Genomic DNA, 57,671 nt, shown 5'->3' with positions numbered 1-57,671 from the left:
AACGTTTCAAATAGACAATATTCCGGCCGGCAGTTATACACTCACCACCTATCGCGTGGGATACCAAACGGTCTCTCGCGAGGTCACTATTGCCAACAATGAAACAACACAGATTTCCATCTCCTTGAACCCCACGGTACTGAGTTCGGAAGCTGTAGAGGTCGTAGGCACCCGGGAACGCGGGACCGGTTCCAGTCTTGAACATGCATCCAAAACCATTTCCGGTACAGAGTTGCGCCAAGACCTGGGAACGACACTGGCCAGCACACTTGATGACATCCCCGGGTTCAGCTCCCGATCGATGGGATCGGCTCCCAGCCGCCCGGTGGTGCGGGGGTTGGGAGGAGAACGCCTGTTAATCCTGCAGGATGGCGAACGCACTGGCGATGTCTCATCACAATCTTCCGATCACGCAGTCACGGTTGATCCCATGGCCGCTGAACAGATCGAAGTTGCCCGCGGACCGGCCGCTCTGCAATACGGTGCCAATGCAATTGGAGGGGTTATCAACATTGTTCGCAATCAAATAGCTCCCACCCAACCCGATCATCTGCACGGCAGTGCCAGCCTGCAGGGAGAATCGGTCAACACCGGGGCAGTTGCCGGGCTGGAGGCCGGTGCCCCGCTGGGGAAGAACCTGGCACTTAAATTTGATGGCAATCTGCGAACGGCCAGAAATATTGACACCCCCAACGGCACACTCCAAAATTCAGGTATTTTATCAACAAACAACGCGGTAGGACTCAGTTATATCCAACCCTGGGGATATGCCGGCATCGCATCAAGTATGTACCTGAATCACTATGGAATTCCACCCGATCCCAACGGGGGACATCCCAACGGTGTAGACATTGAGATGCGAAAATACCAAGCAGAGACCGGCTCAGAGGTGTTTATCAACAATTCGGTATTTAAATCAGTAAATGCGGATCTGTCCTATAAAAATTATTACCACAGGGAGATTGAATCGAGTGGCGAAACAGGAACAGAATTTGGCGTTTTAACGGGGAATGCCTCCCTTTTTGCCAGACACGAAAAGTTGGCTTTTTTTGACAATGGTAAAATCGGGATTTGGGGTGAAACAAAAAATTACGCCATCCAAGGCGCTCGTACGCCGGACTCAGACACCTACAGTCTAGCGGGATATATCATTGAAGAAAAAGATATCGGGGCCCTTCACCTGGAGCTGGGCACCCGTTTTGATTACGTGAATACCGTCCCCGCTGAGGAGGATGCCGGCTCATCCATCGGCTTCATCCGGAAACGATCTTTTAATGCGCTGAGCAGTTCCGCGTCTGCCATCTACGATCTTGGCAAAGGATTTTATACAGGCACCACCTGGATGCATTCCTTTCGCGCTCCTTCAGCTGAAGAACTCTATTCTGAAGGTCCTCACCTGGCTTCCTACTCATACGAGGTCGGCAACCCCGATCTGGAGCCCGAACGAGGGCTGGGCAAGGAGGTATTTTTGCGGTACAAAACCAACATGGCCACGGCCGAATTTAGCCTCTATCACAACTCTTTCGACAGCTATATCTATCCCCGCAACACCGGCCGGCAAAGTCCCCGGTTCCCGTCACTCAACATTTACCAGTTTACAGGGGTAGACGCACTGTTCCAGGGATTTGAAGTCTCCTCCCAGGTTCAGCTATTGGATCATTGGGCTCTCTCGGGATCTCTCAGCTATACCCATGCCAAACGAAAAGTAAGCGAGCAGCAATCCGGTAGTAGGTGGCAGCCGCTGCCGATGATCCCCCCTCTTAAAGGCTCTATTGGGCTAAAATATGCAAAAAGTGCGTTCCAGGCCGGAACCAATATCCGATTTGCAGACAACCAAACCAGAACCGGTGATTTTGAGACGCCCACGAATGGGTATGCCGTTTGGGATCTTTATGGGCAGTATCGTTTCCAGACCGGAACGACCCTCCATACGTTATCCCTGAATGTTGATAATCTGCTCAATGAGGTATACCGAAGTCATCTCTCCAGGATAAAAGATTTGGTGCCCGAACCGGGTAGAAACATTTCATTGCTCTATCGTATTTACTTTTGACAGAGTGGGTATTTATACTCTGCCAATCACCCGGTTGTCAAACAACGGCCGGGTGGAATAGTTTTGGAATGATATGTGTCCATTCTTGATTATGGGTGCTTCAAAACATCAGATAATATCTAACTACTACTATTGGTTCAATCAAAAACGGTAGACGAACATAGACCTCTCCTCAAAGACAAAAACCTGTATGTTATATTCTGTGTAACCCTCTCGGCTGTGATGGGGGTAGCCAGCATTGCCCCTGCCCTGCCCAAAATGGCGCGCGTGCTGAACGTTTCGAATGAGCAGATCGGGTTGTTGATCACCTTTTTTACAGTGCCCGGTATTTTTTTGACGCCGGTCCTGGGCGTACTGGCCGACCGCATCGGGCGCAAAGCCATTTTAATTCCTTCTCTTTTTATTTTTGGAATCGCCGGTACCGCTTGTGCATACGCCCCCAATTTTACCTGGCTGCTGGTTCTTCGTTTCCTGCAAGGTATTGGCGGAGCGTCCCTTGGGGCTTTGAATGTCACCTTAATTGGAGATCTGTATTCCGGTAATCGCCGGGCTACGGCCATGGGATATAACGCAAGCGTATTAAGTGTGGGGACAGCTTCGTATCCCGCCGTGGGTGGAGCACTTGCTACACTGGGCTGGTTTTTCCCTTTCTACCTCTCACTGCTGGCCATCCCGGCGGGGCTGTATGTACTCTTTTCTCTACGTAATCCTGAGCCTGAGAATGGTACGGAACTAAAGGAATATTTTGCCAATATTTTCGGTTCAATCAAATCGAAAAAAGTAATCGGGCTTTTTGCCGCAAATTTCCTGACATTCGTGATGCTCTATGGCGCATATCTCACATTTTTTCCCATTCTCATGGATCAACGTTTTGGCAAATCATCCTTTGTAATCGGCATTATTCTGTCAGGGTCGTCATTTGTTACTGCACTAACTTCCTCTCAACTTGGGAAGCTGGCCGCACGTTTTTCAGAAGCGAACCTAATTGTAGCGGCGGCTGTCATCTACATCAGTGTTTTCCTGATGATCCCGTTTGTCGGTAACATCTGGCTTCTGATGGCTCCCATAGCCCTGTTTGGATTTGCCCAGGGTATTAATATACCAAGCGTACTCAACCTGCTCACACATCAGGCACCCAGTGAACACCGCGCTGCATTTCTATCTGTAAACTGGACTGTTATTCGAGGTGGACAGGCTTTGGGCCCCGTTCTTCTGGGCTTGGTTTATGGAGTTTCAGGTATCACCGGTACATTCCTGTTTACGGCCGGGTTGGCGGGAATTTTTGTATTGATAGGTCTGAGTTTGATTAAAGGAAGGAGAATATTCACAAAAAATTAAATCCCGGAATTATCCATTCCGGGATTTATGCTTTAGGTTTCAGCATTTAGGAGTGACTAGTTGACTAACTAGTAAAAAGATCTAGTTGAGACTAGATTTAGGGTCTTAGAGAGACAAACTTGAACGCTTGTTCTATTTATTAAGAGTAACGCCCACCCAGAGTGTTACAAATTAATTTCATTTTTTTCGTAAACTTTTTTTGAGGATTATACCAGCAATCTAGAACGGTCAAAAACGGTATTTAAACCTTTTAAAGATGAAAATTGATGAATTGGAGACCCCTGTAGGTACTCTTCAAATAACGGTAAATGAAAATTATATCAGGAAAATAATATTTACCGACCGACCTGATGGAGCGCGCACATCACACCCGGTACTCTTAAAAGTACGTGCCCAGCTCCGGGAATACTTCGAAGGTAAACGCAAAACATTTGACTTACCCCTGCAACCGGAAGGAACGGAGTTCCAGCAGCGTGTTTGGAAAGTATTGTCAAATATTCCATATGGAACGACGATAACCTACCAAGAGCTGGCTGAGAAGCTTGGAAATCCAGATAGTATACGCGCTGCGGGTCGGGCCAATGGACAAAACCCACTACCGATCGTCATCCCCTGCCACCGCGTCATCGGGGCGAATGGAAAGCTGGTGGGATATTCGGGAGGCATTGACCGAAAGAAATGGCTGCTAAAATACGAGGGAGCTTTACTCATCTGAAGTCATGGGTGAACGTACTAAATCAGCGTAGTGCTCTGAAGTTTCAAAAATCCCACCGCTTTTCTCATAAAAGTCATCGCCCAAGTGAAATACTCCATTTTGAGTCTGGCTCCATTGAGCATCAGGATAGGGATGATAGCTCTGCATCTTTTCCCAGTTATCATAATTTTGATGCCCGTTGGTCTCTAGTAATCCCATTCCCAACCCCGGAAACGGAGCGACGTTTGCCGCCACGATTTTATTCCACTCAATTAAAATCGGGTTCACTGTAAGATCGGCACAAAAACAGGGGACATCGTGTTCGTATGCTACCTGGGCAATTTTCATGGTCATGCTCATCGTTTTGGCTACCGACTTCAGGGCGATCGCTTCGTACCCCATTTCTATTCGTTCCAACGCATCTTCATCGGTATGAGCACTTTCATCGGCAGCCAGCCGCACCGGGATGTCGTGCACATCAATTGTCAACTCCTCCGGGAAAGGCTCTTCCATTATCTCAATCTGTTCCAACGCACCAATTTTTTGGGCGTGATCGAGCAGTTGCAGCAGGGTGTCTTTACTTTCGTAGCGGCCGTTAGCATCAAAATAGTATGGGATTTTGCCGTTTTGAGTATGCGAAATGTGCGTATCTCCGATAGCCTTGTGTATCTCTGTCAGACGCTGTTTATCCTTTTCCAGCATCTCCGCCTGCGTTCCCGGCTGCCCCAACTTAATTTTCAGGAAAAAATAGCCGTCTTTCACAGCTTGTTTGATTTCACTAATTGGCGTACCGTAGGAAATAACCGGAACACTGGCTACCTGCTTTTGGCGGTGATTTAACGAAGATTTGTAGGCTTCAGGAAGCATCTGTTGGAAACTCGTGATCCCATTTTCTCTGGCGTAGAGCACCCAAAGTGCATTGTCTACTCCCACAAGCGCATTAAGCACAAATGTTGTGCGCAGATCGGGATTTGAGGTAACTTCGCGAGCGTAGGCATAGAGTTCGTCCAGTATCTCTTCCTGCAGTTTAACGGGCGATTGAAACTGTTCACCTCGAATCATCTGGAGTGCCCGTTCAGTCACAGCAAACATTAAAGCATTTCCTCCACTCTCGGAATGGGCTGCAAACACAGAAGAGTCTGACCAAAGTACACTCTGGCTGCATAATCCCACACCCTCATTCCCGTTCGATGAGCGAACAAAGGCTGCAGTTTGCCAAATTTCGCGCAGATATCCTCCCTTAAAGCCAAAAGGTCTGATGAGTGGTTCACGTTCGAAATTAGCATTGACCTGGTCAATTTCTATCATCTTCTGTTTAATTTTACTATTGGTTGTTTTGGAGTTAACCAATGTACTTGTTCCTGCTCCTGCAAATAATCCTCCTGTCAAAAGGGAGGACTGCTTCAAAAATTTTCTTCTTGTATAGCTCATAAAAAAATAAAAAACAGTATGTTAGCTATTGAGTAATAGGAATAAGAATACAATATTATACTGGAAATCCGATAACACATTTAAAAGCACAATATTCAAACTTGATGAGATAAAAATAAAATCAAACTAATCAGGTAAGACAATGAAAAAAATAATATCCATAACTATTCTATGCTTTTCCTTATCCATTATTTCAGAAACCGCTTATGCACAAAATGACGGTCTTGGTCTTGGGGCTATGATCAATGGTCCCACCGGCATTAGCTACAAAGCCTGGTTTAATGATGACATGGCTATTGCGGGAGGATTGACCTTTAATATCGGGGATATATCATCATTTTATATGCACAGTGACTTCATTGTTCACGGTGACAGGGACGGTAGTTTCGACCTTGAGTCGGGGATCATGCGGCTATATTACGGTTTTGGTGCGAGACTCGATTACAATGACATAACCAATGACACAGAAGTTGGCATACGATTTCCACTGGGTACAAACTATGACTTTGAGGATGTCCCCGCTGATTTATTTTTCGAGCTGGCGCCGACCATATTAATCGTAGATTTCAACTTTGGTTTAAATGGTGCGCTTGGTTTCCGGTATTATCTCAATTAACCTGATTACCCATTACATAACGTTGTCGTCTATCAAAATCTAATTACAGGCATTTTTGCTCTCAGCAATGTGCGGCATACTTTCTCGCGCCTTGGACGTGCAGCAAAATGTCCGGCTATACCCCTGCCCTCCTGCTATTTTGTAGATCACCGAAAATTACCTTTACTTCCTTTGGGAATAACCGGAAACCATTTTTATAAATAAAATCATGAGTAAGCAGGCCCGAAAAGAAGCTAAAAAATTGCATGTCGACTCCGTAAAGCGACACATCTTCTTGTGTGCCGATCAAACCAAGCCCAAATGCTGTAAAAAAGAGATCGGTTTGGAATCATGGGCCTACCTTAAAAGTCGACTCAAAGAGCTAAATCTTGATGGGAAAGGTGGAGTGTATCGTACTAAAGCCAACTGCCTGCGCATCTGCAAACGCGGCCCCATTGCCTTGGTTTATCCCGACGGCATCTGGTATCATTCCTGCACTCCCGAGGTGCTGGAACAGATCATCCAGCAACATCTGATTGGCGGAGAACCGGTAGAAAAATATATGTTTTTTGAACACCCACTGAACCATTGAGCACTGCTTCCCGGCGCTTACTTTGCTGAAATCGACTATTACTGGAATTAGTTCTTCCTGCGGTACGGAACTGATTGAACAAACCCGAACATTTACTGAATTTTAAGGTATAACTTCAGGGGATCCAAGCAGGAACATCATTTAGATAGGGAGTAAAATATTAATCCATAATTGCAGTGTTATATGGTGGAGAGTAACCAACAAGACAGAGGCTTTACAGGGAAACAGTGGCTTTTCGGATCAGCAGTTGTTATTGCCCTTTTGCTGCTGCTAATCTATGGCGTGGAACGTTACCTGGAACAAAATCTACAGGGTAAGCTCCAGGATGCAGGACATGACTTTAGGGACAGCAACTATGAACTTGAACTCGGGGACCTGCAATTGAGCCTGTGGGGGCAGGATTTGACTGTTTCGGACTTGGAAATATTTCCCACTTCAACCGGAATGGATTCCGCCCACATTGCCCCATCCAGAATCAAAACAATTGCAGTTAAAGATATCGGACTCATTTCTTATTTCTGGGGGGATACACTCTCTATTGGAGAAATTGTAATTCATCAGCCCGATTTAATTCTGAAAGGTCGTGTTCGACGCACAACGGAGGATGACACGCTATCCCCTGGATCAAAAACCGGAAAGAAAATTCCCGCTGTGAAAATAGGCAGTATCCAGGTAGTAAATGGAAGCGCACGCATATTACACCCCTCAGATAGTACAGAAGAGGCAGCAATAGATCATTTGGACGTTCAGGTTCAGGGGGTAACAATCGACCCGTCTACTGTTGCTCAACTGCCCTTTCTGCGGTTCGATTCCATCGATGGCGAAGTAACAGGATTTCATACCCAAACCCCGGGCAACTTTTATGACATCTCCCTGCGAAAGTTTTCTATTTCCAGCAGTGATTCAACGGCTGCACTTGATTCCCTGGTCGTTACCCCCCGGCATCCCAAATACAAATTTGCGCAGCAGTACGGGTTTGAAATTGATCGTATCGACCTTGCCATACCGCAAATTCGCCTCCATGGCCTGCAAAGCAATCAACTGTTACATAACCGATTTGAGGCAACATATTTGGAGTTGAAGAACGCCGAGATGGAGGTTTTTCATGATAAACATATGCCCGCTTCACCCAAGAAAAGGCGCCCACTTCTTCACGAAGCGCTTGCACGACTTCCTTTTACCGTTGAACTGGATTCCGTTTCTGTTGAAGGGAGCCAAATTACTTATACCGAGCACCGTCCCCGGGTGCCGGAACCGGGCAGTGTGATCTTTGGAGATCTTAATGCCAAAATTTACAACCTGTCTAACGATTCCCTGATCTCTGCCAACGAAAAATCAATTATTTTAGAGGCACACAGCGCTATCATGAACAGCGCCCCGCTTTCCGTCAGGGCGACCTTCCCGATGCACAACACCGACATGCACAGTCTTGAGGGCAGCCTGGGTGAAATGTCAATGCAGCAATTGAATCCCGTGCTGGAGCCGCTTGGTTTTGTGAGTATTACTTCCGGCCAAATTCATTCCATGGAATTTAAAATGGACTTGACAACCGAGGCTGCCAATGGCCGATTATTGCTGAACTATAGTGGACTAAAAATCGAGGTCCTAAAACCAGAACAGGTCGATAAGGGTGGCGATAAAGAGTTGCTGTCGATGCTTGTCAATATCAAAGTAAAATCTGAGAATCGCTCTCAGCCACTGCGGGAGGGAGAAATCTCATTCAAACGGGATCCCCAAAAATCGATATTCAACTACTGGTGGAAATCGCTGTTGAGTGGTCTCAAATCAACGATTGGTCTCTAATTTCTAGTTTTTGGTAGAAGCTAGCTCAAAACGATAACAATGTGTTATTCTTAATTCTCAATTTTTAATCACTGTTCTCCGTTAAAAAACTTTGGGAGTTGCCCTACTTCTCATTCCTGCTGTTCATTGTTTCAGCGATGAAATCCGCCGGTAGTCGGACTAAAGAACTAACGAAAAAAATCGCCGGCTCGGGTAAACTTGACCTGAAGGACTCGTCGTTCCGCTAAAAAAATCGCAGATTTTTCTTCACGCTCCCCTCCGCTCCCCTCCGGGCGGTCAACTTTACCAAGGCCGGATGCCGGAGGCTGGGCTTATTATATAAAACTGTTATTACAAGGGTTCATATTGAATTTCCCTTCTAAAAACTGCAGTAATAAACGTAAATGCCATTTTTGCCTAAAAGATTAATTTCGCCGGACACTAATGAATAGTAATTCTTAACTCTTCTCTCTGAATATTTCTCAGCGAATCATTAGTTTCCCACAGGTTAACCTGCAATCAATTTGACACCTTTGCATATTCCCACACTTGAAGATATTCATCACGCCCACAAAATTGTTCAGAAATACGCCCATCAAACTCCTGTTTTAAGAAACAAGTCCCTTGACAAGGAAGTCGCTGGCCAGGTGCATTTAAAGTGTGAAAACTTCCAAAAAGTAGGCGCTTTTAAGTTTCGGGGAGCCTCCAACGCTATATTCTCTCTTTCTGATGAGGAAGCCCAGAAAGGCGTAGCCACCCATTCCTCTGGGAATCATGCACAAGCTGTGGCACTAGCGGGCCAAATGCGTGGTATACCGGCATACATTGTGATGCCAGAAAATGCTCCCAATGTAAAAGTAGAGGCAGTAAAAGGATATGGTGCCCGAATCACTTTCTGTGAAGCGACCCTGAAGGCACGGGAGGACACGCTGGAAAATGTGGTGAAGGAAACAGGGGCCAGCTTTATCCATCCCTATAATGATCCGCGGATTATTGCGGGACAGGGAACGGCGGCACTGGAACTATTGGATCAGCAGCCGGATCTGGATATTATTCTGGCCCCTGTGGGCGGCGGAGGTCTCCTCAGTGGAACGGCTATTGCTGCATCTCCGACTGATATCAAAATTATCGGTGTTGAACCTGAAGAAGCTGACGATGCCTTTCGTTCATTCAAAACGGGCACGTTAATACCTCTTGATCACACCGAAACGATTGCCGACGGGCTCCGGACTTCACTGGGAGAGCTAACCTTTGCCTGCATCCGGGAGCATGTAGACGGGATTGTTACCGTTTCTGAACAAGAGATCAAAAAGGCGATGCGTTTTGTCTGGGAAAGAACAAAGATTATTATTGAGGCCTCCAGCGCAGTTCCCGTTGCCGCGTTGTTGAATCAAAAGATTGACGTCACTGAAAAAAAAGTGGGGGTAATCCTCTCAGGCGGGAATGTGGATCTCGATAACCTGCCGTGGAATTAAAATGTTGAAAAGTCACAGCTTAAGGATTTAGATTAACTCGAAATCTAACTTGTTGCCCGTAATTCATTAAAGTCTTTTGCCAACGAATTCGTGTAAAATCATAATCATTGGTGCCGGTGTCAGTGGCATTACCACCGGTATTGTGTTGCAACTTTTAGGGTATCAAACCCATATCATAACAAGAGATCGGCCGGATCAACCACGAAACCCATCGGATCCAGCGTTTGCCAGCCTCTATCCCTCCGCCTCCATCATTCCGCATTCGGTTTATGGTGATGATGTACTCCGGTACTTCCGGGATTCCCTGCAAGTTTTTGAGTGTCTTTATAACCAGCATTTCCAGGGGCTCTCGATCAACAAGCATTATGAGGTTTTTGAATATGAGAAGCCAACACCCGAATATGCTCCTTTGATGATTAACTTTCGTCGTATTGACAACTGCTGGAAATCTGAAAAGGATGTTCCCTCTCTGCCTTCAACGCAAGAGCTCTTCGGCTGGTCGTTTAACTGTTATTTTGCCGACTGGCCGATCTATATGCCTCAGCTTTTTACGTGGTATGAAGAGCTGGGTGGTAGCATCACCCTCCAGGAACTTTGTCCCAGGGATCTTGACCACCTGTCATCACCGTTCGTTAATTGTAGTGGCCTTTCAGGGCGTACACTTTTTGGTGATACCAATTCAAATGCTGTCCTCAAGGGACACTTAGTGCGGGTGGAAACTAACGATCTCCGCTTATGCACTAATTCCAAAATTTCATACAATTATAATCCAAAACCACCAATCTATGCGGACGCAGCCGGCAATGCCCAGGATCTGTACTGCTACCCCCGGGAAGATGGATTGATACTAGGTGGAAGTCGCCTTGAAGGCACTGTTAGCGGTGAGGGGAAATGGGACGGCGTGTCAATCGGTTCTGAAAGTGTAAATATTGACGGTCATGAAATTCCTGCTCCCATTATCGATATAAACCGGGAGATTTTGGCTCATTCATATGGTATCAATCTTAGTAAATTTCGAAAACGCACTGCCTACACCGGGTATCGTTACATCAGGAAAAAATCAAAAGGACTACGTCTTGAAAAAGGCTCGACGAGTGGCAGGTTACGCATTCATAACTATGGGCACGGCGGCGCTGGGGTAACCCTTTCCTGGGGCTGTGCTATGCAGGTTGCCCGCCTGTTAATCGAAGAAGTGCCCCCAAATAAAGAGTCTCTTGGGGGCCAATCTATCCTTGATCTGCTACGCACAAAAGTTAAGATGCAACGGTTAACAAAGGGAACATAAAAACGTCAATTTCATACACAAATAGTAATAAATCGCAGTCAAATCACTATTATAAATTTCTGACAAATCAACGCATTTTAAATCACTGATGGATAACTATTCCACCGCTGTACGCGCATTAATCAGATTATTGTTGGCTTTTGCCATTATAGCAGCGCTTATCATCACAAAAAACCTGTTGGTACCCTTCTTCCTGTCTGTTCTGTTTGCCTATATGCTGTACCCTGCAGCAGAGCGTCTGGAAGGCCACGGAATTCCACGCATTGCCACCAATTTCATCCTGATTATCGTATCCCTATCAGTAGTCATCGCCACCCTCTACTTGATCGCCGTCTTGATCACCACCTTCTCCCAGGACTTGCCCCAAATCAGGGAGCAGTTTCAAGAAAACATGAAGTATGTGCAATATGCTCTTGGCGATCTGATTGGCGTTTCAAAGGCCCAGCAGGACGCCATCATGAACAACCTGGGTAATACCGGACAATACCTGCGGCAATTTTTTACTGCCACGGCCAACTCCATCCTGGCTATCGGTCTGATACCGGTCTACACGTTTCTTTTACTTTTTTATCGCAACAAATTCCGGGAATTTATTTCACAGATCGTAACCTCCGAACAGGAAGACACAGTACAAAATATCATCGACCAGGCGGCCGAGGTCGTCCCAAAATACATGAAAGGCCTGTTTCTTGTTTGTCTTATTTTAGTGGGATTAAACTCGCTAGGATTTTACCTGATCGGGGTTAAATATGCGCTGCTTTTTGGGATCGTGGCCGCCCTTTTCAATCTGATCCCATACCTCGGCACGGTTATTGGCTATGGCCTTGTATTTATCTTTGTGCTGAGCACCCAATCCCCCGGCCTGGCATTGGGTGTTATCATTCAATTCTTTATCATTCAATTCCTTGAAAACAATATTCTTACGCCAAATATCACGGGCTCGTATGTCAAAATTAACCCGCTTGTAACTATCCTTTCTCTTATTGCGGGTGGTATGATCTGGGGATTACCGGGCATGTTTCTCATTATCCCCTACCTGGCGATGCTTAAAATAGTCTGCGAAAATATAGAACACCTTAAGCCGATAGGCTTCCTGCTTGGCACTCGCGGCACCGAGCGTTATGATATAACACTTGCATCAATCAAACGACGATTCGGCTGGAAAGAATAATCCGGGCAAACCTGACCCCCTTCCCATTTAGATTTTGGAGCCGGAAGCACTGTGTCCAGAATTATTTTTCGGATTTAGCCCTGAAATATTAGGTATCATAACCCCCTGTTTTTATTCAATATAAACACTAAATTTGAGTCTCTATATTTTTTGGCTTTCATCATTGATCGCCTCTGACGGTCGTTTAAATAACACTAAGAAAACAGGAGATATGAGATGAAAAAAATAATTGTTTTAACCATTCTACTCGTGATAGCAGCTGGAGAGATTTTAGCTCAATCCATGACAAATCAAGCTAAAATCAAAAGTGCCATGAGTGCAGCTCCAAGCTCCATTTCCATGGATGCAACTATTATGGACTGGCCGGCAACAGAGGGAGGCGAAATGACCATGCTTAAAGAAGGGACAAACGGTTTCACATGCCTTCCTGACATGCCGGATACCCCTGGCAACGACCCAATGTGCCTGGATGAGCCCTGGCTCAAATGGGCGGATGCATGGATGAATAAAGAAGATGTCAATATCACCCAGATGGGATTTGGCTATATGCTACAGGGCGGTACCCCCGAAAGTAATACGGACCCATACGCCACCGGACCGACCCAAGATAATGAGTGGATGACTGACGCAGTTCCGCATCTGATGATTCTGGTTCCCGACGAAACGATGCTGGACGGGCTGCCAACCAGCCCGGATCAAGGAGGCCCCTGGGTCATGTGGCGCAATACGCCTTACGTTCACATTATGGCTCCCATGCCAAGACATGATGCCGCTAACTAATATTCATTAAACAAATCGAGAACGAAACTATGAAAACACTAGCATGTCGTGATGCCGGTTTTGACTGCAACCATGTAATCAAGGCGAATACCGTTGAAGAGGTACTCAGTAAAGCAGCTGAACATGCGCAGCAGGTTCATGGTCTTAAAGAGATAAATGAAGCCACTGCAAAGAAAATAAGAGCTCAAATCAAAGACACCAAGTAAACCTGGAAGTGCGTTACGCACCAAACTGTTTTTCGGCACAATCAGGGCAGTCCAGCCAGGTCTCGGCGGGTATTTTGGGGAGTGCTTTGGGACTTTTTCCCCGTTCAAAAAACGGGCGATACAGCACTTCCCCTTTATGATGAGATTCGCCACAGGAGTGGCAGCTAACATCACTGTCGATCTCTTTGGGGGTGTAACCGGTTATCACCCACCCCTCATGACCAATGTGCGCAGCCAGGCTTTCAAGCGCCGCGCGGACCGTTTGAGATTTGTTGCCATCGTAATATTTGCCAGAAAGCTGTTCCAGCAGTTTGACAGTCTCCTCATTGAGCGTAAAGTTAAGACGTTTCATGATCCAGAGCTGGTTTACATTGACTTTTGTGATGCTTGTAGTTGAACCAATGACCGGTAACGAGTAGTCCACTCCCCACCATTGTGATGGCTGCCTCTCCAAAGTCTCCAACAAAATCGTGCAGTATCCACGCCAATCCCACTACCAGTAAGCCTGAGTAGAGAAATACAGGAATTCGATGATCATTTAAATCACCCCGCAGGGCGAACACAACAGTGGGTACAATCAGGATAAACAATATGGGATGTGTCCAATCATGAATTGCTTCTGCGACAGGCCAAAGAGGTAAAAGAGCAATCGCAACCGGGAAAAAGAGACAATGAATAGCACAAAGCCCCGAAAGACCTATGCCAAGTCGATCCCAAAAAGCTGGGGATTTTTCTTCTTTCAAAGTTTGGGTATTCAAAATAGAGTTAACACTTAAGTGTGTATTAATATACACACGAACAGGGATTTGTTTCAACCTTTTTTGTAAGTTCCTGCAACTTCACTGAAAGAGGATTGTACTTAGCGTAAAATTTATAAATAAACTCACAGCTAATATCGGGGGTATTATGAAGTCGCGTGCATTTCTAATAACGTTATTCACTATCACACTCAGTTATTATTCAAACTCTTTTGCCCAGGTTGACGCCCGCATGCTACGCCAGCCGGATGTATCGGAGTCTCATATCGTGTTTTCCTATGCTGATGATATCTGGATCGTCTCAAAAAGTGGTGGCACTGCCAATCGTTTAACTTCCGCTAAGGGCCAGGAATCTTTTCCCCGGTTCTCTCCCGATGGAACCACGGTGGCCTACACTGCCAACTATGATGGCAACAACGATATCTATGTCATCCCCGCTGAAGGAGGGGTACCTGTGCGCGTAACGCACCACCCCATGAATGAGCGGGTGCTGGGCTGGTTTCCCGATGGAGAAAACATCCTGTTCTCTTCGAGTATGAAAAGCGGTCGGCAACGGTATAATCAGTTTTACAAAGTTTCGGTTGACGGGGGACTTCCCCAGAAATTACCGGTTCCGTATGGAGAATTCGGTGACATCTCTCCCGATGGACAGACTTTGGCCTATACCCCAAAATCTCGCGTTTTTCGCACCTGGAAACGCTATCGCGGCGGCTGGGCACCGGATATTTTGCTATTTGACCTGGAAACATACGAATCCCAAAAAGTTACTGACAACGATGCCAACGATGACCAGCCGATGTGGCACGACTCCACGCTATACTTCATGTCGGATCGCGGCAAGGATCTGCGGTACAACATTTGGGCTTACGACCGAAATTCAGAGCAAACACTACAGGTCACAGACTTCAATGAGTACGATATCCACTTTCCTGCTATCGGTCCCTCCGACCTGGTATTTGAAGCCGGTGGCCGACTATACCTGATGGACCTGGAAACCGAGCAAACACGAGAGGTGGAAGTGGATGTCATTACAGATAAAACCACCCTTAAGCCTCATACTGAAAATGTTAGCAACCTGATCCAAAATGCCTACCTTTCGCCGGACGGAAACCGGGTGCTTTTCCAGGCGCGAGGCGACCTGTTTTCTGTGCCCAACGAGCATGGCCCCATCATGAACCTAACGCGGAGTTCTGGGGTGGCTGAACGTTACCCTGCTTGGTCTCCAGATGGAAATTACGTTGCCTACTGGAGCGATCGTTCGGGCGAATATGAACTTACTGTTCGGGATAATCGCGGATCCGGGAGTGAGCGGACCCTTACTTCTACCGAATCTAAATTTAAATACAACCTGTACTGGTCGCCCGACAGCAAAAAGCTCGTTTTTGTTGATAATGCCATGAATATCCGTCTCTATGACATGGAAGAGGAAGCACTTACCGATATCGGCAGGGGACTCTGGATGTATGAAGGCGGACTGCGCGATTTTTCGGCCAGCTGGTCACCCGACAGCCGATGGGTTGCTTTTTCGCGGGGATTGGACAATCGCCAGCATGCTATTTTTCTGCATAACACCGATACCGGGGAAACCACTCAAGTTACTTCCAGCTACTATCATGATCGGGACCCGGTTTTTGATCCCGATGGCAAATACCTATATCTCCTTTCCAGCCGTACACTTGACCCAGAGTACAGTGATATGGACAATACCTGGATTTATGCAAATAGCACCAACATTGCAGCCGTGCCGCTTACTGACAGTATCGCCTCTCCCCTTGCGCCGCGCAATGATGAAGTCGAAATCAAAAAAGAAGATCAGGAATCTAAAGAGGAAAATGAGAATGGGAATGGTAAAGAGCCGGAAGAGGTCGAAATTGACCTGGAGGGCTTTGAATCTCGTTTGGTTCAGCTGCCCCCGGATGCCGGAAATTATGGAAATATCAGTGCAGTTTCCGGCAAGGTGCTATACCAGCAGTATCCACGGACTGGAGCAGAAGGCAACGGCAGCACATTAAAATATTATGACCTGGAAGAACGTGAAGAGAAAACGATCATTGAAAATATCAATGGATACCAGCTTTCAGCTGATGGCAAAAAGGTGTTGGTTTACAGCGAAGGTAAATTCGATATCATTGATCCCTCTCCCGAACAAAAGGTAGAAAAGCCACTTCGAACTGATGAGCTGACGATGGAGGTTGTTCCCCGGGAGGAATGGCAGCAGATCTTCAACGACACCTGGCGTTTTATCCGGGATTTCTTCTATGATCCCAATCTCCACGGGGTTGACTGGGATGCAATGAAACAGCGCTACCAGCGTATGCTGGATGATGCCGTTACACGAACCGATGTAAATTACGTCATTGGTGAACTCATCGCTGAGCTGAATGCCTCGCATACCTATCGCGGTGGCGGCGACCAGGAAAATGCAGAGCAGCGCGGCGGGGGTTTGCTGGGTATCGACTGGGCGCTGAGCAATGGGGCGTATCAAATTGAAAACATTGTGGAGGGTGCTCCCTGGGATAATGAAGTCCGTTCTCCATTCCACCAACCGGGGATTGATGTCAGTGAAGGTGATTATATCCTGGCGGTCAACGGGATGCCAATGGATACCTCCAAAGATCCCTACGCAGCATTTGAAGGTCTTGCGGAAAAAACGGTAGAGCTGACGGTGAATAATCGTCCTGAAATGGAGGGAGCCCGACAGGTGTTGGTGGAAACACTTTCGAATGAAACCCGGTTGCGTCATCTTTCATGGATTGAATCCAACCGGAAACGAGTGGAAGAGGCCACGGATGGACGCGTAGGTTATATCTATGTCCGCAGTACAGGAATCGACGGACAAAATGAGCTGGTTCGCCAGTTTATGGCTCAATTTGACAAAGAGGCCTTGATCATTGATGAGCGGTTCAACAGTGGAGGCCAGATACCAGACCGTTTTATAGAACTGCTGAACAGGCCTGAACTGGTGCACTGGGCGGTTCGGGACGGACGCGACTGGCAATGGCCACCGGTAGCCAACTTTGGTCCCAAGGTAATGCTGATCAATGGCTGGAGCGGCTCCGGGGGCGATGCCTTTCCCTCCTATTTCCGGCAGAGTGGGCTTGGTCCCCTGATCGGCACACGGACCTGGGGCGGACTTATCGGAATTTCCGGTGCTCCCGGTCTCATTGACGGCGGAGGAGTAACGGTACCCACGTTCAGAATGTACTATCCGAATGGAGAGTGGTTTCCCGAAGGACATGGAGTAGAACCGGATATACATGTAGAAGATGACCCGACGCAGTTGGCCCGCGGTACCGATCCACAGTTGGAGCGTGCAATCCAGGAAATTGAGCAGATGCTCAAAGAAAATCCAAACGAGAAACCGGAGCGTCCTCCCTATGAGGATCGAACAGGCACTGGGAATTAATAGCAAGATATAACTCAAAAGAGATGTCATCTCTTCCCAAAGATGACATCTCTACTTGCTTCTTTTTGTGATCATTAATCCATTGAAAATACCTCTCACGGTTTGACCCAAGACCTATCAGAACCAAATCGGTATTCTGTACCAAAATAATCCACAACAAAAAATGGCACCTTCTCTCAAAGGTGCCATCAAAGTCAACTCAGCGACCAGATATCGTGTTTATGAAATGATATCTCCCAGCTTTTTATGCTGTTTGCTTCTTACGCTGTTTAAAGTGGTTGATAACGCCACCGGCAAGTAAGGCGTCTTTCTGACGTCCACTTGCAGTGAGCTTCATCTTGTATTTATTACCCTTGGTTTTGTTTTCGAGGTAGATCTCCTCATCCTTTTCAAGGGCTTCCCGGATACCTTCAATCGCAATGGTATCGCCTTGATCAATGTCATCGTAATCTTCTGGATTAGCGAACTCAAAAGGCGGAATACCAAAGTTGATTAGGTTTTGCCAGCCGATACGAGCATAGCTCTTGGCTATTACTGCACGCATTCCAAGGTAACGGGGTGCAATTGCGGCGTGCTCTCGACTTGAGCCCTGAGCATAGTTTTCACCGGCAACAACCACATGTCCACCATGCTGTTCCTTGGCTTCCATCGCCCGATCGTGGAAGTTTTTATCCACAACATCAAGGGTAAACTTACTGATCTCGGGAATGTTACTTCGGAAAGGAAGCACTTCAGCCCCGGCACGTAGAATCTCGTCTGTTGAAATATCGTCTCCCATCTTCAGCAGGACGGGAACGTCGAAATCTTTGAGTTCATCAAAATTGGGCATCGTTGAGATATTCGGCCCTTTCTTAATTTCCCCACGTTTCTCCTTCGGCTTTGGCGGAGTGAGCATCTCTGTATTAATAACCAGTTTCTTGGGATGCTCATACTTCGGATATTTCATATTGTAGAGATCCTCAAGATCTCGTGGATCGGTAATTTTGCCCGTCAGAGCAGAAGCGGCAGCCGTTTCCGGACTTACCAGGAATACGGAGTCTTCAGGGGTTCCTGACCGGTCCGGGAAGTTACGTGGAACCGTACGCAGGCTATTTTGTCCTGAAGCCGGTGCCTGTCCCATTCCAATACATCCATTACAACCGGCCTGGTGGATACGTGCCCCGGATTGTACCAGGTTAAACATCACATCATTCTTAACCATATTCTCAATGATCTGTCGTGATGTGGGGTTGATGTCAAAAGAGACATTATCGTTCACCGTTTTTCCTTCCACAATCTTGGAAGCAATCCAGAAATCGCGGTACCCCGGATTTGCAGAGGAACCCACATATGACTGGTAAATATCCTTGCCTTCGACTTCACGAACAGGTACAACATTGCCCGGGCTGCTTGGCAGTGCAATCAGCGGTTCAACATCATCGAGGACCAGCTCTTCATACTTGTCGTACTTAGCCCCTTCGTCGGCCTTAAGCTCAACAAATTCGTGGCCTCGCTCCTGAGATTCCATAAACCGGCGAATTTCACCATCAGCAGGGAATACGGTGCTTGTGGCCCCCATCTCAGTTCCCATGTTCGCAATAACGTGGCGATCCATGGTGTCCAGGTTTTTCAATCCTTCACCGAAATATTCAATAACATAACCGGTTGCCCCGTCAACGTCATAGCGGCGAAGCATTTCAAGAACTACGTCTTTAGCACTAACCCAGTCCGGCAGTTCGCCTTTCAGTTCCACCCCGAGTACTTTCGGCATCTTTATGTAGAGCGGCTCACCGGCAATGGCAAAAGCTACATCCAAACCGCCGGATCCAATAGCAAGCATTCCCATGCATCCGGAAGCAGGAGTATGGCTGTCAGATCCTGCTAATGTTTTTCCCGGAATGGCAAAGCGTTCTGTTTCAATAGGATGGCTCACTCCATTACCAGGACGACTAAACCACATTCCAAAACGTTCTGCGGCAGACTTCAAAAATACGTGATCATCGGGATTCTTATAGTCAGTCTGAATCAAATTGTGATCGACGTACTGGCAAGACAATTCTGTTTGTGCTTCGTCCAGTTCCATGGCTTCAAGCTCAAGCATTACCATAGTACCGGTAGCATCTTGAGTCAGGGTCTGGTCTATTCTAAGACCAATTTCTTCACCCGGAACCATTTCACCTTCTACAAGGTGACTTTTTATTAGCTTCTGGGTAACGTTAAGTGGTTTACTCATGAGTGTTTATAATGATTTTTGGTTTTCAGTCGCTAACGTGTTTATGTACATAAATTGAGGGTATGCAGCACTAGATTTGTGCACAAAGTGGGAGGAATCGTTATAATCATATGCACGTGCAATCACTAACAGCTACATAGCCGCATAAGTAATTAAAAAACTCATACAAGTCATAATATAACAATGCCTTAGCAGCCGTTAAGATTCCGGGTTTGCCAGTTTAAATTAAATCTAAACACAATGGCGAGTCTGCCCACTTCCCAGTTATTGCATTTCTGTCCGGTAAAACCTTCACCCATCTGCTGGTCCAGCAATTGTAAAAACTGAATTTGGCTTTCGCCCAGAGACTTCGTTAATTACTTTCAATCCTATTTTTAAAGGGATGTCAGCATAAGAATGAAAAATTAAGCAAGCAGGAGAACTGTATGATTCGTCATGTCGTCATGTGGAAACTAAAAGATGAAGCCGCCGGGGCTACCAAGCAAAAAAATGCCGAAAAAATGAAGCTTATCCTGGAAGGTTTAAAAACAAATATTGATGAGATTAAAAATGTAGAAGTCGGCATCAATATAAATTCCGATGAAAACGATATGGCGTATGATGTAGTACTGATTTCAGATTTTGAAACAGAGTTGGATTTCACCATGTATACCCGCAATGCCCATCACAAAAAAGCGGTTGATTTCATTGAATCTGTCATTAAAGAGCGCCGGTTCGTGGACTACAAGGTCGATACGTAGTCAGGAGATACGAGCCTTTAATCCATTAGATATCAGAAGTTTCTGGTATTCGGGATTCTGCCGCTTTCACCAGCGATTTAAAGACAGCCCGTTGCTCACGTATCTGTGGCATATATTCCGGATGCCACTGCACGCCAACCACAAATGGAAGCGTAGGTAGTTCAACAGCCTGGATAATACCGGTTTTTTCATGAGCCACCACCTTCAAGGGTGAAGCCAATTTATTGATCGCCTGGTTGTGCAGGGCATTTACGGTTATGTTCGGCGCCCCGAGCATTTGCCCCAGTTTGCTGTCAGGATCGACCTGTACTCTCTTCTTCGGAAAAATAGAATAAATTTTGGGAATCTCGCCATAAAAGCCCGTGATATCCTGGTGAAGTGTCCCGCCCAGCTTGACATTGATAAGCTGGGCACCACGACAGATACCCAACACCGGAATTCCGCGGTCGAACGCCTTTTGAAGATAGTTCAACTCAAGTGCATCACGCTGCTTGTCAATAATACTGGAGTTGGCAGCAAAAACTTTTCGAACAAAAAATATCAGGGGATACAGCACCAGGGAAAAAGCCTGGATAACACGGTGCCATGCTCCTTTTTTATGGCTTCCTCTATCCCTTTGGGAGTCAGCTCGTTCTTGTCCATATTCCTGGGGATTAAGATCCGCTCCACCCCCCAAAATCAATCCATCTAATTGATCTGCCGGGTACTTTTTCCGGGTTGTTATTCGTACTGCTTTCCCTCCCTGCAACCATATCCCCAGCTTGATGAAAAGCCAGGCAGCCGTCCCCCCTCTTGCAGGACCGGTAACACCGATTATAGGTTTTGTTTTTTGCATCAGAGATCCAGTAGTATTTTCGTAGTTTGAGCCCACTCTTTTTTAAACGCAAGAACGGCCTCTCCTTTACGCTGCAGATACAATTCGCTTAATTTTCGAAGCATTTCCCGGTTAGCAGCCAATTTCTCAACTTCTAACCAGCGGTTCCACTCATCCTGGAAAGTCCAGTCCGGGTCCTCAATCCTGCTATTCGGCAGCCGATAATGAAATGTGGGTCTCGGGCTGTTTTTTTCATCGCCCAACGCACCTGAAACACGATCCCCATCGATCATGGCAAAAATGGGCATCATATCCAACGGCCGGTTACGGGTAGGGCTAAACTGCAGGTAATCGGAAATTAAGTGCTCTACAGTAGGTTGATAACCTGGGCTTAGCACCATTTCTACATAACGGTCCGGGAAATGATCAATAAATGGGGAAATACGCCGGGAGAAATCGATATCAAGCTCTTCAATCAACCACGGATACAGTACAAAAAATGAACGCAGATAACGAAGCAGTGTATCCGTCTCCAGGTTGGGCACTTCGATATTGATGTGCAGCCCAAATGCATGCATCCAAGACGATTCCGTACCCTCTGCTTTCCGTTCCTGAAGCTTGCTTCGGAGCCGTTCCAGGACTTCAATTTCATTATAGGGCAATGGTGGCATCACGACCTCAAGGGGGATTACCGCCCGAGCCAGCTTATCCACAATATCCCCGATGGAATCCCTGATAATATTTTCGTCAATATCCAGGTCCCAGTCCCCGAAAAGATCACTGCCCGCCATCTTTTTGAGAATCCGGGCATCCAGTTCAACTTGGAAATCACCTATTTCAGTGCCAAAAACTGTATACTCATACCGGTGCTGCTTTTTAATTTCTCCTCCAAAAAGTTCCTGAATTTGCTCACCAGCTTCTTTGATTTTTAAGCCGGCGAATTCAAGTTCAAACCCAACCTTCCTGGGGAGTCCATCTTCATTTTTGGGCTCGGGCAAACAAGATGACATTATGTAATCCTTCCTACAATGTTCCGATTATCACTGGCTGCTATTATCTTGAACGTTTTGAGTTGTAAAATATGTAAATGGATTTGTCATGTTTTTAAGTTCTTGTGATAATCAGTACAAATAATACCAGTAAAACAAATGTCTATTCCTATGAAGCATGCTTATCTCTTCACCTTCCTGCTGCTTATTTTCAGCCAGGCGTTGGCACAGGAACAACCGCAGGTTTTTGAAGGAGCCAGGATCATTCCGATTGCAGGCAACGAAATTGAAAATGGAGCACTTATCGTTCAGAATGGAAAAATTTCTGCCGTGGGAAAATCCGGAGACGTGGATATCCCCAAAAACGCAAATGTTGTTGATGTTACCGGAAAAGTGATTATGCCCGGGCTGGTCGACTCCCACTCCCACATCGGGGAGGGCGACGGCGGCGACCGTTCCGCAGCACTCCACCCTGGCGTACGCATTCTCGATGCCATCGATCCGAACAGCGATACCTTCAAAAAGGCTTTGGCCGGTGGTATCACCTCTGTCAATGTAATGCCGGGCTCAGGTCACCTGATGAGCGGGCGAACGGTCTACCTGAAGCTTCGGAAATCAGACACTATTGAGGGGATGCTTTTTGTGGATGATCCCTCTCAGCAGGTGGCCGGGGGATTGAAAATGGCCAATGGTACCAACCCACTGGGTGACGGACCGTTTCCCGGGACACGTGCTAAATCTGCGGCGATGGTTCGTGAGTTATTCGTCAAGGCACAAGAGTATAAGCAAAAAGTAGAGCAGGCGGATGGCAATCCTGAAGAGATGCCGGAACGCGATCTCGGTATGGAAACGCTGATGGAAGTACTCAATGGAAAGCGAATTGTTCACAACCACACCCACCGCCACGATGATATCCTGACGGCCATTCGGCTGGCAAAGGAGTTTGGCTACCGCATGGTATTGCATCATGTCAGCGAAGCCTGGAAAGTGGCGGATGAAATCGCAGAGGCCGGGGTCCCCTGTTCCATCATAGTGCTGGATGCCCCGGGCGGCAAACCGGAGGCAGTTGACATCAAATACAAAAACGGGGCCGTTTTAGAAGAAGCGGGCGTTCCGGTCGGCTACCACACCGATGCCTCAATTACTGATACCAGATTGTTCCTGCGCTCTTCCGCTTTTGGAGTTCGAGCCGGGATGGACAGGGAAAACGCGCTCCGGGCCGTGACTATTGAAAATGCCAAAATGCTGGATATCGAGGACCGCACCGGCACCCTTGAGGAGGGAAAAGATGCCGATTTCATCATTCTCTCTGGCGACCCACTGAGTGTCTACACGCATGTGGAGGAGACCTGGGTTGAGGGTGTAAAACGATTTGACCGCGACGATCCCGAAGATCTCAAATATGCCACAGGTGGATACGAGGTATTCCGTGGTGAAGTTTATGATCATCATCTCAATGCAAGAGATTAACCAGAAGGAAATGATTATTATGATTAAGCGAATATTTTTAAGCATTGTCATTCTGCTGAGTTTTACCAGCACGCTGCTCAGGGCCCAAATAGCTGTCAGAGGTGAAACGATACACACGATGAATGGAGAACCCATTCAAAATGGAGTGATACTTGTAAGTGATGAAAAAATTGAAGCCGTTGGATCGGCCGATGAAATTCAAATTCCCAACAATTATGATGTACATGAAGCCAGTGTGGTTACGCCAGGACTGATAGACGCTCACACTGTGGTGGGATTGGCAGGAATTTACAACCTAGATTCTGACCAGGATCAGCTGGATGATTCCGATCCCATTCAGCCGCAACTGCGGGCGATTGACGCCTATAATGCCCGAGAAGAACTCGTTAAATTTGTACTCGACAAGGGCGTTACCACAGTTCACACGGGTCATGGTCCAGGCGCCATCGCCAGCGGACAGACCATGATCGCCAAAACGCCCTATCAAACTGTGGAAGAAGCTGTGATCGACTCTGCAACCACGGTAGCTTTTACCCTCGGGTCGATGGTAGACAGATATTTTGATTCGCCCGGCACCCGCGCCAAAGGGGTAGCCATGCTTCGTCAAACGTTTATCAAAGCGCGAGAATATGCCGAAAAGCGCAACTCTGATGATCCTCCATCCAAAGATCTAAAGATGGAAGCCCTGGCAGATATCCTCGATGGTAAACTGACCGCCATGATAACAGCGCATCAGTCCCAGGACATCATGACGGCCCTCCGACTGAAAGAGGAGTTTGGATTTGAAATGATACTAGACGGTGCCGCGGAAGCTTATCTCCTGATTGATGAAATTAGGGACGCAGGTGTTCCTGTCTTTATCCACCCCACCATGGTTCGCACGTCAGGTGACACCAAAAACGCCAGCTTTACTACTGCGGCTAAGCTGGCAGAGGCTGGCATCCCCTTCGCCTTTCAGAGTGGATTTGAGAGCTACGTTCCCAAAACAAGAATCATACTCTACGAAGCGGCTATTGCGGTCGCCAACGGACTTCCCAGGGAAGCCGCATTGCGAGCAATGACTATTCAACCGGCACAGTTGCTCAACATCGAAAAACGGGTGGGATCAATTGCGGTAGGCAAAGATGCTGACATTGTTCTTTTTGACGGTGATCCATTTGAATACACCACCCATATTTCAACAGTAATCGTGGATGGAAAGGTGGTTAATGAAAATGATTCTGATTAGGTGGGAATCTCCCTGCTCATAATTAGGATTTGACGAAATATATGGGCTAAATTGAGTAAACAACGACTCGGATCAAAGCAACCCAAATCCACTTTTGACCGTACTTCTATTATTTATTTAAAATAAGCCAATAAATTGCCTTTAGACACAATTAAGATGGATTTTTCGGTAATATTTCCTTTCCTTTGAGACCGATATGATAAGTAAAATCACAGACCTAAATATTGAATGATGAGCAATCTTTTTGATCTATCTGGCAAAGTCGCAATTGTAACAGGCGGAACAGGGGTTTTGGGCGGCGCAATGGCCAAAGGACTGGCTGAAGCCGGGGCCAAAATTGGCATCCTTGGAAGAAGTGAAGATTCTGCCGATGAGAATGTAAAAGAAATCAAAGATAACGGTGGAGAAGCGATTCCACTAATTGCCGATGTCCTGGTTAAATCTGACCTGCAGGAGGCTCGTAAGAAAGTGCTTGACCAGTGGGGCCGCATCGATATTCTTATCAACGCTGCGGGGGGTAACTTATCTGGTGCTACTATCAATCCTGAACAATCCTTCCTGGACCTGGAAGATGAAGCTCTTGAAAATGTGATGAATCTTAACTTTATGGGTACTTACCATCCCACCAAAGTCTTTGGCGAAGACATGATTGAAAACAAGCAGGGTTCAATTATTCACATCTCCTCTATGGCATCAGATCGGGCTATCACCCGCGTGCTCGGTTATTCTGCTGCCAAAGCGGCCGTTGACAACTTTACCAAATTTCTTGCCACTGAACTGGCCATCAAATATGGCGATGGATTACGCGTTAACGCCATTGCACCCGGATTCTTCATCGGAGAGCAAAACCGCGATCTGTTGCTCAACGAAGATGGATCTCTGACTGACCGCGGACAAACAATTGTAGACAATACGCCGATGAATCGTTTTGGTGAAAAAGAAGAGCTGATCGGGACAGCGGTCTGGCTGGCAAGCGAAGCTTCTAAATTTGTAACCGGAACCGTTATCCCCGTTGATGGTGGATTTAGCGCATTTAGCGGTGTGTAGCCGTCTACTTAATTTTATTTCATGCACATGAAATGAAAAAAACGAACGTGTTGTACTTATTCAGCAGCAGGAGCTTTTCCATTTTGCTCCTGCTGTTTTTTATTTGCCCTTTGCTGGTCACTGCACAGAAAACCGAGCGCTACGAGTTCAGCAGCCGCCATATGGGCACAACATTTCGAATTGTACTCTATACCCAATCACAAACGCTTGCCGACTCTGCTTCCCAGGCCGCCTTTGAAAAAGTGGAAGAGCTAAATTCCATTCTCAGTGATTACGATCCCAACAGCGAACTTAATCGGCTTTCGCGCACCTCCGGACGAGATACCGCGGTTGTAGTATCAGAACCACTGTTCAAGACATTAGCCTTTGCGCAAAAGGTTGCTCGTCAAACTGATGGTGCTTTTGATGTTACAGTTGGTCCATATGTACAGCTCTGGCGCCAGATGAACAGGCAGATGCAACCTGAGCTTCCATCCAAAGAATTACTCTCAAAAACAGGATCTGGTGTTGGGTATCAGAATCTAAAGCTAAACAGACAAACCCAATCCGTTCTACTTGCTCAAAAAAATATGCAGCTGGATCTTGGGGGCATTGCCAAAGGATATGCGGTCGATGAGGCGTTGAAGGTATTGCGTGAGCACGGTATTAATGCAGTCTTGGTGGATGGAGGTGGCGATATTGCACTGGGTGACCCTCCCCCCGGTCGCATGGGGTGGAATATCGAAGTGCTAACCCATGACAGTTCCGGAGTCAGAGATAAAATAATGCTCTCACTTTCGAATAAAGCCGTTGCTACCTCGGGTGACTTGTACCAACATGTTGAAATTGACGGAACGCGCTACTCCCACATAATCGACCCTCGAACCGGTCTTGGACTAACAGACCGCCGACAGGTAACCATCATAGCCCCGGATGGCATCACGGCCGACAGCTACGCATCCGCAGCAAGCGTTCTACAACCACAGTCTGCGTTGGACCTCATTGAAAACATGCAGGATATAGCACTATTTATGGAGCAAAATGAGCCGGATGGAATCAGGCAGTGGATGTCGAATGAGTTTAGAGTACTCTTTGAGACAAAAGCTAATTAACCTAAGCCATAGTAACAGGCTGCTCTGTCGCTGCAAGTAGACTACTCAGAGTCCTTTGGTAGGCTAACCGATCTTTTTGGGTATACTACCCAAACTCCTTGAGTGGACTACCCAAACCTCTTTGGTGGACTACCCAGTCCCCTTTGGTAGTCTACCCACGCCTCTTTGCTAGTCTACTCAGACCTCTTGGTAGCCTACTCCACCTCTCGTAGTAGGCCTCTCCGAAGCAAGGAGTAGTAAGGGCCACCAGTTTTACTACTGAGCTTACTATACCTCCTCATTGAAAACTACTTCTTGAGTGAACTGTCATCGCGAGGAGGCTTTGTAGACATGTATTGGCTTCACAATAAGGTCGACGTCGCGACCTCCCTATTCTTTTTCGTGTACGCCTAATCTCGAGATTTGCTCGTAATTGATCGTAATCCCACGAAATAAAAGTTTAGATCGAACAACTAAAACAAGCTATCCTTCACAGTATTCTTTTACCGCATCCATATCTTTTTCCAGGGCTTTTCTCATCGATCTCTTCATAACAAAAGTCATAATTTTGGCCATCAACTTGTGAGGCCTCATATCCATTACCAGTGTTAACTCCGTTGCATCTCCATTTTCTTTTACTGAGAAAAGCGAATCCCAAACCACACCGTGACTGTCGGCCATAATGCGGATCCGATCATTTTCAACCAATTCCGTGACCTCCAGTTCTTCCGTAGCCTCTTTGCCGTACATCACCCGCGTTTCTCTAAAACGAGTACCCACACCCGTTTTCTGATCCGTCAAAAATTCCACATCCACAATATCCGGCACAGCTTTAGAAAAGTTGCGGATGTCGGAAATCGTTTGAAAAACCAGTTCAACAGGGGCGTTAATTTCTTTGATGACAGTGACTTGGCTCATTTTGTTTCTCTATCTTTTGTTCGTCCTGAAATTACATAAACTAAAATAATCTGAAATTTAACAGAATACACCTAATCTAATCACTGAAGTATAAAATTCTTAACAGAGGAACTTTATTCTTTATCATTTTTTATAACCATCAAAGTAATATCATCACTTTGTGGAGTTTTATTTGTGAATTCCTGTACCTCTTTCAATATGGTATCTAAAATTTCAGACGCCGTAGATTGTCGATGCTCACTTGTCAACTGTATCAGTCTATCCAGCCCGAATTCGTTATCGTTTTTATTCTTGGCTTCCGTTATCCCATCTGTATATAGAAGCAGCAGATCTTTGGGTTGAAGAGAAATCGTAGCCATGTCATATTCTGCATCCTCGAAAGCGCCAAGAAGCAACCCCGTAGCCTTTAAAAACAATGGGGCACTTCCATCCCGAAAGAGAAGTGGAGCATCATGCCCGCCATTTGCATATTCCAGGATACCTGTTTCCGGATTCAATACCCCATAGAAAAAAGTGGCGAATTTAGTGGACTCCGAATTCCTGTAAAGAAGTTTATTCGTGCCTTCTAAGCATTCATCGGGTTCTTCTACATTCAAGACCTGGCTTCGAAATGTTGCCTGCAGGTTAGCCATTAACATCGCAGCAGGCATCCCCTTTCCAGTTATATCCCCTATACAGAAACCCAGCCTGTCATATGAAATCGATAAAAAATCGTAGTAATCCCCACCTATTGATTTTGCAGGCAGGTTGGTTGCGGCAATCTGGATGCCGGGGATCTCAGGAGTATTCTTTGGCAACAGGTTAAGCTGGATATCGCGCGCCAATCTCAATTCTTCCTGCAGGCTGATCAACGCTTTTTCCTCTTCATACAAGCGGGCATTTTCAATTACCTGTGCCGACTGTGACCCGATTATCGAAAGCAACCGGCGATCTTCTTCAGAAAATGGGTCACCATTTTTTTTGTTAAAAGTGGCGAGATATCCTTTAAGATCCCCCTTTATCATCAGGGGCACACAAAGAATTGATCTGAAGGAGTAGGCCTCCTCATCAAGGAATTTAAAACGCGGATCATCCCTGATATTATTACTGAGTAAAATTGATTTGTTATTCAGCATCCATCCCTTGAGTCGATCGTCCAATTTGATTGGAACTTTACCGATAGTGGAATCTTGGTGACGAATCATGGTATGAAACTGTTGGGCTTCTGACCCTTCTTCCAATAAACTTATGGTCCCTTCTTCAGCCTCCAAGTGCTTAATGCATTTAAATACTATTTGGTCAATCACTTTTTCCAACGGTTGTGTTGATGAAATAGCAGTTGCAATGTCATTAATGATTTTCAGTTCATTAATGGCCAATCGGAGTTGCTGGTTCTCCTTCGCAAGTTGATCTAAAGACATCCCTGATAAACATTTAATTCAAAATAAATTCCACACCTATGGAATTTATAAGTTTTACTTTTTTAATTACTTATCCCCAAGTTATTAATTATTATCAATTTATTACTTATCAATTTGGTAAATTGCCTTCTATTTAGGTGAATGGTACAATTCAAACACAGGGGTGAGCCTATTGAGCATACCATCTTCTTTTTTGCATTACCGTGTTATTGGAAAGTTAGGGGAAGGCGGCATGGGTGTTGTTTACCTGGCTGAAGATACCAAGCTAAAACGCAAGGTAGCGCTCAAGTTCTTGCCATATCACGTCTCTTCAAATCCAACTGAGCGAAAGCGTTTTGAACAAGAGGCACAGTCTGCTGCGGTCTTGAATCATCCCAATATTGCCCATATATACGCTATCGAGGAATGCGAGGAAGAACTCTTCATTGTAATGGAGTATGTTGATGGCTTGGAGCTAAAGGAGGTTATTGATCAAAAGGATCTGACTCTTCGAGAAAAGATTGAAATTACTGAACAGATTGCTAGTGGAATAAACGAGGCCCATGAAAAGGGAATCATCCACAGGGATATTAAGTCAAGAAATATCATGGTCGATGAACAACAGAGAGTTAAGATCATGGATTTCGGACTGGCTCGAATACAAGGGACCAAACATATAACAAATATCGGTACCACCCTGGGGACAACGGCTTATATGTCACCAGAACAGCTGTCAGGTATCGAAGTCGACATCCGGTCGGATATTTGGTCGTTTGGAGTAGTGTTATATGAACTTTTTACGGGGGAACTTCCTTTTCAGGGTATCTATGAACCGGCGGTGATGTATGCCATTGCTGAGGAGGCACCGATCCCAATCTCGCGGGTATCTACTGAGGTACCTGAACACATCGAAAAAATCATTTCCAGGTGCTTAAAAAAAGATCGCGAGCAACGTTATTCCAATCTAACGGAAGTCCTTACTGACCTACGTAATGAGGCTGATGCTAAAACTTATAGTTTAGGTTCCTCAAACCGATCCAAAATCTTTAGAAGAAAAGGACAAGTTTACACTGGAATAGCTGTAGCCTCTACCCTGGTTATTTTGCTCCTCTTTTTCCTGAATTCATCAAGTTTATTTCCTTCGACTGTGCCAGAGAAAAGATATCTGGCTGTACTCCCAATAGAAAATATTAGTCAGGATCCTAATATGCAGGCTATTTGTGATGGACTTGGTGAAATATTTTCATACAAACTTTCTGAATTAGAGAAATACCAAGACTCCTACTGGGTTGCTCCTGCCGGCGAAATGAGGAAAGAACAGGTACGCAGTGCAACGCAGGCAAACAGATTATTTGGAGTTAACCTGGCAATTTCTTCAAGTATTCAGACTTTCAGAGATTCTACACGACTTATTTTAGAACTGATTGATGCCGACAATATACGCAGGCTGGATACAGAGCAGGTTTCTGTGTCATCCCGAAACTTGGCTTTGCTTGAAAGAAACGGGATTAAAGCCATGCTGAAGATGTTGGAGGTGGAGGTCGAAACAAACGCTGAAATCAGTCAAAATTTAAATGAGAAAGTATCCTACAATCCGACCGCTTACGAATACTATCTAAAGGGAATAGCTAGTCTCCAAAATTATATTAGTCCCGCCAGCCTTAATGAAGCGATTCAACTCTTTAACAGGGCGTTGGAAATTGATGATAATTTTGCTCTTGCACATGCAGGTCTGGGTGAATCGAATTGGCGTAAGTATGAATCAACAGGTAACATATCATTTGTAAAACATGCTGAAAATTCATTACGCCGTGCCCTAGATCTAGATTCAGAATTAGCTCCTGTGCAGACACTTATGGGTATCCTGAAATTGGGTACAGGCGATCAAGAACTTGCGATAAGGCATTTTAGCAACGCTTTGGAAATTGATCCGAAATATAACCCAGCGTTTCGTGGGATGGCAAAAGCATTTGATGAACAGGGGTACACAGAAAAAGCTGTAAACACCTATAAGCGGGCTATCGCGCAAAAACCAGAATACTGGGAAGGATATAAAGATCTGGGGATTCATTACCTTGATAAGGGAAATATTGATGACGCAATAGGGCAATTTAAGCAAGTTGTTACGCTTACCCCCAAAAGCAGTTCTGCATACTCAAATCTGGGAGTTGCTTACTATTACGGCGGCCAAAATGACAGCGCTCGCATAATGTTTGAACGATCTCTTGCCCTGGATAAAAATCCATTAACAGCAAACAACCTGGCCGGCATCTATTATTGGGAGGGAAATTATGAAGAGGCTGCCAACATGTACAAGATAGCACTTCAGACTTATTCCGATCGCTATGAAATATGGGGTAACCTGGCAACAGCCTATGATTTGAGTGGACAACCAGATGACGCCCGCAGGTCGTACCTGACCGCTATTGAGAAAGCCCATTCACAACTTGAGATAAACCCGAATGATGCAGTAGTCCTGGCCGATTTGGGTGCTTATTATTCAGATATTAATGATTCAACAAATGCACTTGCATACCTAAACAAGGCGTTGAACATAAACGAGGAGAATATCATAATTCGACAGCGTGTGGTTTCAACTTATGAAAAGCTTGGCATGAGGTCAGAGGCACTAAGTTGGATTAACGCTGCTATGATAGCCGATATCGAATCACAACCTGAGTTGCAGGCGCTAATCGAAGATTCGCGATACCAAAAATTAAAAGAAATGTTAACAGCACAAAAATAAGTTGATCCCGGCTAACAAAAAGGGGCAACAAACACTGAAATCTATCTAGGAGAAACGATGATACATAAAACATTAATTGCTCTGCTGCTTACTGTTTTTTTTGCAGCTTCTGCCGGTGTCTCACTGCTGCCATCAGAGACTTCCAGTTCTTTACAAACTATAAATCTCAGGATTACCACGGATAATAATAACATCTGGAGGGTACAGGATAACGAAGGTAAAGGCAAAGGTACATTTAAAGCAAAGCGAGCAGATCGTATTAATTGGCTGGCTATGAAATCTGCTATGGAATTCAGGTTTAACAAGGACGTAAGCAACTATCTGAATTTTGCAGATGGGCTATTTACAGATGGTAAAACCCAGCTTGTAGACGCCAATAAAAGATTGAGAGTTTCCATTAAGGATACCGCCCCAATGGACACGCTTATCTATGAAGTATATGTTGTCGAAGCGGATACTTTTGTGGTGGGTAATTCGCCACCAAGATTGATTATTAGTAGATAATTAAAAAGGGATACCGCCTGCTTAGTGGTATCCCTTTGAATTCTTACGAGGCCTTATTCCTAAAACCTGGCTATATGATGCGTTTTTTCCAGTTCCTTGTAATATTCGAGTGAATGCTCGGGCTTTTCATACCCATTGGGAATCGGTTGATTCGAAAACGTCTGAAAGTACAGCACGCATGCATTTCGCCACCAGATAGCGTCTTCTTCCTGTATCTCAAGCAGTGCTTCCACGTGATTATATCGTTCCTCGTCGATAAGCCCTTCAACAGAAGCCCACTTTTTCTGCATCACGCGGACATCTTCTACACCTTGGTAATAACGGTGAACAAGCTCTTCCCACAGCGTTCGGCCGCTGTTCATTTCGAAGTCCCACGGCACGTGATGGAACCAGAGCAGGTACTCTTCGGGCGTATCTTCCATTTCGTCAAATCGCTCCCTGACCTCAGGCTGATACTGCTCAATCGCATTAGAGCCTGTTTCCGTTCGATCAAACCCGATACCCTCGGAGTCTGCCTTGTGGTAATATACTGCCGTCCAGTCGGGTCGCGGCAGGTCAGAGGTCCATGGTGCCGGACCGTAGTGATGCCCCTGCGCATACAGGTGGGTGAGTCCCAGTGGGTTTCGATACCGGACGCCCGCCTCGCGAGACATCATCATGATCTCCTTGGCCGGTTCTACAAAATCCGGGTTGTGATTGAACGTCATCCGAATCCATTCATCAGCAACCCCTTCGGCTGTAAGCGTATGATCCCACGCCAGTCGGCCAAACAGGTACCAGTTCGACTGACCGAACGGGTGGCCCGTCCAGTTACGGTCGCGACCGGTGTTGGCAACTCCCGCGATTCCGGTGTGTTCATATTCAAACAAGCTTCCGTCAATCACTTTTGCCACCGTTGAGCCCTCCCCTTTGGCATAGGTATCAGCTTCCAGAGCTTCCTTGTAAAGTGGTCCCATATACGCCAGGTGAGTGCTGAACCCAAAATATTCCTGTGTGACCTGCAGTTCCAGCATGGTGTTTGTTTCGGGAAGTGCCCCAAAAAGAGGATGGAACGGCTCACGAGGCTGGAAATCAATCGGCCCGTTTTTGACCTGCAGAATTACATTATCATGGAACTTCCCATCCAGTGGAACAAACTCGTCATATCCTTCGCGGAAGCGGTCCTCCTGCTCTGGACTGTATACAAATGCGCGCCACATCACGATCCCTCCGTGGGGAGCTACTGCCTCAGCCAATATATTTGCACCTTCAGCATGGGTGCGCCCATAATTCTGTGGGCCCGGTTGACCTTCGGAGTTTGCTTTCACAAGGAATCCCCCGAAATCAGGAATATGCTTATAAATTTGATCTGCCTTGTCTTTCCACCACTGCTGTACTTCGGGATCCAGAGGATCCGAGGTCTCAAGCCCGCCAACTCGCTCCGGGGCAAAGAAATTTGCCGAAAAATATACCTTTATGCCGTACGGACGGAATATATCCGCAAGCTTGGTGGCCTTTTTGATGTACTGTTCGGTCAGCATTCTCGGATCCGCATTCACATTATTGAGCACCGTCCCATTGATGCCAAGAGAGGCATTCGCACGAGCATAATCGGTGTAACGCGGATCTTCGTATTCAGGTAGCGTTTTCCATTCCCATAGTGAGATACCTGCATAGCCGCGTTCCACTGTGCGATCCAGGTTATCCCAGTGATTCAGGACCCGGTGCTGAATTTTAGGAGCACTGGCAACTGAAATTTTTTGTAAATCCGTATGTGTCTTCAGCAGTCGCAGGAAGTGGAAACTTCCATAAAGCGCCCCAACATCGGTGTTGGCAGCAATCACAAGGTGATTATTTCCGTTAATTTGATGTCGTTCAATCAAAAATCCCTCATCCCCAACTGATTTAAGTTTATTGCTCAAATTCAACGAAGCAATCGCATCTGAACTGGATGGGGTACCAATAATCAACGATGACCTGTTAACCAGCTTGGTGGTTATGGGGATCGCTTTCCCCAAGAGGCCGCTCAGTCCTCTACTAATCTCCTGTTTCGCTTTTGACAGGGTTTCAGAATTATCATTTAGCACAATCCTCTGAATTGCTGACCGGTACTGCTGTAAAACTGCTTTGTCAGCGATCTGGTCATATCGCAGCCAGAGACGGTAACCATCATCGGCATAAGCCTGCTGGATACCCAGGCCAATTAAAAATACTGTTAATAAGAACAGATGCCTTTTCATTTTAAGTATCATAATCATCCTATGTTATTTGTTAATCTACATCCATTGATATTGACATTCCCATGATTCATTCGGCTTAATCCCCTATCCGGACCCCTGTTTTATTGGGAGGGGTATCCTTACCCAATTTCGTTCTACTCGGGATACGAAATCACTGTTGTCCGGTAACTTTTTAAGTTGTCTTGTTTCTCATTCATGATGTTCATTTTTTCAGCGATAAAAAAATGAACGAAAAAAATCGCCGGCGAAGGTAAACTTGACCTGAAGGGCTCCTCGTTCCACTAAAAAAATCACAGATTTTTTCTTTACGCTCCTCTCCAATCCCTTCCGGGCGGTCAACTTTACCAAGGCCGGATGAGCAGAGGCTAGTGTTATGGTTTTAAGCCCGTTTATAAGAGGTTCATTTTGAATTCCTTTCCAAAAATAAAATGTGGTGAACTTAAACGGCTTTTTGTCTGTAAGTTTAATTCACTGGACACTAATGATACGTAATAACAAATTCCTTTTGCCCCCCTGTAACATCAACAGTCTGCGTGCGGCCATCAAACCAGTGAACCTCGATACCTGAAACTTCAGCATTGGTTTTTGCCCCCAAAACCTGTGAAAAGCTGTTTTGCGACCAGTATCCCGAACCAGCCTGAATTTCACGCAGTGGCCCTTTTTCTCCATTACTGTAAAGCAAGCGGACTGCTGATCCTACTCCATCGCTGTTTTGCGCAGGACCTTGCAGGGAAATTCGATATCCTCTCCGGTCCCCCCTGTTAAGGTATAGTTTGGTTTCGGCATCGTTTTGAGAAATCGCAAGGTCTACTTTTCCATCACTGTTAAAATCACTGAATGCAGCCCCGCGCTGCTCGCCATACACTTTGATCCCGGATTCACTTCCCGGGACCGGACTCAGGTTTCCCAGCCCATCCCCTTTAAGCCAAAGGCCTCGCCCCGCATCCAATCGCGGAACCTCTCGGGGCATGCCGAAATAATTCTGACTCATAAACAGGTCTTCATTTCCATCGTTGTTGTAATCCGCAACACCTACGTGAAATCCCGCAGAAAACTGAGCCTTTGGTGGGAGGGGCTTGGCTTCAAATCCTTCCCCTGTATTTATAAATAGCATATGTTGCAGGGTATTTATCTCTTTAAACGGCATACGTGATAACCGATTTCCAAAGATCTCCTGCAGATTCGTCTGCCCAAATGCACGATAGCTTTGGAACTGGTTGGAAATAATGGGCAGTGAATTGTATTGGAATAACTTTTTTCGAGGCACATAATTGCCATCGCTGTTGGCGTGTGTTTCAAGGATATCTACCCTGCGATCACCATTGAAGTCGCTGTAGTACATTCGCAGCGGCTTGCCATTTTTCATCTGGTATGTACTGTTTAACCCTATATTGGCAGCCACAATATCCGGTCGACCATCGTTGTTAAAATCTCCCGTCGCGATGCCGTTCCACCACCCGTTGTACCGGGCCAGACCCACCTTCTCAGAAACATTGTTGAAGGTGCCGCCATCATTTTCCATGATTAGAATGGAGTCCCACTCGCGGCTGATCAGCAGATCCTGGTCGCCATCCCGGTCGTAATCACTGAATACCGCGCCCGTTACGAGGCCAATCTCACCCAATTTGCGTGAATTGACCTGGTCAACTACAAAAGAGCCGTTTTCATTTTTAAATAATCTTGAGGTGGCATTGCGTGGATAGTGAGCCGGGACAAAGCGTCCGGCCAGGAACAGGTCAATATCCCCATCATTATCAAAGTCGGCGGCAGCCATCGTTCCAGTCGTGGAATAGTTCGACAGTGTACCAACTTGTTCAATTCCCGAACCAGAAAAACGGTACTGGAATGCTGAAGGTACTTGTGGGCTACCCTGTTCATAATTGGCGCTTCCAGCTACGAGATTTATACTTTCTCCAGTTTTCCAACCGAGTAACGTGGTTTGATCACCCGGCACTGTTTGATCAAATGGCGTCCCCTTCATCGGATGAAAGGATCCCTCTCCCAGGTTTTCAAACGCACCCATTGTTCCGCCCTTCCCAGAGGCTACCAACAGATCATCGTCACCGTCGCGGTCAATATCCAGCCAGGTTATACCGGGACCCAGTTTACTCATTTTTCCCGGCAAAAGCGGTTGCAGCTTGGATTCATCAAATGGATCCTCATGATGACGATGGCCCAACTGATTAGAGATGTCCTCAAAAATGGGTTCACTGGAAGCTATCGCACCAGCCTGTGTTTTATCAGGCTCCGAAGCACCTGTATTATCGATCTCATAGATCCGGTTGGCCTGCACATCCTCGATTGTACTTACCGCGCCATCCGGCCAAGTTACTTCAATTCGATAATCGATAGCCTCATCGGCCGCAAACATAGCAGTAGGCGTTGATCCCGAAAGATAATCGCCGCCCGCCGAAAGCTGCTTTTCCTGTGGTAAATCGCCACCCACCAGTCGGATTTTAGCCCCAATACCGCGATAATTGGGTGCATCACCACGCAATTTTACTGCAATACGACCAGCATTCGTCAGGTTTTCAAAAACAGCTGCAGTATTATTCAGACGGTTGCTGGCAAAATCGAGATCCCCGTCATTATCAAGGTCGGCCGTGGCAAGCCCGTGCGATACGTCCGTCTCCCCAAAACCCCAAGCCGTGCTCCTGTCCTGGAATGTCAGATCCCCGTTATTTTGCAAGAACTTGTTCGCCAAGTCGAGCTTGGGCGCACGTTCGACCAGCACATCAAAGTTTTCATCCATATTCCGGCCCTCTTTGATCATCCCCGCCTGCGTGTCGATATCCAGAATGTCATAAGTGTACCCGGTATTCACGATCAGGTCTTCGTAGCCATCCAGGTCAATATCCATAAAGCGGGTGGCCCACGACCATTCTGTAGCTTCAGTATTGCTCAGGTAGGAGATTTCTGCATAGGTGTCGTCTTCCCGCTTCAAGTACATGGAGTTGCGGTTATACTGTGGCTGGGATTGAATCGAGTCCGTTCGGTTCGGGGTGGGATCATCGGAGCCCATCTGGCGGAGGCGTCGTTCGTGCTTCGGGCTAAGCATCTCGGTAACAAACATATCGAGCTGCCCGTCCCTGTTGATGTCTGAGAAATCTACGGCCATCGCTGAAAAGCTCATGTTCCGGATCGATCTCCAATCCATCTCACGAAACGTGCCGTCTCCCTGGTTGATCCAGATCCGGTCTTTGGGAAAGAAATCGTTGCACACATAGAGGTCGGGCAGCCCATCATCATTCAGATCCTGGAATTTTGCCGTCAGCCCCCAGTCCGGTTGCAGCCCCATCGGATCTCCAGATGCATCCCGGAAAACATCCTCCGTATTTTGCACCTTTTGAAAGCTGCCCCCTTCATTGATATAGAGCTCATCCTCCTCCCCTGTTTCTGCCGCCCCGACAAGACGGTTGTCCTTTGACATAAAGAGTTGATAATGCTGATCAAACGGTGGCACAAGTGTAAAAGGCCCGGTTTGATTCTGCTCGTTGTAGGGCTCTTTCAAAAGGTTATTCCATTCGAGCTCTTCGGTGGTATAGATGTCCTTGACCGATTTTTCCTTGTAATTGGTGATGTAAAGATCGAGATCACCGTCGCTATCAATGTCAGCTAGCGCCATGGTCATACTCCCTTTGGCCGCCCCGAGTCCACTATCTTCTCTATGGGTAAAATTGCCAGAGCCGTCGTTTATGTAGAGTACGTTTTCCTTGTGCATGGCCGAAACCAGCAGATCGAGATCTTCATCCCCGTCGATATCGGCAAAGACTGCACCCGTGGAATAATAATCGTTATGTGCTACCCCAGCCTTATCGGTGATATCCTCAAACTGCATCCCCCCCATGTTTTTGTAGAGCTTATTGGGCGTATTGAGCCCGGTAAAATAGAGATCTGTTAGTCCATCACCATCGACGTCACCCGCTGCTACGCCCGAACCATTCAGATAGTGGCGATTTTCAGCAATTTGTTGGTCAGTGATCTGATTTTCAAAATTGATATTAGTTTCGGAAGGCGAAAGCGATTCAAAACCGGTTTCCCCGAAGTAGCCGGGATCAACTTCTGCCCAGCGGTGATACTTTTCCTGCTTCCACTCTAAATTGGAAGAGAAGTTGCAGGCTGTGAATAAACAAATCAACAGTATGAAACCTGTCTTCACCACAATGGAGATCCCACTAGCGGATACAACCGGATTTTTCTTCTGAAACCAATGCTTCATACACGTGCTACAACTTAATTAGATTTGAAGCTATCATTAGCCTGTACAAACCTTTGCACAACAGAATATAAATGTTAGCTTTTTACTTCCATAACGAGCAATCCGGTTGGCGATCAAACTCTGAGGGAATCCCTCCCTTAGTATTGTTCTCGACCTAACAGGTTGTTATGTCCCCGATTTGAGTTGGGTTATACAGTTGGTTTCCAGCCCGACTCGTATTCCCGGCTCCACATTTTCATGGCTTCGGGATTATCAATGATTTTACCGGTTTTGGGATTGACCTGCAGAGATCCTCCATTTTCCTGGGCTATATTCCCTAGATGGCAAAGTAGGTTGCTCTTGTGCCCTTCATCAATCGGGGAGTGTTGCTCTTCCCCGGTTCGGATAGCTGCCACAAAATTCTGCATATGCAACAGATCCAGGTTACCAGCCCCTACGGTGTCTGTGGTAGCACTTTTTTCATCCTCTTTCATCTCTTTGATCATATTTCCATCCAGGTCCCACGCCATATACCCGTTGCGATCCATAAGAACTGTTCCTTCCGTTCCGTGAATCGTGGCTCCGCGACCCCGGTCATGGTATTCAAACGGGTTACAACTTTTGCCTTCCCAAGTGATCATCTTATCCCCTTCAAACTCAAAACTGGCATCCTGGGTATCATAAAACTGCCAGGCGTCATCGTAGTGATAACGTCCTCCGGCAGACGTCACCTTGGTGGGATAATCAACCCCCAAAGCCCAGCGACAGATATCAATTTCGTGCGTACCGTTGTTGTTGATTTCGCCGGTTCCCCAGTTCCAATGCCAGTGCCAGTTGTAGTGGACCCAGATATCCTCGTACTCCTGGTGAGGTGCAGGTCCCTGCCAGAGTTCCCAGTCAAGATAACTCGGTACGGGTGCAGATTTCGCATCACCAATAGGTCCACGTGAATTGCTGTACCAAGCCTTTCCAAAATAGGCGCGACCGATGATGCCTTCTCGAATATCTTTTACAGCCTGGATAGATGTGGGACCCGAACGCTGCTGATTTCCCATTTGAATCACTTTGCCATATTTTTCTTGAGCCTCAATCAAGAGTTCGCCCTCTCGCGGATTATGTGAGCACGGTTTTTCAACATACACATGTTTGCCGGCATCCACCGCCATTAGGGTCATTGGGGCATGCCAATGATCCGGTGTGGCAATCGTGATGGCATCAACATCATCGTTTTCCAGCAATTTGCGGAAATCCGTAACGGTCTCCGGTTGTACTCCAAAATCGTCATTGGCAATAGCCGCAGCCTCTTGCAGCACCCGGCTGTCCACATCACACAGGTAGGACAGATTCATGTATTCCGTATCTTGAACTGCTCGCATATGGGCCTTGCCCCTGCCATTTAATCCCATAACGGCAACATTCAACTGCTCATTGGATCCCAAGATATTGCCGTAACTTTTGGCGCTGAGGCCAAGGGAGAATCCCGCTCCGCCAAGTGCTAACTTCTTAATAAAATCTCTTCTTGTTTTTCCTTTCCCTGTTTCATCCATAACATCCTGATTTTATTGATGTTTAATAATCCGAATAACTACATACCGAATATCACGTCAGCTCGATATAAAATCTGTCATTGCGTGGGATTCAGCAACTCTCGGGAGGCAACCTCCAGAGTAGATGAACAAAAAACCAACAGGGAGATCTCCACGTCGACCTCATCGTGAAGTCAATACCTGTCTACAAAGCCTCCTCGCGATGACAGTTCGTATATGTTAGTAATTCTTATATCGAACTCAAGTTAATATAACGAACACAATCTTAATTCGAAGCAAACCTTCCCGGAGTGACTTAAATTTATCTCAATCGATTGAGGGTATAGTACACGCGGTTGTGAACCAGTGAATCTCCACTTTCCGAGTGCAATCCTTCGATCTGCATATCATAGATAAAGTCGGGGTCCAGCCTTTCAAGCGTCAAGTTCACCTTTTTGCGGTCGTCTGAGACTTCGACCCCTGTCACATTTATGGTTTCGATACCGTAGCGATCAGAACCGTACGCCTCGTGATACTGATAAAAATACCGCTCAAAATGGTAGTTATCGGGATTGCCAGCAGCTTCTGGCTGGACCGGTTTGGTAAAAGTGAGTTCAAATCCTTCTTCAGTAAGGCTCATATTCAGCACCTCCATCGGCACGATTCCGTTCCACGTAATGCGCTGGATGCCCTGGTCCCCCGGCCAGCCATGATCGGTCTGTCCCACCCATAGATCTCCCTCCGGGGAAAACGCCAGCCTGTTGTTACCGATTTTAAGTCCAGTGGAATCGATAAATGAGGTTGTGGCTCCCTGGAATTGTCCCTGCACTTTTTCCAACATCACCCGAACGATCCGCTTGTGATTCATCTCCCCCACAAACATCTGCCCGGTAAACGGCCCGAACTTTCCACCGGTACGATCGATGAGCGGCTGCGTCGGGGAGTTCACAAAAAATCCGTGAGGAAACTGGATCGCGGCTTTAGTGCGCATTTTATTAAGCACCGGCACAGGCAGTTCGAGCGGTTCAATGCCTTCAAATCCCTCTTCCCATACCAGGCTGGGGGCGTGACCGTAAAAATTACCTTTTTCAACATGGTAGAGCTTGCTTGTTCCCAGCCAATCACCCTGGTTGTCGGGAACAAAAAGGTTGCCCTCATCGTCCAGCTCAAGTCCATTGGGAGAGCGGAGGCCACTGGCCCAGGGAATCGTAGTGCCGTCCGGCTTCACCTTCATCACCCAACCCCGATAAGGCGCTGCCGAATACATCCGCCCCTTGCGTCCAGCGGGAGAAAACTCACCTCGCATAATATCATAGACGTCCGCCATCGCCGACGCAGTATTCAGCGCAATGTAGTAATTACCCTCATTATCTATCTCGGGACCGTAGGCAAACTCAGCATAGTTGCCCGACATGCCGAAATCGTCAGTAACAGTTTTATAGAGATCGCCCTTTCCATCCTTGTCAGTATCAGTAATGCGTGTTAGCTCAGCCCGCTGCATCACCATCACCTCATCGTTGTTGATGGCCTTGATCCAAAGCGGATCCTGCAATCCATAAGCAAACAGATCCCATGTTTTCGTTTCGTAATCATAGGTCATCACCTCTCCCCTGCGAAAGCAGGCAATAAGCCGTCCATCAGGCAAAAAGTCAAGTCCGCCGGTTTCTACGCTCAGTCCCTCCGGCGTTTCAATCGTTTCAACACTGTATGCTGGGCCTTGTGGAGAGGATTCCTGCTGGCAGGCCGACGATCCAATGAGCCCGATAAGTAATATTCCAAATAAGATTCGTTGCATTCTACAGTTCACTTTACTCTTCAGAAATAATTGTTATTGAAAATTCCCTGGCTTGGTTGGCTGTCAGTTTCACCATATCTTCCTCAATCGTCCCCTTAGATACCTCCACGCGGACGTCATCGTTATTGCTCAATGCATACCAAATGGGCTGATCCACATTCTCGAGGGTATATTTTATACGGAATCCAGGTGTATTTTCAGCTGGTAGTATCAACTCCTGCACTAAAATATTTCCCATCTTGTACATAAACCGGGGATATCCGTCAATCATGCGATAACCTTCAAACTCCGGATTGGGAACAGAGTCTTGCCGAGCCACTCGGAAAGGGAAACCGGTTGTATTTCGGTAGTAAATATCACCCTCAATTTCGGCGACCTCTTGGGCTTTGGCATCCCACTGGTCCGAGGCATCGATATAACCTCCGTCCCAGACGTACCGCAGGAAACTGTATCCAGCATCCCAGTTGTAGGATTGATTCTTTTCCATCCCCACAGCTATTGAGGCAGGGCTCGATTCGGGCATAAAAAGTCGTGTTAGGGTGGGCATCTCCATCTCATAAGGATGCATGGCATTGGAAGCAGCCATCTCATTCCGAACCGGTTCCGGGATGTTGGGATCCTCATCAAGCGGAGGCAAGTCATCGGGATTTTCGGTTGCATAGATGGCGCCGTACATCACCAGTCCATGAGCTGGATATGTACAAACGTAGGGATAAATCGCTTCTTGATCGGGCACATTGAATATGATGGAAGCCTCTGCCCCCGGCTTCAGCAGTGGTGTATTTGCAAGTATATTTTCAGACTGGGGAACAAAATCATTCTGCATCCCCTGCTCCCCCATCGCCTCGGCTGCTTTTACTACCTCAACCCTGGTGTCCGGTTTTACGATCAGCATATTGTGTATCATTTCATCGGCATTTTCCAGCGTAATTCGGACCGTACTACCGGGTTCTACCGTAAAGCGTACTTTGTCATATTTTAATCCTGCAACAGCCTGAAGTTCAACCGTTTTATCAACCGTTTCATTCTGAGCTAAAAGTTGTGTTGGAAGAGCAAAAAGAATCCCAATAACAAAAATCAGTACCAAGAAAAGGGATCCCGATCTTTCCCGGTGTTCAAAATTCAAATATTCCGTTTGCATTTAGAGGTATTCAATTAATTGTGTAACGATGGAAATAATTAAAATGATTGGTAAATATATTAAAATCATCTCGTAGCCCAACGACTGTTCGCTGGGCCAGAGAATGATCGGCTCCGGTTTCCCGGAGTGACAGGAAAAGTTCACAAAATTTAGCAGAATGTCGAGCCGATCATCATCAATTTAGAACAGGAACTAACGGCTCGCCTCGTAGGCCTGGGTGGTGAGGAAGTATTTTGTTAGCATGTTTCTTCTTTCCCACTCCGGGATCTCACCGTCAACCAAGTATTGCAAGTACTGCTCTGTTACCTGGGCAAAATGAGCTTCGTGTCCTACCCGGTGCTCCTCTGGAATTTGGATTTGCCAGCCGTTTTCTGAAGAAGTTAATGATAGCCCCGGATATTCTTGAGAAATTTCATCAATGGCATCTTTGAGGGCCGATTCATATTCATCGCCGCCATTACCATCTATCGGTTCAACATATAGCGTAGGCACGTAATTTTGCTCCTCGCCCTGCCGGATTACGAGATTGGCCTTTGTCCCCCGCATAATCGAATAGTGCGTATCGCCCGTTCCCTCCGGTGCCTGGTAGTTCCATTCAACTGATACTTTGCCGTGAACACCATTGACAGTAAACACAAATGAACCGTTGGCGAACACCTGCAAGTTATTATTCTCATCCAGGTCCTCCTGCAGGTATTCAGGATAGGATTCCATCTGGGTCACTTTCTGGAATTCATCGGGAGTCATCTCAGTTGCCCAGCGGTCAGCCTGTACCACCTGTACATCTGTGGTGTCAATGCCTTGACCGGGATATGTTTCCCACAGGATAAGGTCTACCAAGTGCGTGGATACATCCACAATTGCCTCACCCTGCTGATCTACGTCAAAAAACCAACCCGGGCGTGTCAGAGGTTGACCCGAGACATACTTAAAAAAGTGATGTACACTTTCCTTGGTGATCGCCGGGTTTTCTGGAGTCCCTTCCACAATTGTCCCAAAAACATCGGTATCCCGTGAAAGTTTCCGTTGCAGCAAGGTTGTAATTTCGAATCGCTCCGTCATGATATCATAGAGCAATATCCCGTTTTCGTGAGCCTGGGAAAGAGCCTGCTTCAGCATAGAAAATCGTTCAGGCTTAATGACCATTGGTTTATCTGAAAGTACATTCAGGCCGGCATCGACCGATTGTTTAATGTAGCTGGTCTTTTTAGCATTATTACCGGCAAGTACAACTACGTTCCCCGGCTGTTCTTCAATCATCTTCTCGAAGAAATCGGGACCAGTATACACCTCTTCCACCCAGTTTGTTGGATCTTCTTCGCGATTGTTGTACTGCTCTATTCGGTCAAGGTGGCGCTGTAGGCCGTCGGACCCTTCAGGTGCATAGACATACGCCACAGAATCAACCTGGTCGTATCCATACTTCTGGACCAGCGAGGCATGGAAATGCCCCGGATCAACGGTCATTAATTTCACTTCGCCGTCCGCCCCGGTAAATTGGTTTGTCGTTTGGGGACTTTCACCGGTTTCAGAACCTGAGCAGGCATAAAAAAGCATTGGTACTAGTAAAAGGAACGTGTAGCGTTTGAGAGCTAAATTCTTCACTATTTTATAATGGAAATTAAGATGTTCGTTTTGACTCGTTGCCAGATAAATGTAAGGGCACGTTAAATCGTGCCCTTACAAACTATCTTATAATTTAAGCCCGTCGATATGGTCAATGCCCCACGGTGCCCGTTGCGAGCGTGAAAGCATTGAGTTAGCTTCGTCGTCATTCTTGAAGCGCTCATTGACAGGATCCCAATACAGCTTGCGCGGAAGCTTCATCGCAATGTGGGAAATAAGGCAGGCGCTGCAGGACCGGTGAGCCACTTCTGCCGGAGCAACGGTCAGTTCACGCGATTTAATGCACTTCAGCCAGTTGCCGTGCTGTTCTTCACTTTCATACAGGTGAATTTCATTATCACCAATTTCGGACTGTAGTATCTTGGCATCGCTGGCCTGGAATGATTCGGTCTGCTTCTGCTCGCTGACCGGATCGCTGGCCGTTACGCCCACATCGCCGCGGGAGACATAAATCCAGCCCTCAGAACCTACAAAGCGAACACCCTGCTTGTTATCACCACCTACGGTCATGATAACGCCGTTATCGTATTTGGCAGTCACTTTGAAATCGCCGTGCACGTTCCAGAGTCCATCGTAGTTGGGATCGTCTGTTGGGAACTCCGCTGTAGCTTCAACCTCAACCGGCCCAGTGTACTCGGTGCCCATGCCCCAGTGCGCCGCATCGATATGGTGAGCGCCCCAACCGGTAATCATGCCAGCACTAAACTGCTCGATGCGCAACCAACCGGGACGCGAATATCCCTCTTCTGGATGTACGCGCTGTTCAGTGTATGGCTTATCGGGAGTAGAGCCCAGCCACATGTCGTAATCCAGGCTTTTCGGAACCGGCATCGGTGTGGGGTCTCCGCCACCGGGATCGCCGGGAAGTCCTACTTCCACACTCTGCAATTCTCCGATGCGGCCGTTCCGTACCAGTTCACAAGCACGCTTAAACTGTGGCCACGGGTTAACAGAGCGCTGCTGGCTTCCGATCTGAAAGACGGTGCCCGTGCGATGAATGATATCGCTCATGGCGCGTCCTCCTTCAACAGTAAGTGAGGCCGGCTTTTGCAGGTAAATGTCCTTTCCTGCCAGCGCAGCTTCTATGGCCGGCTGGGCATGCCAGTGGTCCGGTGTACTTATGATTACGGCATCGATTTCCGGATCCTGCAGCATCTCACGATAATCCTGGTAGACGGCAACATCGACATAATTTTTCTTGCCTTTTTCCTTTGCATAATAGTTTTCAATCAGCTCTTTTCCTTCCCGCGCGCGGTCAATATCCACATCACACGCTGCCACTACACGCGCCACATCATAGCCCATTGTTTCCATAAGATCGTGTCCCCGGGCGATACGTCCACAGCCAATCTGCCCGATATTAATCTTCTCGCTGGGCGGATTCGGACCCAGCACAGAGGCCGGAACGATAGAAGGAGCAAAAAACAGTCCGGCTGTACCCATCGCCGAAGTTTTTAAATATTCGCGCCGTGACATTTTGTTACCATTCTTCTTGCTATCCATAACTATATCCTGTTTTTGATTTAATCTTAATTTTCTTGAAGTGATCCACCTGATACGGCCCATTCAATACCGCCAAGAACGTGCTGCGTGAATACCGGATCGTCGTAATCTTCCACGCTGTGCCCCAGACTCGTATACCAAGAGCGACCGCCTTCAGACTCATGATACCACGCGAGCGGAAACCTATCACCAAAGACATCTCCCGGATATTGACTTTTTTCCTCATCCTCTACGGTAGTCATATCCGCATGCAATAATACATTTACATTCGGATTAAGTTGTTTCAAATAATAGCATTCATCTTCACGAACCCACTCATCTTTCAAAAATGAGGTGGAAGGATGTGAGTGATCTGTAACCTTCACGGTAAATTCCTGGAATGGCGCATGACGATGAAAGGTCCCACCGAGCAAACTCCAGAACCATGGCCAGTCGCGCTCCGAACCAGATACGGAGTGAATGCCTACGAAATTTCCACCATTCTGAATATAATTTTGAAACGCCTGGTGTTGTGCTTCATTGTCAAACACATCGTTGTTGGTATTTGAGAATATCAGGGCATCATATTTTTGGAGATTCTCAGCAGTAAAATCTGCCGGATTCTCAGAAGCATCGACTGTGAAATCATATTTCTCACCCAGCTCCCTGATCATCTCAATGCTGTTGGGGATGTTTTCGTGCACATAGCCTTCCCCGTTTTTGGTATACACAAGAACGCGAGTCCCTTTAAGGGCAGTATTTTTTACTTCAACTTCAGGTGGGTGACCAAAATCTTGCCAGTAGCTTTCGGCGTCGACCGGCTGAATTTTGCCGTCATACACCATCATGCGGTATTTCAGGCTATAGCTATTGCCTGGATTGAGCTTCCAGTCCTGTTCTTGTGCAGGATTAAAGTTGAAATAGACATTTCCTTCTCCATTATTGGCTCCTGTCGGCCAAATCCGTAACTGCTCAGGAAAATTCTGGTTTCCGGGGTGCGTCATGAATAAGATGCCAGAACTACCCGACTGGGTATCAGACACACCGTTGATATCGGTCCAGCGAGCACGCGTGCCGTTACCGTTGCTTTTGTTCATACCTTTAGAGGTCAACAGTGTAGCCGTATCGTCATTCCACTTTTCGGTAGCTCGCAGGCTGAATCCCTGGTAGCGATAGGCTTTAATTGTCAACGGTGATTCAGAAGCGGGGTTCAGCGTGGAGACAAAATCGATCAACCAGACGTCATTTTCCGGATCAACATTCCAAACTTTGACTTCCCACTTTTCATTCAGCGTAACTTTTTCTCCTGAAGGGGCTTTCAGATCCACATGGTTTAGCAATGCCTCGAATCCACCATACACATCACCTTCAATCGTTTGGGGAATCGATTTGTGCCGAACTGTTCCTTCACCGTCGCCCAGGTTCCAAAAGTCAATCTCACGCCCTTCAAACTCAGTGTGCGTCCAAGGATTCCAAATACCGTAATGATGGTAATGATCGGAAGGCTGGATCCTGGTCAAAACTTCTCCTTCCGGCGTCCAGAGCGGGTGAATGTAGCCACTGCGTGTATACAGATCAGAAACGCCTTCCGGCGGTGCCATCGGGGCATACCGATAACTCAATACTCTTTTTTCATCAACTTGCAACGTCAGGGATTCGCCATCATCAGTAAAATGAACCGCTTTTTCAGTATCAGCCGTTGTTTCTTCGGCTTCCCGCTTTAATATATAATTTCTTTTGGCGCCCGCTGGTGTTTCTCCGCGAAGTACCCAGCGCAGGGTTTTGCTATATCCTGAAGCGTCCATTTGTGATGCTACCGGTTCTTCATTACCGTCTACAATTTCATAGAGCTGCAGTTCCTGGCCTGTTTGAAGCCCAAGGGGAATTCCTTCAAGAGAAGCGCTAACCGGTGTGTTATTGCGATCATATTCGCCGGCTTTTACCGTAAATTCTGCAATTTCCTGGGATTGGGCAAAGAGATGGGCAGGAGGTATCAATAATAATGAGAGGGCAAAAAAGGTAAATAAGTAAAACCCAAATAACTTCCTTGTAACGTTTTGCATAATCTGCTTGGGAATATTTATGAATTAAAAATAGCTGCCTTGGGAAATCCGGGTTCCCAAGGCAGTTTAAATTTACAATATTTCAGGTCTTACCCTAAAATTAATATCCCGGATTTTGTGGGTAACCACCTTCTGTCCTGTTTCTTTGCGTTGCCGGAATCGGGCGTAACATGTGAATCTCCTCAATGTTGTCACGGGATTCCTGCAGGCCGGCATGGTTGCGTACTCGTTCGAGCAGCTTGCCGGTTCTTTTCAGGGTGATCCACCGTTTTTGCTCGCCGTAAAATTCACGACCGCGTTCATCGAGGATGAAGTCTATTCCTTCGCTTTGTAGCATAGCCTCGGTATTGGCGGTGAGATTCGCCTCTTCTCCAGGCCAGGCTGCCCGTTCACGAACTGCGTTTATGTGGGAGGCAGCAGTCGAAATTTCTCCCATTTGGTAACGTGCTTCAGCCGCAAAAAGATAGGCTTCCGCAAGACGATAGACGATGTAGTCTTTATTACCAGCTGGCTCATTAACTGAGGGGCGCTGGAAATCATCGTGCTTGGTCAGACTGGGGAACATGTTGATGTTCTCATTGCTATGTGCTGTTGACCAAGCCAATAAGTAGTAAGGAGTACTACCCTGATTGTCTGCGACCTCCTGGGCTGTCATATCCGGATCGATATAGATGGCAGTATCACCTACAGCTACGTTTGGATAATCATCCGTCGGAAGGCTTGCAGCATCGTTGTAGTACCACGTATCCTGGAAGCTCTTGTCATAACGGGAGTCCTGGTCGATCGGACGGTAGTTTTGCAGTGCAAACGGCGTCATCTTGAATCGAATCCAGGGACGTCCATATCCCGGTTCCAGGCTACGTACAAGCCCGGCTCCACTTCCGTCTCCACCATAGACTTCGTACCAGGGACGATAATACAGGTGACTCCTGTTTCCAGGACCATTAATCAGTGGATCTTTACCGTACTGGATAGCCCAGATGATCTCAGCATTCTGCTCATTGTCGTTATCAAAGATCATCTCGTAATCGTCCATTAGCTGGAAGTTATAGTCATTCACTACACTTTCCGCCAGCGTTGCAGCACGTTCGTAATCACTACTCTCACCAAAATCTTTATATCCTCTTGTCAAGAGAACTTGCGAGAGTAACATTTTAGCAGCGGGTTCAGTTGCCCGTCCCCATTCTTGCTCTGCAGGAAGATTATTTATGGCGGTCTCCAGGTCGGAAACAATCTGGGCATATACCTCTGATTCCGGTGCTCGGGTTGCTTCGGTTTCCACGCCAATGGTTTCCTCAGTTGTTAAATGGACTGCCCCGAAGTGTTCTACCAGGTGGAAGTAATAATGAGCCCGGAGAAAGTGAGCTTCTCCCAGCCTGGCATTCTTCAGGCTTTCCTCCATGCCCTCTAATTCAGTAGCACGGTTAATTGCCGCGTTTGCCGAGTTAATACCGATGTAGTAATTATCCCAGATAGATGACATAGGACTTGCTTCGGAGTTCAACCCTGCATTGTACTGGTTCATGTAGTGGAAACCACCGTGACCAGCGTTCTGGATAAGGTCGGTACCATACTCGGTAAGGTTTCCTCCCTGCTCAGCCCCGTAAAAATCCCTGAGCGGTTCATATGCCCCGTTCACTGCGTCTTCAAACCCGGAAGGTGTTGTAAAATGGGTTTCCGCAGTTACATCGGAGACGACCTCCTCATTCAGCACATCACAAGATGCGACAAAGAGGATTAAAAGCGATAAAATCGATGTATAGGTTAATTTATTCATCACGTAAAATCCTTTGTCCTTAGAAATTTATGTTTACACCAACGGTGTACAGACGGGTTGTAGGAACGTCTGCATTGATTACTCCGCCATACTGCTCGGGATCGATGTTCCCTGTTTTTGAAAAAAGCAGTGGAGTCTCAGCATTGGCGTATACTCTCAGTGAGCGCAGTCCAAACTGTTGGACTAAATCAGGAGGTAAATTGTACCCCAGTCTGACATTACGCACCTTCAGGAATGAGCCATCCTGGTACGTCAGCGTACTTCGATAGAGTGGAAACTCTCGGCTAACATCAGGCCGTGGAAATGCGTTTGTTGGATTGCTTTCCGTCCAATAGTCGACGTCAAGATCATTAGTTCGTCCGTTCAACGTAACATTTCTATAATTGTTAACAATGGTCTGGCCTACACTCGCATAAATGAAGATAGAGAGATCAAACCCTTTGTAACTGAAATGATTGGCAAAGCCAGCATTCCAGTCCGGCATATCAGAGCCTAAAATCACACGATCCTGCTCGTTGATAATACCGTCCTCATTTTGATCCTTGATCTTAATTTCGCCCGGATCCTGTCCGTATGAATCAGCTTCCTGGGCCTCATCTGACTGCCAGACCCCGATTTTTTCATAGTCGTACCACACGGTCAGCGGTTCTCCGATAAACCACTGGTTACCGACATCATCCTGTTCGTTTCCATACAGGTCAATGATCTCTTCCTTGTTGGAGAAAAACGTCAGATCGCTGCTCCAGCTAAAGGCATCGCGACCCCGGCTGGCTATATTCTGGCTGCTCAGGGTGAATTCGATACCGGTGTTTCTGGTTTCACCAATATTTTCGAAAACACTACCAAAGCCAGAGGTTATCGGCAGATTCCTTTCGAGCAGCATGTCCGTAGTGGTCGTTTGATAATACTCAATACTACCCGAAAGCCTGTTGTTCCAGAGTCCATAATTCAAACCTACGTTAAGCTGTTTTGAGGTTTCCCACTGCAGGTTTGGGTTCGAAATTTGGCCAGGCCTGTACCCGAATCCGGCATTCTCACCAAATTGATAGGTAGTCCTGGAAAGGGTACCCTGTGTTTGGTATGGATCAATAGCGGTATTACCCGTCACTCCATAACTGACCCTCAACTTAAGATCAGAAAACAGGTCTTGGTTCTGCATAAAGGGTTCTTCAACAATTCTCCAGCCTAAAGCAGCAGATGGGAAGAAGCCCCATTTTTTGCCTTCAGCCAACCTGGAAGATCCATCGGCACGACCGGTTATGGTCACCAGGTATTTGTCATTAAATTGATAATTAATCCTACCCATGAATGACATCATGCCCCATTCTTCCAGGTAGCTGCCAAAATCCTCAGCAGTGTTTGCAGTGCCAAGATTATGATACTTCTGGGTTTCATAAGGCAAGCCCGAAACAGCTATACTATCTCGCGCCGTACGATCGGTTTGGATACTAAATAACCCGGTTGCATCTATTTCATGAACATCCGAAAAGGTCTGCTGATAATTCAGAATATTTTCAAATGTGTAGGCCTGTGTTGTACGGTTTCTCTTTTCAGCATAAGGCACTCCTTCTCCACGGGCGGTGGTAAGTGTTCCCTGGAAAACTCCCCGGGTAAAGGAAGACAAATCCGGGCCAAAATTCATGCGGTAGCTGAAATTATCAGAAATATCATATACCGCAAAAATATTACTGAAGATTCGCATTTTTTTCCGGTCGTCCAGCATTTTACCCGGAACAAGATTATTCAGTGGATTTGCAACCAAACCGTCATCAGTGGGACGGAAATCAAGAGTTCCGTCATCCTCATATGGATCGCCGAGTGGGTTCATTGCGACAGCACCTCCGTATGGATTTGTGCCGTACGCCTGATCAAAACGTGATAACAGCGTAGAAGTACCAATACGAAAACGGTCGCTTACATCATGGTCAAGGTTAACACGAACGGTGTATCGATCAAAACTTTGACCAGAGATAATACCAACTTCATTAAAGAAGTTCCCGCTTATAGCAAATTGCGTACTCTCATTACCACCCTGCACCGTAATCTGATGGCTCTGTTGATAACCTGCATCGTCAGTAGCCAAGTCAGGATAATCATAGGTTGCCCCACTTGCGATTGACTCAAGTTCAGGTGCAGTAAAATGATTTTCATCATTGCCCGTATAGTTATCGTTGGCACGGAATCCTTCCCGGCGCATTTCAGCAAACTCCGGGCCGGTCATCATATCCGGTTCTTCCAACTGCTGGGAAACTCCCAGGTAACCGTCATAGGAAACCAGTGTTTCGTGATTTCCGCCACGTTTGGTCGTAATCAGAACCACCCCGTTTGCACCACGAGAACCGTAAATAGCGGTAGCAGAAGCATCTTTCAATACTTCCATCGACTCAATATTTTGCGGGTTGATATCGCTCATGTTTCCACTGAACGGGATACCGTCGACAACGAATAACGGGTCGTTGGAAGCGGTCAATGAACGACGCCCCCTGATTCGAACCGTTACGCCATCACCCGGCCGGTTTCCACCAGAATTAGCTACCATCACACCGGCAGCTCTACCCTGCAGCGCAGAAGCAGCATCACTGACAGGAACTTCCGCAATCTGGTCCGAAGAAACTGTTGAAACGGATCCCGTCACATCCTGCGCTTCCTGCTGACCGTAACCAACAACCACAAGCTCTTCACCTTCAAAGGTTTGCGTTTGTAGAGCAATGTTGATCGTTGAACGCCCGTTGATAGCGACTTCCTGCGATTGGAAACCAACAAATGAAAACAGGAGTGTATCATTTGCTGAAGGCACATTTAAAGTGTAACCGCCATCGGCATTTGTGGAAGTACCGATCGTAGTACCTACTACTGAAATATTTACTCCCGGAAGTGTTTCCCCGTTTTCAGCAGAAGTAACAGTCCCACTAACTTCGTGGGAGCCTTGTGCTTGTACCTGCAGGGCAAACCCGCCCAACAAGACAGCACATACAGAAAAGACCAAAGTCCTTATTGTAGTTATTTTCCCCATATTCTGTCCTATATTTAAATTTTAAAGAAGTGTTTGTGTATGTTTTCGCGAATACTTTAATACGGTAAGCAGCACCCGCAATGCCTATTACATAAAATGCCTATTCCCCCCTTCCTTTTATTTAATGATAATAACCTGTTGCAGCAAATTCTACTTAGTGAAACTTTTGCGAAAACGTTTGCACTAGCCAAATGTAAATGAATAGAGCTATTTTTCAATTAAATTTACATTAATTTACAATTTTGATAATTATATACGTAATTATACGTATTATCAAATCTGCAAACCCCTAAAAAATCATGATAAATTGAATAAACGTTTGCAATAACTATATTTTTGTACAAATTATTTAGCCGAATCAGGACTGATTGCGACCTTTAGGTATTTTCTATCTTTGTTTTTTTGAAAATTCATTCCTATACATTGTAGGCTAAATTGTCGGGATTTGTCATGTACCAGTATTAGCAGGTATACTCTGCCTTTGCTTCTGGCAGGATGGTTGCAACTGCAAACATCTACCCTTCGATAACTTTCGACGTAACCCAAAACCCTTAAGATTTATTTATGAAGGGGCGGTCTTATTAAAAAATGACTTTGTCCTTTTTATATAACTAGACGATGAAGAAAAAAACGACTATACGGGACATTGCGGAAGAACTAGATATCACGGCATCAACCGTCTCAAGAGCGCTGCGAAATCATCCAAGAATTAGTTCCGCCACAAAAGAAGCTGTGTGGGACATGGCGGATAAGCTTGATTACCAGCCCAATAATATTGCTGCAGCGCTCCGCAAGGGGAAAAGCAATATCATCGGGGCTATTGTGCCTACGTCTGACCGAAGTTTTTTTGCTTCTGTAATACGGGGTATAGAAGAGGTGATCAGGGATGAAGGGTATAATCTGATTATCTGCCAGTCTGATGACCAGTATTCCAAGGAACAAGCCAATGTTGAAGCACTCCTGAAAATCCAGGTTGACGGAATCATCGCCTCTGTAGCCAAAGAGACAACGAATTTTGACCATTTCAAGCGTGTAAAAGACCAGGGTGTTCCCCTGATCTTATATGACCGAGTCAATGAATCCCTGGATGTCAATGCCGTTGTAACCAACGATTATCTCGGCTCCTACAAAGCCGTTACCCATTTAATTGAGCAGGGCTGTAAGCGCATCGTGCATTTTGCGGGAAAGCAACATATTAATATATACCAGGATCGTCTTAAGGGATATATTGATGCCCAGCGCGAGCAAGGTATACCGGTAGACAATGAATTAATTCTCGAAAATGACCTGATATTCTCTATGGAGAAAGTGGTAGAGCTGGGTAGAGAAATGGCAAACAAATTGCTGGATATGCCTGAACTTCCGGATGCCATTTTTTCCTCCAGTGATTTTGCTGCCATGGGTGCAATGCAGGTATTCAAAGAAAAAGGCATCAAAATTCCCCGGGATGTGGCTTTCGTAGGTTACAGTAATGACGTTTCGGGTTCCTTTATTGAACCGGGCCTGACCACTGTTGACCAGCATACCAAACGGATGGGAAACCTGGCAGCCCAGCTGTTCCTCGACCAGATGAATGAGTCCAGTAAAGAGTACACTCCCCGCAAAACGCTCCTGAATCCCAAATTGGTAATCCGGGGATCTTCTTTAAAATGTGGAGAATAGACAAACGACCTGTATCCACAATTACTCTGCCAAAAGAACAAACTATTTGGCGTCCATCCAACCCTGTTTTTGATAATATTCTACATGTGGGACTTGAATAATCCGCGACTACTTTTATTTTGAATGCAAACGTTTGTACAAGAATAACACACGGGATTATCATGGGAAATTTTATAACAGATGATTTTTTACTACAAACACCGGCTGCAAGGGAACTGTACCACAATTACGCCAAGGATTTGCCGATCATCGATTACCATTCTCATCTACCCCCTGCCGAGATAAACCGGAATCGCAGTTTTGAAACCATCACCAACATATGGCTGGACGGCGACCACTATAAATGGCGCGCGATGCGAACCCTGGGAATAGATGAAAAATATATTACTGGAAGTGCCAGCGATCGGGAGAAATTCCAGAAGTGGGCGGAGACAGTACCCTATACTATGCGTAACCCACTATACCACTGGACTCACATGGAGCTGAAAAATTATTTCGGAATTGAATCGCTCCTGAATCCTGATAGTGCAGATGAAATCTACAATTCTACAAATGAGCAGTTGCAGGAGCCCGAATTCAGCGCACGCAGCCTGCTGCAGCGGATGGATGTCGAAGTTTCATGCACCACCGATGACCCGGTAGACTCCCTGGAGCACCACCAGGCAATCCAGGATAGCGGCTTTGAAGTAACCGTGCTTCCAGCCTTCCGCCCTGATGCTGCGTATAATTTTGTGGATCCGGAATCCTACAACAACTATATCGAGAAGCTGGAGGAGGCCAGCGGCCTGGGAATAAGCTCACTGGATGACCTGCTTAAGGCCCTGGAGCAACGCATTGACTATTTCCACGAAAACGGCTGTCGACTTTCTGACCATGGCCTGGAACGCCTCCATTACCTGCCCACTCCCAAAACGGAGCTCGATAGTTACTACAATCAGATCAGAAATAACGACAAACAGCTTGACAATGAACAGAAGCAAGCACTGACCTGTCACATCCTGCTGCAACTGGGCCGCACATATACCAAAAAAGGCTGGGTGCAACAGTTTCACCTCGGTGCACTGCGCAATGCCAACCAGCGGATGTATGAAAAAATGGGCCCCGCCGTGGGATTTGATTCCATCGGCGATTTTCAGCAGAGCCGATCCCTGGCCAGGTTCTTGAATGAGCTTGATCTCACGAATGAGCTCCCCAAGACCATCCTATACAACCTGAATCCCGCTGACAATGAAGTAATGGCTACCATGACCGGAAACTTTAATGATGGATCTGAAAAGGGAAAAATCCAGTACGGGTCGGCCTGGTGGTTTCTCGATCAGAAAGATGGGATGGAAGAGCAGATGAATGTGCTCTCCAATATGGGGTTGTTAAGCTGCTTTGTTGGTATGCTCACTGACTCAAGGAGCTTTCTCTCATTCCCAAGGCATGAATATTTCCGCCGTATTCTGTGTAACCTGATTGGTAATGACATTGACAACGGAGAGCTTCCCGGCGACATTGAGTGGCTCGGAAAAATTGTCTCCGATATTTGTTATTACAATGCAAAGGAATACTTTAACTTTCACACGGTAACCGCCTAACCCCGGAATAACTGGTACTCATACTTGTTATATTCAAACAAAAAACGTGCGGTAAATCAGAATTTATAATTACAGGTTTAAAGTTACCGGTAAATTCATTTACTTTGGGTGGTGGTAAAATAGAAATGGGATCTATAAACTATCGGGATACAATTCCCCACCGTTATATTTGATTGTTTTACCAATTTTGATCAGAGATCAATACTTCTATGATGCATATTAATAAATTTTACAAATCTACGGTTCTACTACTAACCTGTTCAATTGTTTTCCTTTTGGGATGTAATAAATCAAATCCCGATACGCCAAATGACACCAAGACGCTCATTATGGCGCATGCGATGCACCTGGAACATCCGGTAAGCAAAGCGATGGCCTTTATGGATGAACGGGTGGAAGAGATATCCGATGGCAAGTTAAAAATTGAGATGTATCCCAACCAACAGCTTGGTTCTGAGCGAGAACTGTTGGAACTTGTACAAATCGGGACTGTAGCCATGACCAAGATCTCCGGGGCGGCACTCGGCAAAATTGTTCCGGAAGTCACCATTTTCAGCCTGCCCTATCTTTTCCGAAGCGAAGCTCATCTGCATGCCGTACAGAAAAGTGAAATTGGCGCCGAAATATTGGAAAAAGGTGCCGCTTACGGGTTAAAAGGGCTGACCTATTATGATGCCGGGTTTAGAAGTTTCTATACCGTAGACAATCCCATTCGCACGCCGTCAGATCTGCAGGGAATGAAAATTCGGGTCCAGGAAAGTCAAATGGCTATTCAAACCATGCAAGCCCTGGGAGCTTCTCCCACTCCCCTTTCCTATGGGGAATTGTACACAGCATTGCAGAGCGGGGTTGTGGACGGGGCCGAAAATAATCCCCCCAGTTTTCACACCGCACGCCATTACGAAG

The 57,671-nt window shown here is 46.5% G+C and carries 40 protein-coding genes (1 of these 40 running past the window's edge); 22 read left to right on the top strand and 18 right to left on the bottom strand.

Annotated elements, in window-relative coordinates:
• The 3 genes from NC796_RS03135 to NC796_RS03125 form a co-directional block, all read left to right on the top strand.
• Nucleotides 1-2,053, top strand: partial view of a TonB-dependent receptor gene (locus tag NC796_RS03135; protein ID WP_310682069.1) — the 3' portion only. Its footprint begins 197 nt before the window's first position; the window shows 2,053 of its 2,250 coding nt (coding positions 198-2,250); its start codon lies beyond the left edge, outside the window; the stop codon is at nt 2,051-2,053.
• A gap of 132 nt (nt 2,054-2,185) precedes the next feature.
• Nucleotides 2,186-3,391, top strand: a complete 1,206-nt coding sequence (locus tag NC796_RS03130; RefSeq protein WP_310682066.1) for an MFS transporter — start codon at nt 2,186-2,188, stop codon at nt 3,389-3,391.
• 256 nt (nt 3,392-3,647) lie between these two features.
• The gene (locus NC796_RS03125; protein WP_310682064.1) at nt 3,648-4,106 is read left to right on the top strand and encodes a methylated-DNA--[protein]-cysteine S-methyltransferase; all 459 of its coding nucleotides are present in this window, start codon (nt 3,648-3,650) and stop codon (nt 4,104-4,106) included.
• On the opposite strand, the gene NC796_RS03120 is transcribed toward NC796_RS03125, so the two are convergent.
• Nucleotides 4,095-5,393 carry an enolase C-terminal domain-like protein gene (locus NC796_RS03120; RefSeq protein ID WP_310682062.1) on the bottom strand — a complete coding sequence of 433 codons (1,299 nt, stop codon included), beginning with the start codon at nt 5,391-5,393 and terminating at the stop codon, nt 4,095-4,097. The two genes, NC796_RS03125 and NC796_RS03120, sit on opposite strands and share 12 nt — an antisense overlap.
• Nucleotides 5,394-5,658: 265 nt before the next feature.
• On the opposite strand from NC796_RS03120, the gene NC796_RS03115 reads away from it, so the two are divergent.
• The 8 genes from NC796_RS03115 (at nt 5,659) to NC796_RS03080 (ending at nt 13,402) form a co-directional block, all read left to right on the top strand.
• Nucleotides 5,659-6,132, top strand: a complete 474-nt coding sequence (locus NC796_RS03115) for a hypothetical protein (RefSeq protein ID WP_310682060.1) — start codon at nt 5,659-5,661, stop codon at nt 6,130-6,132.
• A 208-nt stretch (nt 6,133-6,340) separates the two neighbouring features.
• Nucleotides 6,341-6,703, top strand: coding sequence for a hypothetical protein (locus tag NC796_RS03110; protein WP_310682057.1), 363 nt, complete (start codon nt 6,341-6,343; stop codon nt 6,701-6,703).
• Between the two features lie 183 nt (nt 6,704-6,886).
• A complete protein-coding gene (locus tag NC796_RS03105; protein ID WP_310682054.1) occupies nt 6,887-8,506 on the top strand; it encodes a DUF748 domain-containing protein in 1,620 nt (539 codons plus the stop codon).
• Nucleotides 8,507-9,018: 512 nt separating this feature from the next.
• On the top strand, nt 9,019-9,960 hold the full coding sequence (locus NC796_RS03100; RefSeq protein ID WP_310682051.1) for a pyridoxal-phosphate dependent enzyme: 942 nt from the start codon (nt 9,019-9,021) through the stop codon (nt 9,958-9,960).
• 76 nt (nt 9,961-10,036) lie between these two features.
• Entirely contained in the window at nt 10,037-11,245 is a 1,209-nt protein-coding gene (locus NC796_RS03095; RefSeq protein WP_310682048.1) for an FAD-dependent oxidoreductase, read from the top strand.
• 88 nt (nt 11,246-11,333) lie between these two features.
• Nucleotides 11,334-12,416 (top strand): AI-2E family transporter, encoded by a 1,083-nt coding sequence (locus NC796_RS03090; protein ID WP_310682046.1) that lies wholly within the window; start codon nt 11,334-11,336, stop codon nt 12,414-12,416.
• 216 nt (nt 12,417-12,632) lie between these two features.
• Nucleotides 12,633-13,196 (top strand): hypothetical protein, encoded by a 564-nt coding sequence (locus NC796_RS03085; RefSeq protein WP_310682043.1) that lies wholly within the window; start codon nt 12,633-12,635, stop codon nt 13,194-13,196.
• A gap of 29 nt (nt 13,197-13,225) precedes the next feature.
• Nucleotides 13,226-13,402, top strand: coding sequence for a DUF1059 domain-containing protein (locus tag NC796_RS03080; protein ID WP_310682041.1), 177 nt, complete (start codon nt 13,226-13,228; stop codon nt 13,400-13,402).
• A 13-nt stretch (nt 13,403-13,415) separates the two neighbouring features.
• Here the strand turns inward: NC796_RS03080 and NC796_RS03075 are convergent, their stop codons facing one another.
• Nucleotides 13,416-13,754 (bottom strand): hypothetical protein, encoded by a 339-nt coding sequence (locus NC796_RS03075; protein ID WP_310682039.1) that lies wholly within the window; start codon nt 13,752-13,754, stop codon nt 13,416-13,418.
• Nucleotides 13,741-14,145, bottom strand: coding sequence for a MerC domain-containing protein (locus NC796_RS03070; protein WP_310682038.1), 405 nt, complete (start codon nt 14,143-14,145; stop codon nt 13,741-13,743). The genes NC796_RS03075 and NC796_RS03070 overlap by 14 nt, the downstream gene beginning before the upstream one ends.
• Nucleotides 14,146-14,308: 163 nt before the next feature.
• Here NC796_RS03070 and NC796_RS03065 point away from each other — a divergent pair, with 163 nt between their 5' ends.
• Nucleotides 14,309-17,566 carry a PDZ domain-containing protein gene (locus tag NC796_RS03065; protein WP_310682036.1) on the top strand — a complete coding sequence of 1,086 codons (3,258 nt, stop codon included), beginning with the start codon at nt 14,309-14,311 and terminating at the stop codon, nt 17,564-17,566.
• Between the two features lie 244 nt (nt 17,567-17,810).
• Here NC796_RS03065 and NC796_RS03060 read toward each other — a convergent pair whose 3' ends face one another.
• The gene (locus tag NC796_RS03060; protein ID WP_310682034.1) at nt 17,811-19,778 is read right to left on the bottom strand and encodes an aconitate hydratase; all 1,968 of its coding nucleotides are present in this window, start codon (nt 19,776-19,778) and stop codon (nt 17,811-17,813) included.
• 425 nt (nt 19,779-20,203) lie between these two features.
• Between NC796_RS03060 and NC796_RS03055 the strand changes: the two genes are divergently transcribed.
• Nucleotides 20,204-20,518, top strand: a complete 315-nt coding sequence (locus tag NC796_RS03055; protein ID WP_310682032.1) for a Dabb family protein — start codon at nt 20,204-20,206, stop codon at nt 20,516-20,518.
• A 25-nt stretch (nt 20,519-20,543) separates the two neighbouring features.
• On the opposite strand, the gene NC796_RS03050 is transcribed toward NC796_RS03055, so the two are convergent.
• Together NC796_RS03050 and NC796_RS03045 are read right to left on the bottom strand one after the other, a co-directional pair.
• A complete protein-coding gene (locus tag NC796_RS03050) occupies nt 20,544-21,353 on the bottom strand; it encodes a type 1 glutamine amidotransferase (protein WP_310682031.1) in 810 nt (269 codons plus the stop codon).
• On the bottom strand, nt 21,353-22,342 hold the full coding sequence (locus NC796_RS03045) for an amidoligase family protein (RefSeq protein WP_310682029.1): 990 nt from the start codon (nt 22,340-22,342) through the stop codon (nt 21,353-21,355). The genes NC796_RS03050 and NC796_RS03045 overlap by 1 nt, the downstream gene beginning before the upstream one ends.
• Before the next feature lie 150 nt (nt 22,343-22,492).
• Here NC796_RS03045 and NC796_RS03040 point away from each other — a divergent pair, with 150 nt between their 5' ends.
• From NC796_RS03040 to NC796_RS03025, 4 genes are all read left to right on the top strand, one after another.
• Complete coding sequence (locus NC796_RS03040; protein WP_310682028.1) at nt 22,493-23,791, top strand: amidohydrolase family protein; 1,299 nt, start codon at nt 22,493-22,495, stop codon at nt 23,789-23,791.
• A 19-nt stretch (nt 23,792-23,810) separates the two neighbouring features.
• On the top strand, nt 23,811-25,019 hold the full coding sequence (locus NC796_RS03035) for an amidohydrolase family protein (protein ID WP_310682026.1): 1,209 nt from the start codon (nt 23,811-23,813) through the stop codon (nt 25,017-25,019).
• Between the two features lie 228 nt (nt 25,020-25,247).
• Nucleotides 25,248-26,066: an SDR family oxidoreductase gene (locus NC796_RS03030; RefSeq protein ID WP_310682025.1), complete on the top strand. Its 819-nt coding sequence runs from the start codon at nt 25,248-25,250 to the stop codon at nt 26,064-26,066.
• A 32-nt stretch (nt 26,067-26,098) separates the two neighbouring features.
• On the top strand, nt 26,099-27,157 hold the full coding sequence (locus NC796_RS03025) for an FAD:protein FMN transferase (RefSeq protein WP_310682023.1): 1,059 nt from the start codon (nt 26,099-26,101) through the stop codon (nt 27,155-27,157).
• 462 nt (nt 27,158-27,619) lie between these two features.
• Here the strand turns inward: NC796_RS03025 and NC796_RS03020 are convergent, their stop codons facing one another.
• A complete protein-coding gene (locus NC796_RS03020) occupies nt 27,620-28,054 on the bottom strand; it encodes an SRPBCC family protein (RefSeq protein WP_310682021.1) in 435 nt (144 codons plus the stop codon).
• 113 nt (nt 28,055-28,167) lie between these two features.
• On the bottom strand, nt 28,168-29,454 hold the full coding sequence (locus tag NC796_RS03015; protein WP_310682018.1) for a SpoIIE family protein phosphatase: 1,287 nt from the start codon (nt 29,452-29,454) through the stop codon (nt 28,168-28,170).
• A gap of 172 nt (nt 29,455-29,626) precedes the next feature.
• Here NC796_RS03015 and NC796_RS03010 point away from each other — a divergent pair, with 172 nt between their 5' ends.
• The gene (locus NC796_RS03010; RefSeq protein ID WP_310682016.1) at nt 29,627-32,179 is read left to right on the top strand and encodes a protein kinase domain-containing protein; all 2,553 of its coding nucleotides are present in this window, start codon (nt 29,627-29,629) and stop codon (nt 32,177-32,179) included.
• A 57-nt stretch (nt 32,180-32,236) separates the two neighbouring features.
• The gene (locus NC796_RS03005) at nt 32,237-32,683 is read left to right on the top strand and encodes a hypothetical protein (protein WP_310682013.1); all 447 of its coding nucleotides are present in this window, start codon (nt 32,237-32,239) and stop codon (nt 32,681-32,683) included.
• A 59-nt stretch (nt 32,684-32,742) separates the two neighbouring features.
• On the opposite strand, the gene NC796_RS03000 is transcribed toward NC796_RS03005, so the two are convergent.
• From NC796_RS03000 to NC796_RS02955, 10 genes are all read right to left on the bottom strand, one after another.
• Entirely contained in the window at nt 32,743-34,914 is a 2,172-nt protein-coding gene (locus NC796_RS03000; RefSeq protein WP_310682011.1) for an alpha-glucuronidase family glycosyl hydrolase, read from the bottom strand.
• A gap of 466 nt (nt 34,915-35,380) precedes the next feature.
• Nucleotides 35,381-39,121 (bottom strand): FG-GAP-like repeat-containing protein, encoded by a 3,741-nt coding sequence (locus NC796_RS02995; protein ID WP_310682008.1) that lies wholly within the window; start codon nt 39,119-39,121, stop codon nt 35,381-35,383.
• Between the two features lie 188 nt (nt 39,122-39,309).
• On the bottom strand, nt 39,310-40,647 hold the full coding sequence (locus tag NC796_RS02990; protein ID WP_310682006.1) for a Gfo/Idh/MocA family oxidoreductase: 1,338 nt from the start codon (nt 40,645-40,647) through the stop codon (nt 39,310-39,312).
• A gap of 301 nt (nt 40,648-40,948) precedes the next feature.
• The gene (locus tag NC796_RS02985; protein WP_310682004.1) at nt 40,949-42,421 is read right to left on the bottom strand and encodes a hypothetical protein; all 1,473 of its coding nucleotides are present in this window, start codon (nt 42,419-42,421) and stop codon (nt 40,949-40,951) included.
• Nucleotides 42,422-42,434: 13 nt separating this feature from the next.
• Nucleotides 42,435-43,562 (bottom strand): hypothetical protein, encoded by a 1,128-nt coding sequence (locus NC796_RS02980; protein WP_310682002.1) that lies wholly within the window; start codon nt 43,560-43,562, stop codon nt 42,435-42,437.
• Nucleotides 43,563-43,754: 192 nt separating this feature from the next.
• Nucleotides 43,755-45,167 carry a putative oxidoreductase C-terminal domain-containing protein gene (locus tag NC796_RS02975; RefSeq protein ID WP_310682000.1) on the bottom strand — a complete coding sequence of 471 codons (1,413 nt, stop codon included), beginning with the start codon at nt 45,165-45,167 and terminating at the stop codon, nt 43,755-43,757.
• Nucleotides 45,168-45,254: 87 nt separating this feature from the next.
• The gene (locus NC796_RS02970; RefSeq protein WP_310681997.1) at nt 45,255-46,691 is read right to left on the bottom strand and encodes a Gfo/Idh/MocA family oxidoreductase; all 1,437 of its coding nucleotides are present in this window, start codon (nt 46,689-46,691) and stop codon (nt 45,255-45,257) included.
• Nucleotides 46,692-46,717: 26 nt separating this feature from the next.
• On the bottom strand, nt 46,718-48,733 hold the full coding sequence (locus tag NC796_RS02965; protein ID WP_310681995.1) for a DUF6807 family protein: 2,016 nt from the start codon (nt 48,731-48,733) through the stop codon (nt 46,718-46,720).
• A gap of 100 nt (nt 48,734-48,833) precedes the next feature.
• Nucleotides 48,834-50,510, bottom strand: a complete 1,677-nt coding sequence (locus NC796_RS02960; protein ID WP_310681993.1) for a RagB/SusD family nutrient uptake outer membrane protein — start codon at nt 50,508-50,510, stop codon at nt 48,834-48,836.
• Nucleotides 50,511-50,529: 19 nt separating this feature from the next.
• Entirely contained in the window at nt 50,530-53,523 is a 2,994-nt protein-coding gene (locus NC796_RS02955) for a TonB-dependent receptor (RefSeq protein ID WP_310681991.1), read from the bottom strand.
• 618 nt (nt 53,524-54,141) lie between these two features.
• Between NC796_RS02955 and NC796_RS02950 the strand changes: the two genes are divergently transcribed.
• The 3 genes from NC796_RS02950 to NC796_RS02940 all read left to right on the top strand — a co-directional run.
• Nucleotides 54,142-55,185, top strand: a complete 1,044-nt coding sequence (locus NC796_RS02950) for a LacI family DNA-binding transcriptional regulator (RefSeq protein ID WP_310681990.1) — start codon at nt 54,142-54,144, stop codon at nt 55,183-55,185.
• A 161-nt stretch (nt 55,186-55,346) separates the two neighbouring features.
• The gene (gene uxaC / locus NC796_RS02945; RefSeq protein WP_310681988.1) at nt 55,347-56,765 is read left to right on the top strand and encodes a glucuronate isomerase; all 1,419 of its coding nucleotides are present in this window, start codon (nt 55,347-55,349) and stop codon (nt 56,763-56,765) included.
• 209 nt (nt 56,766-56,974) lie between these two features.
• Nucleotides 56,975-57,671: DctP family TRAP transporter solute-binding subunit (locus NC796_RS02940; protein ID WP_310681987.1), on the top strand; the 697-nt coding region annotated here is incomplete at its 3' end.

The sequence above is a fragment of the Aliifodinibius sp. S!AR15-10 genome (genome assembly GCF_031569985.1).
Taxonomy (GTDB): Bacteria; Bacteroidota; Rhodothermia; order Balneolales; family Balneolaceae; genus JAMQKA01.
Note: the sequence above shows the minus strand (reverse complement) of the source record. Positions and strands in the feature narration are given on the sequence as shown.

Bases quoted from the DNA above. Each gene is read 5' to 3' on its own strand.
- NC796_RS03125 (WP_310682064.1), top strand. From the start codon at position 3,648: ATGAAAATTGATGAATTGGAGACCCCTGTAGGTACTCTTCAAATAACG.
- NC796_RS03120 (WP_310682062.1), bottom strand. From the start codon at position 5,393: ATGATAGAAATTGACCAGGTCAATGCTAATTTCGAACGTGAACCACTC.
- NC796_RS03115 (WP_310682060.1), top strand. From the start codon at position 5,659: ATGAAAAAAATAATATCCATAACTATTCTATGCTTTTCCTTATCCATT.
- NC796_RS03110 (WP_310682057.1), top strand. From the start codon at position 6,341: ATGAGTAAGCAGGCCCGAAAAGAAGCTAAAAAATTGCATGTCGACTCC.
- NC796_RS03105 (WP_310682054.1), top strand. From the start codon at position 6,887: ATGGTGGAGAGTAACCAACAAGACAGAGGCTTTACAGGGAAACAGTGG.
- NC796_RS03090 (WP_310682046.1), top strand. From the start codon at position 11,334: ATGGATAACTATTCCACCGCTGTACGCGCATTAATCAGATTATTGTTG.
- NC796_RS03085 (WP_310682043.1), top strand. From the start codon at position 12,633: ATGAAAAAAATAATTGTTTTAACCATTCTACTCGTGATAGCAGCTGGA.
- NC796_RS03080 (WP_310682041.1), top strand. From the start codon at position 13,226: ATGAAAACACTAGCATGTCGTGATGCCGGTTTTGACTGCAACCATGTA.
- NC796_RS03075 (WP_310682039.1), bottom strand. From the start codon at position 13,754: ATGAAACGTCTTAACTTTACGCTCAATGAGGAGACTGTCAAACTGCTG.
- NC796_RS03065 (WP_310682036.1), top strand. From the start codon at position 14,309: ATGAAGTCGCGTGCATTTCTAATAACGTTATTCACTATCACACTCAGT.
- NC796_RS03060 (WP_310682034.1), bottom strand. From the start codon at position 19,778: ATGAGTAAACCACTTAACGTTACCCAGAAGCTAATAAAAAGTCACCTT.
- NC796_RS03055 (WP_310682032.1), top strand. From the start codon at position 20,204: ATGATTCGTCATGTCGTCATGTGGAAACTAAAAGATGAAGCCGCCGGG.
- NC796_RS03050 (WP_310682031.1), bottom strand. From the start codon at position 21,353: ATGCAAAAAACAAAACCTATAATCGGTGTTACCGGTCCTGCAAGAGGG.
- NC796_RS03045 (WP_310682029.1), bottom strand. From the start codon at position 22,342: ATGTCATCTTGTTTGCCCGAGCCCAAAAATGAAGATGGACTCCCCAGG.
- NC796_RS03040 (WP_310682028.1), top strand. From the start codon at position 22,493: ATGAAGCATGCTTATCTCTTCACCTTCCTGCTGCTTATTTTCAGCCAG.
- NC796_RS03035 (WP_310682026.1), top strand. From the start codon at position 23,811: ATGATTAAGCGAATATTTTTAAGCATTGTCATTCTGCTGAGTTTTACC.
- NC796_RS03030 (WP_310682025.1), top strand. From the start codon at position 25,248: ATGATGAGCAATCTTTTTGATCTATCTGGCAAAGTCGCAATTGTAACA.
- NC796_RS03025 (WP_310682023.1), top strand. From the start codon at position 26,099: ATGAAAAAAACGAACGTGTTGTACTTATTCAGCAGCAGGAGCTTTTCC.
- NC796_RS03020 (WP_310682021.1), bottom strand. From the start codon at position 28,054: ATGAGCCAAGTCACTGTCATCAAAGAAATTAACGCCCCTGTTGAACTG.
- NC796_RS03015 (WP_310682018.1), bottom strand. From the start codon at position 29,454: ATGTCTTTAGATCAACTTGCGAAGGAGAACCAGCAACTCCGATTGGCC.
- NC796_RS03005 (WP_310682013.1), top strand. From the start codon at position 32,237: ATGATACATAAAACATTAATTGCTCTGCTGCTTACTGTTTTTTTTGCA.
- NC796_RS03000 (WP_310682011.1), bottom strand. From the start codon at position 34,914: ATGATACTTAAAATGAAAAGGCATCTGTTCTTATTAACAGTATTTTTA.
- NC796_RS02995 (WP_310682008.1), bottom strand. From the start codon at position 39,121: ATGAAGCATTGGTTTCAGAAGAAAAATCCGGTTGTATCCGCTAGTGGG.
- NC796_RS02990 (WP_310682006.1), bottom strand. From the start codon at position 40,647: ATGGATGAAACAGGGAAAGGAAAAACAAGAAGAGATTTTATTAAGAAG.
- NC796_RS02985 (WP_310682004.1), bottom strand. From the start codon at position 42,421: ATGCAACGAATCTTATTTGGAATATTACTTATCGGGCTCATTGGATCG.
- NC796_RS02980 (WP_310682002.1), bottom strand. From the start codon at position 43,562: ATGCAAACGGAATATTTGAATTTTGAACACCGGGAAAGATCGGGATCC.
- NC796_RS02970 (WP_310681997.1), bottom strand. From the start codon at position 46,691: ATGGATAGCAAGAAGAATGGTAACAAAATGTCACGGCGCGAATATTTA.
- NC796_RS02965 (WP_310681995.1), bottom strand. From the start codon at position 48,733: ATGCAAAACGTTACAAGGAAGTTATTTGGGTTTTACTTATTTACCTTT.
- NC796_RS02960 (WP_310681993.1), bottom strand. From the start codon at position 50,510: ATGAATAAATTAACCTATACATCGATTTTATCGCTTTTAATCCTCTTT.
- NC796_RS02955 (WP_310681991.1), bottom strand. From the start codon at position 53,523: ATGGGGAAAATAACTACAATAAGGACTTTGGTCTTTTCTGTATGTGCT.
- NC796_RS02950 (WP_310681990.1), top strand. From the start codon at position 54,142: ATGAAGAAAAAAACGACTATACGGGACATTGCGGAAGAACTAGATATC.
- uxaC (WP_310681988.1), top strand. From the start codon at position 55,347: ATGGGAAATTTTATAACAGATGATTTTTTACTACAAACACCGGCTGCA.